General features: G+C 64.4%; 58 protein-coding genes, 2 tRNA genes and 1 riboswitch (1 of these 61 only partly in view). Of the genes, 33 read left to right on the forward strand and 27 right to left on the reverse strand.

The window, feature by feature from the left end; genetic code table 11:
* Positions 1-418, forward strand: a 418-nt coding sequence (locus ACODTW_RS13345) for a leucine-rich repeat domain-containing protein (protein WP_488946508.1), incomplete at its 5' end; no start/stop codon positions are given.
* Between the two features lie 65 nt (positions 419-483).
* On the opposite strand, the gene ACODTW_RS13350 is transcribed toward ACODTW_RS13345, so the two are convergent.
* The gene (locus ACODTW_RS13350) at positions 484-2196 is read right to left on the reverse strand and encodes a DEAD/DEAH box helicase (RefSeq protein WP_488946509.1); all 1713 of its coding nucleotides are present in this window, start codon (positions 2194-2196) and stop codon (positions 484-486) included.
* A 590-nt stretch (positions 2197-2786) separates the two neighbouring features.
* Here ACODTW_RS13350 and ACODTW_RS13355 point away from each other — a divergent pair.
* Both ACODTW_RS13355 and ACODTW_RS13360 read left to right on the forward strand, forming a co-directional pair.
* Entirely contained in the window at positions 2787-3746 is a 960-nt protein-coding gene (locus tag ACODTW_RS13355) for a tetratricopeptide repeat protein (protein WP_488946510.1), read from the forward strand.
* Positions 3747-3933: 187 nt separating this feature from the next.
* Complete coding sequence (locus ACODTW_RS13360; protein ID WP_488946511.1) at positions 3934-4983, forward strand: TonB family protein; 1050 nt, start codon at positions 3934-3936, stop codon at positions 4981-4983.
* A 61-nt stretch (positions 4984-5044) separates the two neighbouring features.
* Here the strand turns inward: ACODTW_RS13360 and ACODTW_RS13365 are convergent, their stop codons facing one another.
* Positions 5045-7528, reverse strand: a complete 2484-nt coding sequence (locus ACODTW_RS13365) for a glycogen/starch/alpha-glucan phosphorylase (protein ID WP_488946512.1) — start codon at positions 7526-7528, stop codon at positions 5045-5047.
* Positions 7529-7768: 240 nt separating this feature from the next.
* Between ACODTW_RS13365 and ACODTW_RS13370 the strand changes: the two genes are divergently transcribed.
* Positions 7769-9292 carry an alkaline phosphatase D family protein gene (locus ACODTW_RS13370; protein WP_488946513.1) on the forward strand — a complete coding sequence of 508 codons (1524 nt, stop codon included), beginning with the start codon at positions 7769-7771 and terminating at the stop codon, positions 9290-9292.
* Between the two features lie 5 nt (positions 9293-9297).
* On the opposite strand, the gene ACODTW_RS13375 is transcribed toward ACODTW_RS13370, so the two are convergent.
* Entirely contained in the window at positions 9298-10590 is a 1293-nt protein-coding gene (locus ACODTW_RS13375; protein WP_488946514.1) for a class I SAM-dependent DNA methyltransferase, read from the reverse strand.
* 331 nt (positions 10591-10921) lie between these two features.
* On the opposite strand from ACODTW_RS13375, the gene ACODTW_RS13380 reads away from it, so the two are divergent.
* From ACODTW_RS13380 to ACODTW_RS13395, 4 genes are all read left to right on the forward strand, one after another.
* Positions 10922-11590 (forward strand): transglycosylase SLT domain-containing protein, encoded by a 669-nt coding sequence (locus tag ACODTW_RS13380; RefSeq protein ID WP_488946515.1) that lies wholly within the window; start codon positions 10922-10924, stop codon positions 11588-11590.
* 164 nt (positions 11591-11754) lie between these two features.
* A complete protein-coding gene (locus tag ACODTW_RS13385) occupies positions 11755-12696 on the forward strand; it encodes a DMT family transporter (protein WP_488946516.1) in 942 nt (313 codons plus the stop codon).
* A gap of 1 nt (position 12697) precedes the next feature.
* Positions 12698-13567 (forward strand): 23S rRNA (adenine(2030)-N(6))-methyltransferase RlmJ, encoded by an 870-nt coding sequence (locus tag ACODTW_RS13390; protein ID WP_488946517.1) that lies wholly within the window; start codon positions 12698-12700, stop codon positions 13565-13567.
* A 207-nt stretch (positions 13568-13774) separates the two neighbouring features.
* On the forward strand, positions 13775-14473 hold the full coding sequence (locus ACODTW_RS13395; RefSeq protein WP_488946518.1) for a protein phosphatase CheZ: 699 nt from the start codon (positions 13775-13777) through the stop codon (positions 14471-14473).
* Between the two features lie 46 nt (positions 14474-14519).
* Here the strand turns inward: ACODTW_RS13395 and ACODTW_RS13400 are convergent, their stop codons facing one another.
* Positions 14520-14921, reverse strand: a complete 402-nt coding sequence (locus ACODTW_RS13400; protein ID WP_488946519.1) for a DUF1465 family protein — start codon at positions 14919-14921, stop codon at positions 14520-14522.
* 292 nt (positions 14922-15213) lie between these two features.
* On the opposite strand from ACODTW_RS13400, the gene ACODTW_RS13405 reads away from it, so the two are divergent.
* Positions 15214-15675 carry an Hsp20 family protein gene (locus tag ACODTW_RS13405; protein WP_488946520.1) on the forward strand — a complete coding sequence of 154 codons (462 nt, stop codon included), beginning with the start codon at positions 15214-15216 and terminating at the stop codon, positions 15673-15675.
* 260 nt (positions 15676-15935) lie between these two features.
* Here the strand turns inward: ACODTW_RS13405 and ACODTW_RS13410 are convergent, their stop codons facing one another.
* A complete protein-coding gene (locus ACODTW_RS13410; RefSeq protein ID WP_488946521.1) occupies positions 15936-17840 on the reverse strand; it encodes a propionyl-CoA synthetase in 1905 nt (634 codons plus the stop codon).
* A 213-nt stretch (positions 17841-18053) separates the two neighbouring features.
* On the opposite strand from ACODTW_RS13410, the gene ACODTW_RS13415 reads away from it, so the two are divergent.
* Positions 18054-18392 (forward strand): hypothetical protein, encoded by a 339-nt coding sequence (locus ACODTW_RS13415; RefSeq protein WP_488946522.1) that lies wholly within the window; start codon positions 18054-18056, stop codon positions 18390-18392.
* Between the two features lie 99 nt (positions 18393-18491).
* A complete protein-coding gene (locus ACODTW_RS13420) occupies positions 18492-18710 on the forward strand; it encodes a DUF4287 domain-containing protein (protein ID WP_488946523.1) in 219 nt (72 codons plus the stop codon).
* 3 nt (positions 18711-18713) lie between these two features.
* Here the strand turns inward: ACODTW_RS13420 and ACODTW_RS13425 are convergent, their stop codons facing one another.
* The 4 genes from ACODTW_RS13425 to ACODTW_RS13440 all read right to left on the reverse strand — a co-directional run bounded on the left by ACODTW_RS13425 (position 18714) and on the right by ACODTW_RS13440 (position 24142).
* Positions 18714-20060, reverse strand: coding sequence for a divergent polysaccharide deacetylase family protein (locus ACODTW_RS13425; RefSeq protein ID WP_488946524.1), 1347 nt, complete (start codon positions 20058-20060; stop codon positions 18714-18716).
* 16 nt (positions 20061-20076) lie between these two features.
* The gene (locus ACODTW_RS13430; protein ID WP_488946525.1) at positions 20077-21453 is read right to left on the reverse strand and encodes a S41 family peptidase; all 1377 of its coding nucleotides are present in this window, start codon (positions 21451-21453) and stop codon (positions 20077-20079) included.
* Entirely contained in the window at positions 21453-22700 is a 1248-nt protein-coding gene (locus tag ACODTW_RS13435) for a murein hydrolase activator EnvC family protein (protein WP_488946526.1), read from the reverse strand. Before ACODTW_RS13435 ends, ACODTW_RS13430 begins: the two co-directional genes overlap by 1 nt.
* Positions 22701-22837: 137 nt before the next feature.
* Complete coding sequence (locus ACODTW_RS13440) at positions 22838-24142, reverse strand: alpha/beta fold hydrolase (protein WP_488946527.1); 1305 nt, start codon at positions 24140-24142, stop codon at positions 22838-22840.
* Between the two features lie 472 nt (positions 24143-24614).
* Between ACODTW_RS13440 and phaR the strand changes: the two genes are divergently transcribed.
* From phaR to ACODTW_RS13460, 4 genes are all read left to right on the forward strand, one after another.
* Positions 24615-25223 (forward strand): polyhydroxyalkanoate synthesis repressor PhaR, encoded by a 609-nt coding sequence (phaR, locus tag ACODTW_RS13445; protein ID WP_488946528.1) that lies wholly within the window; start codon positions 24615-24617, stop codon positions 25221-25223.
* Between the two features lie 277 nt (positions 25224-25500).
* Positions 25501-25968 (forward strand): 5-(carboxyamino)imidazole ribonucleotide mutase, encoded by a 468-nt coding sequence (gene purE / locus ACODTW_RS13450; protein ID WP_488946642.1) that lies wholly within the window; start codon positions 25501-25503, stop codon positions 25966-25968.
* 29 nt (positions 25969-25997) lie between these two features.
* Positions 25998-27065: a 5-(carboxyamino)imidazole ribonucleotide synthase gene (locus ACODTW_RS13455; RefSeq protein WP_488946529.1), complete on the forward strand. Its 1068-nt coding sequence runs from the start codon at positions 25998-26000 to the stop codon at positions 27063-27065.
* A gap of 120 nt (positions 27066-27185) precedes the next feature.
* Positions 27186-27851, forward strand: coding sequence for a uracil-DNA glycosylase (locus tag ACODTW_RS13460; RefSeq protein WP_488946530.1), 666 nt, complete (start codon positions 27186-27188; stop codon positions 27849-27851).
* 285 nt (positions 27852-28136) lie between these two features.
* Here the strand turns inward: ACODTW_RS13460 and ACODTW_RS13465 are convergent, their stop codons facing one another.
* From ACODTW_RS13465 to ACODTW_RS13475, 3 genes are all read right to left on the reverse strand, one after another.
* Positions 28137-28970: a substrate-binding periplasmic protein gene (locus ACODTW_RS13465; protein WP_488946531.1), complete on the reverse strand. Its 834-nt coding sequence runs from the start codon at positions 28968-28970 to the stop codon at positions 28137-28139.
* Positions 28971-29115: 145 nt separating this feature from the next.
* Positions 29116-29355 (reverse strand): hypothetical protein, encoded by a 240-nt coding sequence (locus ACODTW_RS13470; protein WP_488946532.1) that lies wholly within the window; start codon positions 29353-29355, stop codon positions 29116-29118.
* Positions 29356-29419: 64 nt separating this feature from the next.
* A complete protein-coding gene (locus ACODTW_RS13475) occupies positions 29420-30676 on the reverse strand; it encodes a bifunctional alpha/beta hydrolase/OsmC family protein (RefSeq protein ID WP_488946533.1) in 1257 nt (418 codons plus the stop codon).
* Positions 30677-30745: 69 nt separating this feature from the next.
* Here ACODTW_RS13475 and ACODTW_RS13480 point away from each other — a divergent pair, with 69 nt between their 5' ends.
* From ACODTW_RS13480 to ACODTW_RS13520, 9 genes are all read left to right on the forward strand, one after another.
* On the forward strand, positions 30746-31393 hold the full coding sequence (locus ACODTW_RS13480) for an NUDIX domain-containing protein (protein ID WP_488946534.1): 648 nt from the start codon (positions 30746-30748) through the stop codon (positions 31391-31393).
* A 123-nt stretch (positions 31394-31516) separates the two neighbouring features.
* Entirely contained in the window at positions 31517-32518 is a 1002-nt protein-coding gene (locus ACODTW_RS13485; RefSeq protein ID WP_488946535.1) for a cysteine synthase A, read from the forward strand.
* A 26-nt stretch (positions 32519-32544) separates the two neighbouring features.
* On the forward strand, positions 32545-33273 hold the full coding sequence (locus ACODTW_RS13490; RefSeq protein ID WP_488946536.1) for an alanyl-tRNA editing protein: 729 nt from the start codon (positions 32545-32547) through the stop codon (positions 33271-33273).
* A 30-nt stretch (positions 33274-33303) separates the two neighbouring features.
* Complete coding sequence (locus ACODTW_RS13495) at positions 33304-33702, forward strand: DUF1801 domain-containing protein (protein WP_488946537.1); 399 nt, start codon at positions 33304-33306, stop codon at positions 33700-33702.
* 70 nt (positions 33703-33772) lie between these two features.
* Complete coding sequence (gene sseA, locus ACODTW_RS13500) at positions 33773-34627, forward strand: 3-mercaptopyruvate sulfurtransferase (RefSeq protein WP_488946538.1); 855 nt, start codon at positions 33773-33775, stop codon at positions 34625-34627.
* Between the two features lie 165 nt (positions 34628-34792).
* The gene (locus ACODTW_RS13505; protein WP_488946539.1) at positions 34793-35404 is read left to right on the forward strand and encodes a GNAT family N-acetyltransferase; all 612 of its coding nucleotides are present in this window, start codon (positions 34793-34795) and stop codon (positions 35402-35404) included.
* The gene (gene metC, locus ACODTW_RS13510) at positions 35401-36606 is read left to right on the forward strand and encodes a cystathionine beta-lyase (protein ID WP_488946540.1); all 1206 of its coding nucleotides are present in this window, start codon (positions 35401-35403) and stop codon (positions 36604-36606) included. The genes ACODTW_RS13505 and metC overlap by 4 nt, the downstream gene beginning before the upstream one ends.
* The gene (gene hisI / locus ACODTW_RS13515) at positions 36603-37043 is read left to right on the forward strand and encodes a phosphoribosyl-AMP cyclohydrolase (protein WP_488946541.1); all 441 of its coding nucleotides are present in this window, start codon (positions 36603-36605) and stop codon (positions 37041-37043) included. Before metC ends, hisI begins: the two co-directional genes overlap by 4 nt.
* A 108-nt stretch (positions 37044-37151) precedes the next feature.
* Entirely contained in the window at positions 37152-37523 is a 372-nt protein-coding gene (locus tag ACODTW_RS13520) for a hypothetical protein (RefSeq protein ID WP_488946542.1), read from the forward strand.
* Between the two features lie 27 nt (positions 37524-37550).
* Here the strand turns inward: ACODTW_RS13520 and ACODTW_RS13525 are convergent, their stop codons facing one another.
* The 11 genes from ACODTW_RS13525 to ACODTW_RS13575 form a co-directional block, all read right to left on the reverse strand.
* The gene (locus ACODTW_RS13525) at positions 37551-37802 is read right to left on the reverse strand and encodes a hypothetical protein (protein WP_488946543.1); all 252 of its coding nucleotides are present in this window, start codon (positions 37800-37802) and stop codon (positions 37551-37553) included.
* 280 nt (positions 37803-38082) lie between these two features.
* Positions 38083-40017, reverse strand: coding sequence for a flagellin N-terminal helical domain-containing protein (locus ACODTW_RS13530; protein ID WP_488946544.1), 1935 nt, complete (start codon positions 40015-40017; stop codon positions 38083-38085).
* 584 nt (positions 40018-40601) lie between these two features.
* Positions 40602-40678 (reverse strand) — tRNA-Arg (locus ACODTW_RS13535).
* Positions 40679-40697: 19 nt separating this feature from the next.
* Entirely contained in the window at positions 40698-41003 is a 306-nt protein-coding gene (locus ACODTW_RS13540; protein WP_488946545.1) for an ETC complex I subunit, read from the reverse strand.
* A gap of 39 nt (positions 41004-41042) precedes the next feature.
* Positions 41043-41119 (reverse strand) — tRNA-Pro (locus ACODTW_RS13545).
* An 80-nt stretch (positions 41120-41199) separates the two neighbouring features.
* A complete protein-coding gene (locus tag ACODTW_RS13550; protein ID WP_488946546.1) occupies positions 41200-42126 on the reverse strand; it encodes a DMT family transporter in 927 nt (308 codons plus the stop codon).
* Between the two features lie 146 nt (positions 42127-42272).
* Positions 42273-42785, reverse strand: a complete 513-nt coding sequence (locus tag ACODTW_RS13555) for a hypothetical protein (protein ID WP_488946547.1) — start codon at positions 42783-42785, stop codon at positions 42273-42275.
* Positions 42786-42828: 43 nt separating this feature from the next.
* Positions 42829-43101: a TfoX/Sxy family DNA transformation protein gene (locus ACODTW_RS13560; protein WP_488946548.1), complete on the reverse strand. Its 273-nt coding sequence runs from the start codon at positions 43099-43101 to the stop codon at positions 42829-42831.
* Between the two features lie 11 nt (positions 43102-43112).
* Positions 43113-43601, reverse strand: a complete 489-nt coding sequence (locus tag ACODTW_RS13565) for a DUF192 domain-containing protein (protein WP_488946549.1) — start codon at positions 43599-43601, stop codon at positions 43113-43115.
* 37 nt (positions 43602-43638) lie between these two features.
* Positions 43639-44781 carry an acetoin utilization protein AcuC gene (locus ACODTW_RS13570; protein ID WP_488946550.1) on the reverse strand — a complete coding sequence of 381 codons (1143 nt, stop codon included), beginning with the start codon at positions 44779-44781 and terminating at the stop codon, positions 43639-43641.
* Positions 44782-44830: 49 nt separating this feature from the next.
* Entirely contained in the window at positions 44831-45310 is a 480-nt protein-coding gene (locus ACODTW_RS13575; RefSeq protein WP_488946551.1) for a nuclear transport factor 2 family protein, read from the reverse strand.
* 157 nt (positions 45311-45467) lie between these two features.
* A riboswitch (TPP riboswitch) is annotated at positions 45468-45572 on the forward strand.
* Between ACODTW_RS13575 and ACODTW_RS13580 the strand changes: the two genes are divergently transcribed.
* The 3 genes from ACODTW_RS13580 to ACODTW_RS13590 all read left to right on the forward strand — a co-directional run bounded on the left by ACODTW_RS13580 (position 45565) and on the right by ACODTW_RS13590 (position 48052).
* The gene (locus tag ACODTW_RS13580; protein WP_488946552.1) at positions 45565-46341 is read left to right on the forward strand and encodes an ABC transporter ATP-binding protein; all 777 of its coding nucleotides are present in this window, start codon (positions 45565-45567) and stop codon (positions 46339-46341) included. (Overlaps the previous riboswitch by 8 nt.)
* Positions 46338-47108, forward strand: a complete 771-nt coding sequence (locus tag ACODTW_RS13585) for an ABC transporter permease (RefSeq protein WP_488946553.1) — start codon at positions 46338-46340, stop codon at positions 47106-47108. Before ACODTW_RS13580 ends, ACODTW_RS13585 begins: the two co-directional genes overlap by 4 nt.
* On the forward strand, positions 47105-48052 hold the full coding sequence (locus tag ACODTW_RS13590) for an ABC transporter substrate-binding protein (RefSeq protein ID WP_488946554.1): 948 nt from the start codon (positions 47105-47107) through the stop codon (positions 48050-48052). Before ACODTW_RS13585 ends, ACODTW_RS13590 begins: the two co-directional genes overlap by 4 nt.
* Before the next feature lie 43 nt (positions 48053-48095).
* Here ACODTW_RS13590 and mscL read toward each other — a convergent pair whose 3' ends face one another.
* Positions 48096-48503, reverse strand: a complete 408-nt coding sequence (gene mscL / locus ACODTW_RS13595) for a large conductance mechanosensitive channel protein MscL (RefSeq protein ID WP_488946555.1) — start codon at positions 48501-48503, stop codon at positions 48096-48098.
* 175 nt (positions 48504-48678) lie between these two features.
* Between mscL and ACODTW_RS13600 the strand changes: the two genes are divergently transcribed.
* Entirely contained in the window at positions 48679-49314 is a 636-nt protein-coding gene (locus ACODTW_RS13600) for a pyridoxamine 5'-phosphate oxidase family protein (RefSeq protein ID WP_488946556.1), read from the forward strand.
* A 23-nt stretch (positions 49315-49337) separates the two neighbouring features.
* Entirely contained in the window at positions 49338-49616 is a 279-nt protein-coding gene (locus tag ACODTW_RS13605; RefSeq protein ID WP_488946557.1) for a hypothetical protein, read from the forward strand.
* Between the two features lie 5 nt (positions 49617-49621).
* Here ACODTW_RS13605 and mnmA read toward each other — a convergent pair whose 3' ends face one another.
* On the reverse strand, positions 49622-50755 hold the full coding sequence (mnmA, locus tag ACODTW_RS13610) for a tRNA 2-thiouridine(34) synthase MnmA (protein WP_488946558.1): 1134 nt from the start codon (positions 50753-50755) through the stop codon (positions 49622-49624).
* Positions 50756-50848: 93 nt separating this feature from the next.
* Between mnmA and ACODTW_RS13615 the strand changes: the two genes are divergently transcribed.
* Genes ACODTW_RS13615 through ACODTW_RS13625 form a run of 3 tightly spaced genes read left to right on the forward strand, consistent with a single transcriptional unit; the run spans position 50849 to position 53212 of the window.
* The gene (locus ACODTW_RS13615) at positions 50849-51805 is read left to right on the forward strand and encodes an alpha/beta fold hydrolase (RefSeq protein WP_488946559.1); all 957 of its coding nucleotides are present in this window, start codon (positions 50849-50851) and stop codon (positions 51803-51805) included.
* A gap of 55 nt (positions 51806-51860) precedes the next feature.
* A complete protein-coding gene (locus ACODTW_RS13620) occupies positions 51861-52526 on the forward strand; it encodes a MarR family winged helix-turn-helix transcriptional regulator (RefSeq protein WP_488946560.1) in 666 nt (221 codons plus the stop codon).
* Positions 52523-53212 (forward strand): MOSC domain-containing protein, encoded by a 690-nt coding sequence (locus ACODTW_RS13625; protein ID WP_488946561.1) that lies wholly within the window; start codon positions 52523-52525, stop codon positions 53210-53212. Before ACODTW_RS13620 ends, ACODTW_RS13625 begins: the two co-directional genes overlap by 4 nt.
* A 28-nt stretch (positions 53213-53240) precedes the next feature.
* Here the strand turns inward: ACODTW_RS13625 and ACODTW_RS13630 are convergent, their stop codons facing one another.
* Positions 53241-53642 carry an acyl-CoA thioesterase gene (locus tag ACODTW_RS13630; protein WP_488946562.1) on the reverse strand — a complete coding sequence of 134 codons (402 nt, stop codon included), beginning with the start codon at positions 53640-53642 and terminating at the stop codon, positions 53241-53243.
* Positions 53643-53744: 102 nt separating this feature from the next.
* Here ACODTW_RS13630 and parE point away from each other — a divergent pair, with 102 nt between their 5' ends.
* The gene (parE, locus tag ACODTW_RS13635; protein WP_488946563.1) at positions 53745-55736 is read left to right on the forward strand and encodes a DNA topoisomerase IV subunit B; all 1992 of its coding nucleotides are present in this window, start codon (positions 53745-53747) and stop codon (positions 55734-55736) included.
* A gap of 149 nt (positions 55737-55885) precedes the next feature.
* Here the strand turns inward: parE and ACODTW_RS13640 are convergent, their stop codons facing one another.
* Positions 55886-56019 carry the 3' end of an ABC transporter permease subunit gene (locus tag ACODTW_RS13640; RefSeq protein WP_488946564.1) on the reverse strand. It continues 700 nt past the right edge of the window, so the window shows 134 of its 834 coding nt (coding positions 701-834); its start codon lies beyond the right edge, outside the window — the gene reads right to left on this strand; its stop codon occupies positions 55886-55888.

The raw sequence follows: 56019 nt of genomic DNA on the forward strand, positions 1-56019 counted from the left end.
CCTCGACAACACGGCGGTCAGCGACGTCAGTGCCCTGGCGGCGCTCACAAATTTGAAACTCCTCTACCTCGATAACACGGCGGTCAGCGACGTCAGCGCCCTGGCGGCGTTCACAAACTTGACTTACCTCTCCCTCGACAACACGGCGGTCAGCGACGTCAGCGTCCTGGCGGCGCTCACAAACTTAACCACCCTCTCCCTCGACAACACGGCGGTCAGCGACGTCAGTGCCCTGGCGGCGCTCACAAATTTGAAACTCCTCTACCTCGGCAACACGGCGGTCAGCGACGTCAGCCCGCTGGCGGCGCTCACCAACTTAACCACCCTCTCCCTAACCGACACGGCGGTCCGCGACGTCAGTGCCCTCAAAAAGAATAAAAAACTATTTATTATTGGCTATCAACCACCTCACCGGTAGCAAAAAGGCCCCGGACCTATGGTCCGGGGCCTTTTTCAGGCATCACTTACTAACAAGCCGAAGGCTCAACCCTGGCGGAACGGACGGCGCGTCGGGGTGGCACCACCCTCCGCCCGGGCTTCGCCCTGACGCTCGCCGCGGAATTCCCGGCGCTTTTCACCGGCCTGACCGGCATCACCGCGGAAGTCGGCGCGGCCTTCGCCGCCATGGCCGTGGGGACGGCCCTTGCCGGCATGCGGCTTGTACGGGTTGGCCTTGTGCGGGTGCGGGCCACGGGCTTCGCCGGCCACGGGGCTGACATCCGGCGCCCAGGCGCGCTGCGGGCGTTCGCCGCCCTGATGCTGGCCTTCGCCCTGGAAGCCGCCCAGACGCTCGCTCTGCGAACGCTGTTCGCCCTGAACGGCGCCATCGCGGCGCTCGGCGCGGAAACCACCCTCGCGACGCTCGCCGCCCTGGAAGCCCTCACGGCGTTCACCGCCCTGATAGCCGCCTTCACGACGCTCGCCACCCCAGCCGCCTTCACGGCGCTGGCCGCCATAGCCGCCCTTGTTGCCATAGGGCTTGCCAGCTTGATTGCTGCGGGCGCCGAACGGCTTGCCGCCGGCGGGACGGAACTTGCTGCGCTCCGGCTCCGGCATCGGCTCCAGACCCGGCAGGGTCGTCTGCATATGCGGCTGGCCCGTATACTGCTCGATCGCACGGACCAGATTGCGGTCATGGCGGGTGAACAGGCTGTAGGAAATGCCCGTGGCGCCGGCGCGGCCGGTACGGCCGATACGGTGCACGTAATCTTCCGCCACGCGCGGCAGATCAAAATTGATGACGTGCGACAGGTCGGAAATATCGATGCCGCGGGCGGCAACGTCGGTGGCGACCAGCACATTGATGCGGCCGTCACGCAGCCACTGCACCACACGGTTACGCTCGCGCTGCTGCATGTCGCCATGCAGCGGCATGGCGCGGTGGCCCTGTTCGGACAGGTTATCGGCCATCACATCGCAATCGGCCTTGGTGGCCATGAAGACGATGCCCTTGGCGAAGGCCTCATCTTCCAGCAGGCGGCCCAGCAGCTTGTGCTTATGGTCCAGCCCGTCGGCGCGCAGCCAGCGCTGCTCGATGGAGGTGTTGGTCACGGCCTTGCCGGCCACATCGACGCGGACCGGGTCCTTGGTCAGGGCATTGGCCAGCTTTTCCGCCGTGCGGTCCAGCGTGGCGGTGAAAAGCAGGGTCTGGCGTTCAGCCGGGCAGGCGCTGGAGATCTGCTCCACCGCGTCGCGGAAACCCATGTCCAGCATGCGGTCGGCTTCGTCCAGCACCAGCATCTCGACACAGGTCAGGTCGACCTTGCCGTTTTCCAGATGGTCGATCAGACGGCCCGGCGTGGCGACGATCAGGTCGGCGCGGCGGCGCAGCATCTCGATCTGGGCGCGATAGGGCATGCCGCCCAGCACCGAACCGGTCTGGATGCGGCCGAACTTCGACAGGACGCGCACCTGCTCCAGCACCTGGCTGGCCAGTTCGCGGGTCGGGGTCAGCACCAGGACGCGCGGGCCCCAGGAACCGGCCTGACGCGGCGAGGCGGCGATACGTGCCAGCGCGGGCAGCACAAAGGCCGCCGTCTTGCCGGTGCCGGTATTGGCCGAAGCAACAACGTCCTGACCGTTCAGGGCGGCCGGGATGGCCTGGGCTTGGATGGGGGTGGGGGTAGTGTAGCCCAGCTCGGCAACAGCCTGCATCAGGTGTTCGGGAAGGGCGAGATCGATAAAGGAAATGGTCAAGGAACAGACTTTCTTCGAACAGACGAACGCTCCGCCCGCCGCCGAACCACAGGATTGGCGGGTCAGGGAGCGCAAGGGGTATCGAACGACGGGATCATCCCGGCGCCGACGGTTGCGCTTGAGCGGCTCGACTTGTTCGGAAAGCGAAGGGCAGCGCCATCTCGGAAGATGGGCGGCGACACGACCCGACATCAATCATACGGGGCGTATCTTTGTGGTGGCATGGCTAGCCACCGGGGGCCCCACAGCCACTCGGTACGGGCCGGAATATGCAGGCACGCCGCATCCTGCACCAGCGAAATCGTCAACGGCCTGCACAGGGCTGGGCAGCGCCGGGCGCAGGACGCGGCGCCATGACCATTCGCAAAGAAAATCCCGCCAAGACAAGAAACCACCAATGACAAACTTTTCAAGTCTTGAGCCGTGGCAGCAAAGAGCGTACGTTCCCTTGCAGATGTTACTTGACATTCGCCGGAGGTTGCATGTTTGCAACGAAATTGATCCCGATGGCAGCTTGCGCTCTACTGCTTGCCGCGCCCGTTCAGGCAGCGACGACATGGCAGGAGGCGAACAAGGCTTCTGTGGCCTTGATGAAGGAAGGAAAGCTTCAGCAGGCTTTCGACATGGCCTGGCAGGCGGCGGAGATCTATGAGAAGTCGCCCACCTACAAGGCCGGCGACCATGAGAAGCTTCTGCTGAATGCCGCGGATATTTTCCTGCAAACGCAGAACAAGGCGAAGACGCCCGAAATGTTGACGCGGGCCCTGGCCGCCATAGGGCGGCATGTCCCCGACGGTGACCCGACCACCATCGCGCTGAACGATCAGTTGGCGAAGGCGTATCAGGCCATTGGCGACCATGCCAAGGCCAAAGCCGTGCATGAGCGGGTCGCAGCGATTTATGAAAAGAATTTCGGCGCGAATTCCGTGGGCAGCATCAATGCCCAACTGGATGTCGTGCGGTCGGCGAAAGCTGCGCAGGACCCGGCGACGGCCCAGCGCTATCTGGACCGGATTGACGGCCTGACCAAGGAACTGGCGCCAACGCATCCGATCCGCCTGCAGGTGGAGTTCGAGCAGGCGATGATCGCCGTGGAGGCCGGCCGCGACAATGCAGCCGGCAGCCAGTTGCGCGCCATCGCGCGGCAGGGGCGGCAGTCGGACAGCGAGGCGGCCCGCGCAGTGGCCCGTGACGCCTATGGCATGCTGGCCTTCATCGCCCATCGCCAGGGCGACCCGCAGATGGAGGACCAGATGGTGGAGGCCACGCGTGGCCTTCCGCCCCATCCCGGCGGGCCGCAGCCCTTGTTCCGTTCGGTGCCGGAAATCAATGACAGTTCCGTCGCCGGTTCGGCCACGGTTGAGCTGCGCATCTCCACCTCGGACGGCCGGGTGAAGGATGTCCGCCTGATCGAAAGCTCGGGCAGCCCGACCTATGTCGCGCTTATGAGCAAGGAGGCCCTGAACTGGCGTTTCCAGCCGACATCCCCCGCGGGTGCCACGGGTACGGTGATTTCCGTCCGGCAGAGCTTCTCCAACCTGTCCAGCTGATCAAATCCGGCAAAGACGATCCTGACGCGATCCACCGGCGGCATTTCATGCCACCGGTGGTAAGCCTGTTGTCGTTTGCCCCCTACTGATAATATGTTTCCACCCACAATCCAAACGGGGGGAAGCGATGCGGGTGTACGGGTTTGCATTGTTGCTGGCGTTGTCGATGGCCCCCGCAGCATCAGCCATGACGTGGCAGGAAGCCAACAAGGCCTCCGTCGCCCTGATGAACGAGGGCAAGCTGAAAGATGCCTTCGACATGGCCTGGCAGGCCACAGAACTGTACGAGCAGACGCCGACATACAAGGCGGCGTCACATCAGCGATTGCTGTTGAACGCGCTCGACATTTTTCTGCAGCGCAACGACCTGAAAGCGACGCCAGCCGTCATCCGCCGGGCCATCGCCGCATTGGAAAAGCACGTACCGGAGGGCGATGTCACCACCATTCCCCTTTATGAACAGCTGGCCATGGCCCAGACCCGCATCGGGGAGTTTGAGCCGGCACAGGCGACACGCGACCGGGTCATCAGCCTGTACAGCCGCAATTTTGGGGAGGATTCGCTGGGCCATCTGGGCGCCCTGCTGGATCAGGCCCGCGCCGTGAAGCGGGTGCAGGATATTGTCGTGACGCGGTCCTACCTGGATCGGGCCTCCGCCGTGACCTCCAAATTGGCGCCTGACCATGTGCTGCGCCTGAATGTCGATTATGAACAGGCCCTGCTGACACTGGAAGCCGGCCGCAAGGAGGAAGCGGTACCGCTGTTCGAGGATATTGTCCGCCGTGCGGCCGGGACCCAGGTCGCCGAATCCCAGGCGGTCCTGCGCAAGACGTATGGACTGCTGGCCTATATCGCCTACCGGCGCGGGGATCATGAGCTGGAAGACCGGATGGTGGAGGCCACACGGGGTTTGCCCGTGCCGGAAGGGGAGATCAGGCCCCTGTTCCGCGAAGCCCCGGATATGCCCGGCGCGCCGCGCCTGGCGCTGTCGGGCGTTGCCAAGGTGGAATTCAAGGTCTCCACGGCCGATGGAAAGGTGAAAGAAACCAAGGTGCTTGAAAAGTCGGGCAACCCGCAATTCGCGGCCCTGGCCATGGATGCCATTTCCAAATGGCGTTATCAGCCGACGGCCGCAGTCGGCGCACCGGGCGAACTGATCACGCTGCAGCAATCTTTCCAGTACCAATACGAGAACGAGCGGCCGGAACTGGGCACGCGACTGAAGCGCACCAACTGACGCCGAACCAGGAACGGGGTGCGGGCAGGTCCTGCTGCCGCCCCCGCACCCTGCCCGTGCTTCAATCCGCCTCGCCGGCCTGCGGCAGAACGGGCGTCACCCGCCAGATTTCTGCGGCATAGTCCAGGATCGTGCGATCAGAGGAGAACCAGCCCATGCCCGCCGTGTTCAGGATGGCCTTCATCGTCCATTCGGCCCGGTTGCGGTACAGCGCCACGGCCGCCGCGTGGGCATTGCGGTAATCCTCGAAATCGGCGGTGACCAGGAAATGGTCCCCGGTCAGCAGGCTGTCGACGATGGGGCGGAAACGGCCCGGATCGTCTGGACTGAAGAAGCCGGAACCGATCTGGTCCAGCGCCAGTTTCAGGTGCGGGTTGGCCCCCACCACCTGTCGCGGATCAAAGGCGCCGCGTTCGCGCAGATCATGGACCTCCGCCGCTGTCAGGCCGAAGATGAAGATATTGTCGGCCCCGACATGGTCGCGGATTTCAATATTGGCCCCATCCAGCGTGCCGATGGTCAGGGCGCCGTTCAGTGCCAGCTTCATATTGCCGGTGCCTGACGCCTCCATCCCCGCCGTGGAGATCTGCTCCGACAGGTCGGCGGCAGGCATGATGATCTCCGCCTGACTGACATTATAGTTGGGCAGCATGACCAGCTTCAGACGGCCGCGTACCAGCGGATCGTTATTCACGACCGCTGCGATGTCGTTGGCCAGCTTGATGATCAGCTTCGCCTGATAATAGGCGGGCGCCGCCTTGCCGGCGATGATCTTGGTGACCGGCATGAAATCGCGGGTCGGATTTTCCCGGATCTCATTATAAAGCGCCACCGTCTGCAACAGGTTCAGCAACTGGCGCTTATATTCATGGATGCGCTTGACCTGCACGTCGAACAGGCTGTCGACATCGATGTCGATATGCAGATGGCGAGCGACATGGGCAGCCAGACGTTTCTTGTTCTGGCGTTTGGCCCGACGGAATTCCTCGCAGAAGACCTCATCATCAATCCGGTCGCGCAAGGTCGCCAACTGCTCCAGGTCGGTGATCCAGCCTTCCCCGATGCGGCTGGTGATCAGACGGGAAAGGGCAGGATTGGCCTGGTGCAGCCAGCGGCGCGGCGTGATGCCGTTCGTCTTGTTGGTGATCCGGTCGGGGAACTGCCGGTGGTAATCGGCAAAAACCGTCTTCTTCATCAGGTCGGTATGCAGGGCCGACACGCCATTGACCTTGTGGCTGCCCAGGAAGGCCAGACCGCCCATGCGCACGCGACGGTCCCCGTTCTCGTCAATCAGGGACAGACGGCGGATCGTATCGGCATCGCAACTATGCCGGGCACCGTCCAGGAACTGTGCATTGATCTCGTAGATGATCTGCATGTGCCGTGGCAGGATGCGTTCCACCATCCGCACCGGCCAAGCCTCCAGCGCTTCCGGCAGCAGCGTATGGTTGGTGTAGCTGAAGGTGCGGCGTGTCAGGTCCCAGGCCCGGTCCCAATCCAGCCCGTGGATATCGATCAGGATGCGCATCAATTCGGCGATGCCGATGGCCGGATGCGTGTCGTTCAACTGGATCGCGGCCTTTTCGGGCAGCGCATCAAAATCGCGGTGATGCTGCATATAGCGGCGCAGGATGTCCTGGATGGACGCACTGGTGAAGAAATATTCCTGCTTGAAGCGCAGTTCGCGCCCCATCTCCGTCGCGTCGTTGGGATAAAGCACCCGCGACAGGTTCTCCGACATGACCTTGCTTTCCACCGCCTTCATATAGTCGCCGTCATTGAAGCGGTGGAAATCGAAATCGCTGGTCGCGCGGGCCGACCAGAGGCGCAATGTATTGATCGTTTCACCACCGAAACCAACGACCGGCGTGTCGAAGGCCATGGCCTGCACGGTCTCCGTATCGACCCAACGCTGGCGTTCGCGGCCTGTGGCATCGACATGGCGTTCGATGCGCCCATGGAAATGGATGGGATAGAGCACTTCCGGCCGGGCGAACTCCCACGGATTGCCGAAGCGCAGCCAATTGTCGGGATATTCGACCTGCCAGCCCTTGTCGAAACGCTGTTCGAACAGCCCATATTCGTACCGGATTCCATAGCCATAGGCCGGCAGGTTCTTCGTCGCCATGCTGTCCAGGAAGCACGCGGCCAGACGGCCCAGACCACCATTGCCCAGGGCAGGATCGGGCTCCGCTTCCAGCACCTCCTCCAGCCGCAGGCCCAGGCGGTCCACAGCCTCCCGGCAGGCTTCCGTCAGGCCCAGATTGGCCAGATTGTTGGACAGCAGCCGCCCGATCAGGAATTCCATGGAGAAATAGTAGATGCGCTTGGCATCGGCGGCATAGACGCCGCGCGTCGTGTCCATCCAGCGATCGACCACCCGGTCACGCACGGAAAGGGCACCGCTGGCGAACCAGTCGCGGCGGGTGGCCGTCTTGGCATCCTTGCCGACCGAATAGACCAGCCATTCCAGGAAAGAGCGTTTCAGCGCATCGACATCGACGGCCTTGCGGCCAAGTTCACGCGAACGGTAACGGGCATCCATGGGTAGGCGGACTTTCACGGCGGCAATGTTGGGGCAGAGGCGATATTCCGCCCTGCCACCGGCCAATTGGCAATTGAAATGTTACGGCGCTGTGATTTCGTCATGGCCCTGTGGCGGCATCGCCAATTGGAGGATAGGCGGAACGCGCCGGAAACTGTTAAAGCACGATAAAACCCGTACCATGAGCCGATGACAGATAACCCGGTTCCGAGACAGCGACCAAAGACCCGGTCCAGGCCCGTGCCGCCCCGCATCATGCTGGGGCCCATCCTGCATGCGCGTGGCAGCCAGGGTCCGACAGGGTCCGGGGGCCGCTGGCGCGTGTCGGCAACGTTCCTGCTTGCCGGCGACGGGGAACCACCCGACCTGACGGTGGGCGGGGTTACCCTGCCCGTGCCGCCGCGTTTCATGCATGAATGGAACGGATTGCCACCGGTCGGCCCCTTGGGTGAACCCTGCCCGTCCGATCTGCTGCGTTTCTGGCGCTATGATTTCGCCGTGCCGCGAGGGCTGCAGGACGGCCGCGCCACCTATGGCTTCAAGGAGGATGAGCGTCGCTGGACCTTCGCCGTGCCTGGCATGGCCATCGGTCCGCGCCTGGCCTTTACCGCCTGCGGCGGCTGCGAGGATGAGACGGAGATCGAGGCGGCCGGCCTGCGGCGCAACGCGCTGTGGGCACAGTTGCTGGGGCGGCACCGGTCGACGCCGCTGCATCTGCTGCTGATGGGCGGGGACCAGATCTATGCGGACGGGCTGTGGGAGCGGGTGCCGGCCCTGCGCGCCGCCGCGGCAATGAAGCCGGCCAGACGCGCAGCGCTGCCGCTGCCGCCGGAGCTGGAGCCGCAACTGGAAGCCTGGTTCATTGCCACCTACCTGCATGCCTGGGGCCAGCCGGAGGTGGCGGCCCTGCTGGCCGGCGTCCCTGGCCTGCGCATGTGGGACGACCACGATATCATTGATGGCTGGGGCTCCCACCCGGCCGAATTGCTGGACAGCCCGATCTATCAGGCGATCTATCAGGCGGCGCGACGGGCCTTCCGCCTGTTTCAGATCGGCATGGGCGATGACGATCCGGCCGATACATTGCTGGCGCCCGAGCCTCCCTCCTTCAGCCAGGGGCTGCGGCTGAACGGGATCGGCATCCTGGCGCCGGACCTGCGCAGCGAAAGACGGCCAGACCGGGTCATGGCGCCCGCCACGCTGGATCGCCTGCCGGAATGGCTGGATCAGTACGCGTCCTGCGCGCATCTGCTGGTCATGTCGTCCGTCCCGCTGCTGTTCCCCGGGTTCGGCATGGCGGAAAAGCTGCTGGCCCTGCTGCCCGGGCGGCAGGCGATGGAGGACGATCTGCGCGATCAATGGCGCAGCCCCGCACACAAGGTGCAATGGACCACGACGCTGCGCCACCTGTTGGCCTTCACACGGCGCACCGGCTGCCGTGTCACCATTCTGTCGGGCGAGGTGCATCTGGCGGCCAATGGACTGCTCGTCGGGCCGGGCGTGCGCATGCGCCAGCTTGTCAGCTCCGGCATCGTCCATCCCGCACCTTCCGGCCTTGCCGTGGAAATGATGGAGCGGCTGTCCGGCCGGCGTGAAACGCTGATGGACGGGCTTCACCTGGAAATGCAGCCCCTGCCCGGCACCAGCCGGCGCATGCTGGCCGCCCGCAACTACCTGACCCTGACGGGGCGCGATGATGGCGGTATTGATGCCCAATGGCAGGTGGAAGGGATGGACAGTCCGCTGGATCTGGTCCTGCCCTGACCGGATCAGTCCTTGCTTGCCAGCGCGATCCAGCCGGGCACCGGCTGCCCCCGATCGATGCGGGTGCTGTGATGGGCCAGATGCACAAGCTCCAGCCCCGCCGCCCGCACGGCACTTCTTATATGCGCTTCGCCATGGGCAAAGCGCCGCCCCTCATGCAGGACGAACCCGTCTGCTTCCGTCCGCTCGCAGGTAAAGGCGAACAGGCCGTGGTCGGCCAGAGTCGTTGCCGCCGCCGCCATCACCGGCCCCAGATCGCCGACATAAACCAGCACATCGGCAGCCAGAACCAGATCATAGGCCGCCGGACGGGCCCGCATGCTGTCCACCAGTTCTCCCACCCAGAGCACATCATAGATGTCGCGGGCCCTGGCCTTGTCCACCATGCGCGGCGACAGATCGAACCCGGCCAGATGGCCCGCCATGTCCCTGACCGCGACGCCGCCCAGTCCGGTACCACAGCCCGCATCCAGAATGCGCCGGCCTGCCCCCGGCCCCACACCCATATCCAGCAACAGGGCCCGCAGGGCGCCCGGCGCGTCATAGCGCAGTTTGCCCACCAGTTCCCGGTCGAACCGATCGGCATAGGTGTCGAACAGGGCACGCACAAAGGCCGGGGGCAGGTGATCGGTTGCCGTCGCCGCCGCCATCCGGTCCAGCAACGCCCGGGCCCCAGCAGGGTCAGTCGGATCGACCAACAGCGCCTCCTCCGCAGCCTTGCGGGCCTTCTCCGGCTCGGCAAGTCCCAGCCAGATATGCGCCAGCTTGACCCAGCCGGCGGACAATGAAGGGTCGGCGCCGTGGGCCTGGCGCAACGCGGCGTCCAGCAATTCCACCGCAGCCACCCCTTCACCGGCATCGGACAGGATGCCCGCCACCGCGGTCTGGATATTCAGATCCCGTGGAGCCAGGAACCGCGCCTCGCGCGCGTGGTCCAACGCTGCCTCCCGGTCGCCCGCCGCCAGCATAAGAGCCGCCATATACCGATGCCCGACGGCATCATCGGAACGCCGTTCCAGCAGGACGCGGCAAGGCTCCATGGCCTGTTCCTGCTGCCCTGCCCCAACCAGCGCCGTGATGAGGCCGCGCAGCCAGGGGACATTCGCCGGATCGGCGTTCAGGGCGCAATTGAAGGCATGGGCCGCGTCGCTGGCATCGCCTTCCCGCCCGCGTTCCAGCAGCAACTCCCCCAGCAGACCCGCTGCGTCGGCTTCCCGGCTGCCGGTCAGCAGGGTGATGGCCCCATCGGCATCCTGCTGGCCCAACAGGTCATAGGCTCGGCTGATCAGATCGGTCATGAAGGAGAACCCGGAAATGACAAAGTTCGGGAAGGCATGTCTGCGGTTGCTATAACATGGCAAACGGCCGCCGCCAGTGCCGGAGAAGACGGCGGAAAGCCCCTGACTCCCTTGAGCTGTGTCAAAAGCGCATCAATCCGGACGATTCTTTCTTGACCCAATGCAGCTTATCTGGGATTGGTATGCGGCCGGCGCATGGTGCCGGTGTTCAAGAGGGAGCGGTCATCGCATTTCGTAGCGGTGGCCTGATTGCAGGGCCCGCGCACAAGCGGGAATTCAGCGGCGGGCTGTGGCCCGTCTGGATCGAACGGAACCAGAGGGGGACGAGTTGATGACGATGCGCCAGACCCGCGTTGCCACCCGCACTCTCAATGATTCCGCCCTCTATATGCTCTCCTCCCTCGTTTTCCTGGCCCTGATGCTGTTGGCCGTGCCTGCCCGCGCAGGGTGCCTGGACCATATCGTTGCGGCCGAAAAGGAATATGGCATTCCCAAGGGGATGCTGATGGCCGTATCGCTGGTGGAAAGCGGTGCCGGCGGGGCCCCCAGCCCGTTTGCCATGAATATCCGCGGCCGTACCGTCATCCCCCGCAGCGAAGCGGAAGCCGCAACCTTCCTTCGTGACAACCAGGGCAATCTGCGCGGCGCCATCTATGCTGGCTGCATGCAGCTTTCCTTGACGGACCACAAGGAATCGTTCCGCCCGGTCGAGAAGATCGTCAATCCGGAACAGAATGTGCGCTATGCCGCCCGTTTTCTGGTCGCCCTGCGGCGCGAGACGGGCAGCTGGGCCGGGGCCGTGGCCAAGTATAATGGCTCCAGCGGCAAGCGCGCCGCCGCCTATCAGTGCAAGATCAAGCAACAGCTGGTCAGCCTGGGTGCGAAGTCCAGTGCCGATCTGGTTGGCAATGCCGCCTGCACGGATGACAATGGCACCAGCGTGGCCCCGGCGACCCGCCGCGCCTTTGAAAAGCACAACGAAAATATCCCGGTCGGCTGACCTGCCCACGGCAGGTCTTCTGCACTGTGCTAACGGCCGCATAACAAGGCCGTGACATGCCGTCCGGTCTGTCGGTGCCATGACAGCCATGTGTTTGCCGGACTGGTATCCAATCACGGGATGACGCAGTTAAAGGGCCGAATTCAATCGTCGGCGCCGAAAACATGTCGCGTTTGTCAGCCCTGCCCCCGGTCGGCCGGGCCATCCTGGCCCAGATTTCCGCCGTCGCCCTGTTCAGCAGCATGAACGCGATGGTGAAATGGCTGGGCGCCAGCTACCCGATCAGCCAAGTCGTATTCTTCCGGGCCTTTGTCGCCCTGCTGGTGCTGATGCCCTTCATCTGGCGGGCGGGCGGTATCGCGTCGCTGCGGACCAGGCGTCCGCTGGGCCATGTGGCCCGCAGTCTGATCGGCGTCACGTCGATGAGCGTCGGCTTCACCGCCATTTCCTACCTGCCGCTGGCCAATGCTTCGGCCTTTGCCTTCACAGCGCCACTGTGGACGACGCTGCTGGGTATCCTCGTGCTGGGGGAGAGGGTGCGGTGGCGGCGGGCTATGGCGCTGGCAACCGGATTCGTCGGTGTTCTGGTCATGCTGCGCCCGGATGCCAACCTGGTGCGGGAGGCCATGGCCGGCGGCCCGGTTGCCATAGGCAGCCTGCTGGCCCTGACCTCGGCGGCGCTGGCGGCATGTGCCATGATTTCCATCCGCCGCCTGTCCTCCACCGAGCCCAGCACGACCATCGTCTTCTATTTCATGCTCTGCGGATCGATCCTTGCCGGTCTGGTGACAATCCCGCGCTTCGTCATGCCGACGGCGCATGATGCCGTGCTGTTCATCGCGCTGGGTGTCGTCGGCGGCATTGCGCAATTGTTGCTGACCATGGCTTATCGCGGCGCACCCGTGGCGGTGATCGCACCATTCGATTATACAGCCATGTTGTGGGCAACGACCTATGGCTTCCTGATCTGGGATGAGGTGCCGCACCCGATGGTGGCGCTGGGCGCCCTGATCGTCATCGGCAGCGGCGTCTATATCACCTGGCGGGAAGCCAAGCTGGGCGTGGCTGACGACAGCAAAGCCGGCAGCAGTACGAAGAACAGTTGAGATGAATTATCGCCACGCCTTCCATGCCGGCAATGCCGCCGACGTCATGAAACACGCCGTCCTGGCCTGGCTGCTGGAGCGGCTGGGCACCAAGGACACGCCGTTCTTTGTGCTGGACACCCATGCCGGCATCGGCCGCTATGATCTGGAGGATCAGGCGGCCCTGCGGACGGGCGAAGCACTGCGCGGCATCCGACGTGTACTGGCCGGTCCGGTGGACGATCTGCCCGCATCGACAGGCCCCTATCTGGATGCCATCGCGGCGGTGAACAGCGATGTTCCGCCCGCCTCTCCCGTCGGGCATTATCCTGGTTCGCCCTGGCTGGCGCGACAGCGGATGCGTGAAGGCGACAGGCTGGTCCTGGCCGAACTGCATGCCGACGATGTGCAGACCCTGCGTCGGCTGTTCCACGGCGATCGGCAGGTCGCCGTCCACCACATGGATGGCTGGCTGTCGCTGAAGGCGCATCTGCCACCGAAGGAACGCCGCGGTCTGGTCGTCATCGACCCGCCGTTCGAGGCGCCTGACGAATATGAGCGCATGGTCGCGGCCCTGGCCCTGGCGCACCGCCGCTGGGCCACGGGCCAATACCTGCTCTGGTATCCCGTGAAGGACCGGGCCACCGTCTGGCGGTTCCACCAGATGCTGGAGGATACGGGCATTCCCCGCATGCTGGCGGCGGAACTGTGCTGGTCTGATGATGACCGTTCCGACCGTTTGAACGGGTCAGGCCTGATCCTGGTTAACCCGCCCTGGAAAGCGGATGATACCTTGGCGGAGATGCTGCCGGCGCTGCAGAAGGCGTTGGCCGCCGGCGCCGGCCCGGCCGGCTGTCATTGGATCCGCGACGAGAACGGGCATATCCCGTGACCAGCGCCCGCGCTGGTTTATTTACCTTCATCTTTCGGTCACTGTTGGCACCTTGCAGGCGCCTTCGGCTTAGGTCACAGTGCTTAACATTGTTATGACGCACCCGATCGTATGCTGAACTTTGGGGTGGGGCGTCATGGGCGGATTGTGACAGGGGGACCAGGGATGCTTCATACGCCGCGTCGGCCATTCATGGCGGAAGTGCAGATGGCCAAGCGAAATGGCGCCCGCCCGGGCGCTGATGGCAAGGAAGCATCAGTTGCCACGCCAAGCTTGCCGGCACCGGCGCCCGTGGTGAATGTGAATGTCGACAATGGAGAGGTCATCGCCGCCATCAGTGCGCTGGGCCATAAGCTCGACAAGTTCCTGTCGGTCGACCATACCCATATCGAACAGATCCAGATCGAAATCTCCGACATTGCTGGCCGTATCAAGGCCACGAAGGTGGAGATGGCAGCCCTGCGCCACCCGCTGTCGGATGAAGACAAGTTCCAGGAAGCCAGCGAGCAGTTGAGCGCGGTCGTCCGGGCCACGGAAGCCGCGACCAACATCATCATTTCCGCCGCCGAGGAGGTGGAAGACATTGTCAACGAGGTCCGCGCCCAGCTTCCAGAGGGCTATCAAAGCAGCCGCCTGAAGGACCTGAACGATGTCACGCTGCGCATCTTTGAAGCCTGCAATTTCCAGGACCTGACGGGTCAGCGCATCACCAAGGTGGTGCAGGCATTGTCCTTCATCGAAGAACGCATCGACAGCATGATGTCGGTGTGGAACTCCAAGGAGTTCGAGGCCCTGCCCTTGCCGCCGAACATCGCCAAGAAGGACCAGGGGCTGGATCTGCACGGGCCGGCCAATACGCCCGCCGCCGGCATCTCCCAGGCCGACATCGACGCGCTGTTCGATTAACGACTCCGCGCCGACGAAGACCGCATGCCGCAAAGCGGCAGGATGGTCAGGCCACGCTGCGCCTGACCATCTCTTCCAGCCGGCTTGTCCGCATATAAAGGCTGTGGCTGCGTTCCAGCAGAGAGCGCAGTGCGGACGGCAAGCCGGGATTGTCCGGCCCCGACGGATCGGAACAGACCTGGCCGCCCGACAGGGCGTAATCGTCCCCGACAGCCTGCGCCTGGGTCAGTTCCCCGGCATGCACGGCCTTCTGGGCCAGCATCCAGGCCATGACCTGGGTCAGCCGGCTGGTAACGCGCATGGATTCATAGGATGCCTGCAGGCGCAAAGTCGGCACCAGCGTACGCTGGTCCGCCGCCTCCTGATAGGCGACATAGTTTCTGGCTTCGACCAGCAAACCCATGGTCTCTTCATAGGCCCGGTTGAAGAAGGCTGTCGGTCCGTTCACCCGCTTCTCCTTCCCCTTCTGTGCCAACGGGCGCCTGTCCCGCAGTCACATCACTGTAACGACGAGCCACCCCGTCTGACAACCGGTGCGAAAGCACATGTCACGGGAGTTGAAGGACTTTTTTGGCATGGAACTTTTTCCATCGGCGGGGCCTTGACGCCCCGTCAGGGACTTCCCACCTGAAATTTGTGGCAGTGACGCCCAATCGATGGGGTCACGGGCCGCCACAATAAAGGGGGCCGGCCGATATCGGGGGTCCCGATCTGCAACGTATCGCTCGTGGAGGATACCCATGCGTAGCTATGATCTGTCGCCGCTGTTCCGTTCGACCGTCGGTTTCGACCGCATGACCCGTCTGCTGGAAAATGCGCTGAACGGCGACGACAACGCCAACAATTCCTACCCCCCGTACAATATCGAGAAGTTGGGCGATGATCAGTATCGCGTGACCATGGCGGTCGCGGGCTTCTCCCTCAACGATCTGGAAATCACCGCGCATCCCAACCTGCTGATTGTGCAGGGCAAGGCCAAGGAGGCCGAGGGTGCGGTCTATCTGCATCGCGGCATCGCGGGCCGTGCGTTCGAGCGCCGGTTCCAGTTGGCCGATCACATCCGCGTTTCCAATGCCAAGCTGGAAAACGGCCTGCTGCATATCGAACTGGTGCGGGAAGTGCCGGAGGCCATGAAGCCCCGTTCCATCCAGATCGCCACCAGCACCCCGTCAGCCAGCCTGCCGACGCGTGAGGCGGCCTGATCGAACTTGGTCGCGGCGGCCACAACCGTCGCGACCATGCCTGCGTGACCGTCACCTGGAGCTGAAATTAAAAGAGGGCCGCCTTAACAGCGGCCCTCTTGATTTTTTTTACCCTGTTTCCCTGAAGCCCCGCCCGTTCAACTCTACCGAACGAACGCTTGTAACTTATGTTTCAGCCGCAGGGCGGTCAATCGACAACGGACGTTCTCTAACCCAATCAGTAAAGAAAACGTCATGATTGTTGCCGAATTAGCGCACCTTCACTTGTCAGCACGGGCGTAACCGGCCTGGCGCAACGCATCGCCGATTTCGTCCAGGATGATGGGATCGTCGATGGTTGCGGGCATTTTCCAGGCCTCGCTGTCGGCAATCTTCTGCATGGTCCCGCGCAGGATCTTGCCCGACCGCGTCTTGGGCAGACGTTCCACCACCAGGGCCTGCTTGAAGGCGGCGACGGGCCCGATCTCGTCACGCACCTTCTTCACGACTTCCGCCAGGATTTCGTCGTGGCTGCGCTCCACCCCGCGTTTCAACACAATGAAGCCCAGCGGCAACTGGCCCTTCAACTCGTCCGCCACGCCGATGACCGCACATTCCGCGACGTCCGGGTGACCGGACAACACTTCCTCCATTGCCCCGGTGGACAGGCGGTGGCCAGCGACATTGATGATGTCGTCGGTGCGGGCCATGACATAGATATAGCCGTCATCATCAATGAAGCCGGCGTCGGAGGTCTGATAATAGCCCGGGAAGTCGGCCAGATAGCTTTTGTAGAACCGGTCGCGCGCATTCCACAGGGTCGGTAACGTACCCGGTGGCAGGGGCAGACGGGCGACGATGGCGCCGATATCGCCGCGCTTCACTTCCGTTCCGTCGGCAGCCAGGACGCGGATGTCCCAGCCCGGCAACGGGACAGCCGTGCTGCCATATTTCACCTTCATCAATTCCATGCCCAGCGGATTGCCGGCGACAGGCCAGCCGGTTTCCGTCTGCCACCAATGGTCGATGACCGGCACCTTCAGATGCGTTTCCGCCCAGTTCAGCGTATCGGGGTCGGACCGTTCACCGGCCAGGAACAGCGCCCGCAGGCTGGAAATATCATGGTTGACGATCAGTTCGGCATTCGGGTCTTCACGCTTGATCGCACGGAAGGCCGTGGGGGCGGTGAAGAAGGTGGCAACCTTGTGATCAGCAATGACGCGCCAGAAGGCGGCGGCATCCGGCGTACCCACCGGCTTGCCTTCATAGATGATCGTCGTGCAGCCATGCAGCAGCGGGCCATAGACGATATAGCTGTGCCCGACGACCCAGCCGACATCGCTGGCGGCCCAGAACACCTCCCCCGGCTTCACGCCATAGAAATGTTCCATGGTCCATTTCAGCGCCACGGCATAGCCGCCGGCATCGCGGACCACGCCCTTGGGCTGGCCCGTGGTGCCGGAGGTGTAAAGAATATAGAGCGGGTCTGTGGCATCGATCGACACACAGCCCGCCGGCTCGGCGGCAGCGGCGGCGCTGGCCCAGTCAACATCACGGCCGGCGATCAGATTGGCCTGCACCTGCGGACGCTGGAAAATGATGCAGCTGTCGGGCTTATGCGTGGACTGTTCGATCGCCGCATCCAGCATGGGCTTGTAAGGCAGCACCTTGCTGCCCTCGATGCCGCAGCTTGCCGTCACCATGACCTTGGGCGTGGCATCATTGATTCGGGTCGCCAGTTCATGCGGGGCGAACCCGCCGAACACGACGGAATGCACGGCACCGATGCGGGCGCAGGCCAGCATGGCCACCACCGCTTCGGGGATCATCGGCATGTAGATGATGACGCGGTCGCCCACGCCCACCCCCTGGTCGCGCAGCACCCCGGCAAAACGCGACACCTGGTCCAGCAGCTGGGCATAGGTGATGGATGTCTTGGTCTTGGTGACGGGGCTGTCATAGATCAGGGCAGCCTGATCGGCGCGACCAGCAGCGACATGCCGATCCAGGGCGTTGTGGCAGATATTCAGCCGTCCACCGCGATACCAGCGGTAGAAGGGCTTGTCGCTGTCATCCAGGATGGTGGTGGGGAACTGGTCCCAGTCCACGTCGCGGGCCGCTTCCGTCCAGAACCGGACGGGATCGGCCATGGACTGATTGTAGACTTCCTGATAGCGCCCGGTCATCACGCCGCCTCCCCTGCTTTTCGTGCTATGCCCCAAGGCATGTTCTCCTGGGGCCGTGGCATCATGTACGTTTGAACGACTTCAGAAGAACTGACATGGGAACCCATGTCTGCTACTGGAAACTAAATCAGCAAGACCGCTTGCAGCTTTCATCCCCGACCTTGGTCTGCGGCATTCGCGACCTGCCCCGTTTCCCCCCGTGAGTCCGCGTAAATGATTGTCGACAGCCGCCATATCCTGTTCTCGCCCGAAGCGATCCGGGAAGCCCTGAAGACCTATCGAACCCTGTTTCCCCAAAAGCAGCCGCCAGGGCTGATCGGCCCCATCGTCATCCGCAGCGAGACACCGCTGGTTCTGGGCATCAAGATCCAGGCCATGGGCTCCACCGTCTATCGCCAGATCGAGATGGAGGAGAGCGAGCTGGCAGCCATGCTGATCGTCTATTGCCGGAAGTTGAAGATCCCCCTTCCCCGCACCGCCGACAAGTCCCTTGAGGTCGAGGGGGACAATATCGCCCTTATGGTGTCCAAGGCGGTGGTTGATATCGGCTGAAGGGTGGCCGTGCAGCGATCATTGTCAGACCGCCATCCAGGATGTTAACCATGGTGTCCAAGGCTGCGGCCTGGATTTGCCATGCGTGAGGGCTCGCCCATGTCTTTCGACGCTTACCTTGCCAATATCCAGGCGAAAACCGGCAAGTCCGCAGACGAGTTGCGGGCAGAAGCATTTGGCAAAGGCTTTGCCGATGCGGGCGGGTTGATGGCGGGCGTGAAGGCCGGGCAGATCGTCGATTGGCTGAAAAGTGAGTATGACCTGGGCCATGGTCATGCCATGGCCATCGTGGCCTATCTGAAGGGCAAGCGGAACTGACCTTCAGCGATCGGCCTGACGGTTCACCACCGCCGTGACGGGCGCCAGCACGACGCCACGGTCGCGCAGCCCCGCCGACCAAGCCGACAGGCGTTCCAGACTGACCGGATTGCTGACTTCCGCAAAGCCGACGGCGACGCCATTGGCCTTGGCCAGCCGTTCGAGCTGTGCCAGCTGGGCATCAATGCCGATGGCCGACGGAACCCGGTCGATCTGCAGGTCCGACAGTGCCCGCGGCAGGGACAGTTCCTTGGCCACCGCGGCCGCTTTGCTGCCGGCAACCTGCCACAGGTCAAGATAGATCAGCCCGCGACGCTGGATTTGCAGGAAAACGCCGCGCACATTGTCGCGCTGTGTCAGGAACGCGGTACCGCTGTCGGCCTTGGACGTCAATCCGACATAGCCCGTGAAGGCGGCCAGACTCGATTCCAGACGACGGGTGTTTTCCTCGTCCGAAAGACTGGTCAGCAAGGTGTTGGGTCCCGGGTCGCTGGCCGGGAAACCCAATGGCTGCATGGGCACCGACAGCAACACCTCGTGCCCTTTCGAGCGCGCCTCATCCACCTTGGCCTGAAGGTTCTCCCCACCCGGATCAAAGGCAAAAGTCACGGCACCAGGCAGCCGGTCGATGGCGGCGTGGGTCGCTTGCCCCGCCATGCCCATTCCGGTCAGGACAATCGCGATACGCGGACGCGTATCCTCCTGCGGGAACGGCCGCGCATAATATTGCCAAGGCGCAGTGCCATCGGGCCCGACGCGCGGCACCCGCCCAACCCGCAACCGCTCCAGCAAGGTGTCGTTGCGCGACGGGGTCAGGGTGACTGGCATGTCCACGGGGTCCAGCGGCACCTCTTCCGCCGGGGCTGCAGTCGCGGCATCGGCAAATCGGGGCGATCCGTCAGGCAGCATCACCGGCACCTGGCTGCCCAGCCCCCGCGCCGCCTCCAGCCGCGCCATCGTCGTCGGCGCCATGATGGCGAGCCAGCCGGCGGTCCCGGCCAAGGCCAGCACCGCGGCCAGGGCCGCAACCAGCGGGGGGGGCGGACGTTTGCGCGGGGCCTTGGGCTTCGCCTCCTTGGCGGTGCGAAGCGTGAGGTTGAATTCATCCGCGTCGGCCAGCAGATCATCGCCAGCATTATGCGCATCGGCAGCCGCGCGGCGGCGACCGAAGGCAAACAGCCGGCCCAACCCCTTGCGCACGCCAGACTTGCCGGACGAGGGGGCGGTGGCGCCGCCCTTCCGTTTCACGCCGAAGCGCGACGCCAATATGGCCGCGCTGCCGCTATCGGCCTCGCCGCCCTTGGCGCCGGTTTTCGGCTTCTTGTTCTTGGCGAAGGGAAACAGGGCCACGGTCAGCGATGCTTGGTCAGTTGGTATGTTTTGCCTGGGAGAACAAGGCGATGCCGCGCAGCAGGTCAAGCGCGCGCGCCAATTGGTAATCGACGGGCGCCGGTGCGCTGTCGTTGGCCGCCGCCGGTGCGGGGGTGTTGCTGGTCGCCGGCGGGGGGCCGGCCGGAGCAGGGGTTGCCGTCGCCGCTGGCGGCTGGGCCGGCTTGGCACCGGGGTCGGTGTTGCGCAGGGCGTTGGGCAGGTCCGCCTCACGACGGCGCTGCGCCACCTGGGCCAGTTCTTCCACCTTGGCGGGCTGCACCTCGATGTCCGGGGTGATGCCCAGCTGCTGGATCGACCGGCCCGACGGCGTGTAATAGCGCGCGGTCGTCAGGCGCATGGCGCTTTGCTGCCCCTGCAACGGGATGATGGTCTGCACCGATCCCTTGCCGAAACTCTGCGTGCCCATGACGACGGCGCGCTTATGGTCCTGCAGCGCGCCCGCGACGATTTCGGAAGCTGACGCCGAGCCGCCATTGATCAACACCACCACCGGCAGGCCTTCGGCCACATCGCCGGGCTTGGCCGTATAACGGTCGCCTTCCTTGCCACCGCGGCCGCGGGTGGAGACAATTTCCCGTCCCTTTTCCAGGAACGTGTCGGAAACCGACACCGCCTGGTCCAGCAGGCCGCCGGGATTATTGCGCAGATCCAGCACAAAGCCGGCGAGCTTCGGCCCGATCTGTTCCTTCAGCTTGGCCATGGCCTTATCCAAGCCCGGCTGGGTCTGTTCGTTGAAGCTGGAGATACGGATATACCCGATATTTTCTTCCGCCCGGAACCGCACCGACTGCACCTTGATGCTCGCACGCGTCAGGTTCAGCTGGATGGGTTCCGCCGCGGTCTGGCGGCGGATGGTCACCTTGATGTCACTGCCCACGGGGCCGCGCATCTTCTCCACCGCGTCGTTCAGCGATAGGCCGACGATCGGTTCATCATTCAGATGGGTGATATAGTCGCCGGGCTGAACGCCGGCGCGGGCCGCCGGTGTGTCATCCATGGGGGAGATCACCTTGACCAGACCGTTTTCCGTCGTCACCTCGATACCCAGGCCGCCGAACTCGCCCCGGGTCTGAACCCGCATATCCGCGAAATTCTTCTTGTTCAGGTAGGAGGAATGGGGATCGAGCGATGTCAGCATCCCGTCGATCGCCGCTTCGATCAGCTGCTCATCCGATACTTCCTCGACATATTCGGAGCGCACACGCTCGAACACGTCGGCGAACAGATCCAGTTGCTTGTAGGTTTCGGATTTCAGCGGTTCACGCGCCCCAGCCTCTGGCATCATCACCACGGGCGTGGTGAAAGCCAGAAGGGCCGCAATGGCGGCAGTGGAGAACAGCTTGCTCATCATCAACCATGTCCTTTGCCGTCGGAGGCTGCCAGGCCGCGCGCGGGGTTGACCGGCTGACCGCCGCGCCGCAGCTCGTAATACAAGGTCGGGTCCCCATCACCCGACAATAGACCCACAGGCTCCCCGCCCAGCACGCGCTGTCCCACCTGGGCGTCGATACGTCCCAGGCCGGACAACAAGGAATGATATCCGTTGGCATGTTCAAGGATCAAGAGAAGCCCGTATCCTTTGAACGGTCCCGCGAACATCACTGCCCCGTCGGCAGGCGCCACAACAGCCGCCCCCGCCCGTCCGCGATAGGTCAGGCCCCGGCTGGTGGCGCCGACCTCGTCTGCCTCACCATACCGGGTCACGACTTTGCCGCCGACCGGTGCCACCATGCCGCCCAGGATGCCGGCCGATTGTGGTTCCGATGGGGCACGGTTCAGGCCCGCGATCTTGTCGCGGGCGCGCTTCTCACGCTCGGCCTCGGCCAGCGCCTGTCGCTTGCGGTCGGCCTCGGCCTTGCGCGCGGCCTCGGCCTTTCTTTCCGCTTCCAGCTTCTCGATCAGTTCCTTCAGGTCGCCGGCCCGTTCGGCCAGCGACGCCATCTGCGTTGCCACACGGGACCGTTCTGCGTCGGTCCCGCGCGACACGTCCTCACGCCGCGCCACCAGGCTGGCCAGGTCCTTCTGCCGGATGGCCAGGCTTTCGGCGGCCCGTGCCGTCTTCTCCTTCTGCTGCGCCAGTTTCTGGCGCAGATCAACCAGGCCCTGCAGCTCCCGCGACAGGGCGTCGGCCCGGTTCTTCAACTCCGGCACGGCAGACCGCAGCAGCAGGGCACTTTTCACCGTGTCGCTGGGGGATTGCGGGGCGGCGATCATGGCATCGGGCGGCAGGCGCGAAAGCCGTTGCAGGGCGCCCAGCAAATCAGCCAGAGCGGCGCGATCGGACTCGATCTTCTCCAGCCGCTCCTTCTCTTCCCCGCCCAGGTCGGCCAGGGCGCCTTCCAGCCGCGCCAGTTCGTCGGACTGCACGCGCTGCTGCTCCGCCGCTTCGACCGCACGGGCGCGCAGATCGGCCAGTTCCTTTTCCAGCGCCTCAGCCTTGGCGTCCAGTTCAGCCTTGGTCTTGTCCGCCTGTTTCAGGTCCCGTTCAACCTGCTGCAGCTGCTTGCTGGGGTCCGGCTGCTTCTGCTGGGCGAATGCCGGGGCGGCCAGCAGGGCCGGCGACAACAGCAAGAACAGCGGAACGCGACGGGATGCCAAGGACGCCTGCTCGAATCAACGGGGGTGACAGGATGAAGAACGGTAGCCAAACCCTTGATAGGGCAAGGATCAGCCGCACACCAACCGACTGGGACAGCAGTGTAGGGACATAAAGGGGCGGCGTCGACGGGGAAAGGTCAACCCGCCCCCGCCAGCAACCATTCGCGCAGCGGCGCCCAGACCTTCGCCTTGGCCCCGCCGCTGACGATCATGCCGATATGGCCTAGCGACGGCTGCCAGACGGTGGCTCCGGGAATGGCGGTCCCCAGCGCGGCGGCCGACGCCGGGGGGACGATACGGTCCCGTGCCGGCACGATGACCAGCGACGGACAGCGCAGTTCATCCGGCCGGACAGGCTGGTCGGCGACGCGCCATTCACCGCGGCCGGGCGTATTGGCCCCATACCAGTCGGCCAGGCACTCCCGCGCGATGGCAGCAGGCAGGCTGACCCCGTCATTCAGCCAATCCTCCAGCGCCACGAAATCGTCCGCATCGTCTGCCGCCATGTCCATCGCGGCGAACCGGCTGAATTTCTTCAACGCCAGCAACGGGTCCAAGGTGGCAAACAGGGTCTGAACCCCGTCCACCGGCAATTCACCCAGTACGCGCATCACCGGGGCGAAGGGCGCCAGCAGCGCCGCCGTCCGTTGCGCCGCCGCCTGATCATCGGCATGGAAATCCCATGGTGTCGCCAGGGCCACGAATCCGGCCACCAGATCCGGCCGCCGCAGGGCCGCCGCCAAGGCCAGCATCCCGCCCATGCAGTAACCCACCAGGGTGACCGGGCCCCCGACGCGCGCGCAAGTCGCCTCCAGCGCCCGGACCAGACGACCGGCGATGACGTCCGTCAGGTCGAAGGCGCGTTCCCTGGCACCGGGATAGCCCCATTCCAGCAGCAGGGGCCGGACGCCGCCGCCGCCGGCCGCATCCCCCCCCTGCCCCGCCAGCCAGCGCAGCAGGCTTTTGCGCCAGGACAGGTCCAGGATGTAGCCGCGATTGACCAGGGACGGGACGAACAGCACCGGCCTGCCCGTCGTCCCCAGCTCCAGCAGTCGGGTCGTCCCTTCCTGCCAGACCGTCGGCGCATCCTCCACATCGCGCTGATAGGGATGCCGGCGATAGCGCTCGACCCCCGTCAGGAACAGGTCGAGTCGCCGCCGCATCTCCCGGTCCACCTGCGCGGCAAAGGGGGCGATGGCCTCAGCCGACAGGGGGCCGTCGGGTGGATTTGCGCCGCCCAGATGCTGGAGCAGGCTTTGCCGCAACGTCGCCGCCCGTTCCCGCACCGTCGGGTGCCAATGCGGCCAGTTCGCGTTCAAGAGCGGCAATCCGGCCGGAGAGCTGAGCAATATCGCCATCCCCGTGCCCAGATGCAGTCCCAGCGGGCGTGGCCCCTGCCGCAGCGGCGGTGGGCCCGGCGGCTCCGGTCTTCTGTTCGTCATGGCTTTCCGTCCCCTTCGCGCCGGGTGCAGGCCACAGCGTCTTCATCATGTCCAGCCACGGGTTCGCGGCAACGGCCGATCCCAGGGTCTGTTCCCATACGCCGTTGATGCTCAGGGCCGTCTGTCCGAAGGCGGTCATGGTCCGGGCCAGACTGTCGGCCACCGTCGGGTCAGCGCAAAGAGCTGCCCACTGATCCTGCCAGAGGTCCATATAGCGGCGCGCCAGCTCATCCATCGCTGGCGGTTCATCGCGTTCGCTCACCCGCGTCTCCACCTTGCGCTCAAAGGGGGCCGGGGCGACCCCCGGTATCGTCCCACAGCATAATTGAACCCGCCCGAGCGCCAAACAATAGTTACATCGCCAACATTCGCCATTGCGGAAGGCTTGCGCTGCGACCGCGTAATGACGTACTTGTTGATATAACGATCCGCAGCATCGACGATCACATCGACACGGGGGAAACGACGCCAAATGGCTGAAAAAGAAGACACCAAGCCCGCGCCGGTGACCATTAAGAAATACGCGAACCGGCGTCTCTACAATACCGCCACCAGCAGCTATGTCACGCTTGACCATCTGTGCCAGATGGTCAAGGACGGGACGGATTTCGTCGTGTATGACGCCAAGACGGGTGACGACATCACCCGTTCCGTCCTGACGCAGATCATCGTGGAGGAGGAGTCGAAGGGTCAGAACCTGCTGCCCATCCCCTTCCTGCGCCAGTTGATCAGCTTTTACGGCGACAACATGCAGTGGCTGGTTCCCCGCTACCTGGAACATTCCATGAAGTCCTTCACGGGAAACCAGGACAAGATGCGGGAATATTTCCAGAACACGTTCGGGGGGATATTCCCCTTCGGCGGGTTCGAGGAGATGAGCAAGCAGAACATCGCCCTGTTCGAACGCGCCATGCGCATGTTCAGCCCCTTCAACAATGAGGGGGTCGCCGGCGCCGCCGTGACGGACGCTGTGCCGGCCACCGAGGCCAAGCCCAAGGCGGAGGACAAGTTCTCCGAACTGCAAAAGCGTCTGGACGAATTGCAGAGCCAGATGGAAAACCTGACCAAGCGCAAGGACTGAACGTCCGGCACGCCAGCAACCGACAGTGATGAAACCCGCGCCGATCCTGTCGGCGCGGGTTTTCGCATTCGGGGGCAAAGGCTTGCCCGGCCGGGCAATGCGCACATGAAAATCCGCCGGGCGGCCCTGCGTGCCCGTCTGTTGCGCCGGGGGGTGTGGTGCCTATAATCCGGCGCTTTCCATGGTCATCCGCGTGAGATCGACAGGGGAGCCGGCAGCCGTGACCAATCCTACCGCCCGCGACAGCCACGGGGCACCCGTGCCCGTCGGCATCATCATGGGCAGCCAGTCCGACTGGACCACCATGAAGCATGCGGCCAATGTCCTGACCGAGCTGGGTGTGGCGTTCGAAACGCGCATCGTTTCCGCCCACCGCACGCCGCAGCGGCTCTACGACTATGCCAGCAGCGCCAAGGAGCGGGGCATCAAGGTGATCATCGCCGGTGCCGGCGGCGCCGCCCATCTGCCGGGCATGGCCGCGTCGATGACCAGCCTGCCGGTTTTGGGCGTGCCCGTGGAAAGCCATGCCCTGAAGGGGCAGGACAGTCTTCTGTCCATCGTGCAGATGCCCGGCGGCGTCCCCGTCGGCACCCTGGCCATCGGCAAGGCCGGCGCCATCAATGCCGGGCTGCTGGCCGCTTCCATCCTGGCCCTGTCGGACAGCCGCCTGGATACAGCCCTGGTGGCGTGGCGCACCCGCCAGACGGAATCGGTCGCCCTCGTCCCCGTGGACGATCCGGCCTGAATGTGACGAAGCCTGAAGGAACTGCAACCATGACCGTGATCCCCCCGGGTTCCATCATCGGCATACTGGGCGCCGGCCAGCTGGGACGCATGACCGCGCTGGCCGCGGCCCGGCTGGGCTACAAGGTGCATGTCTTCGCACCGGAAAGCATGGACAGTTCCTGCGGGCAGGTTGTCGCCCACCACACCCAGGCCGGCTGGCATGATCTGCGTGCACTGGCGCGGTTCGCCGACGATGTCGATATCATCACGCTGGAATGGGAGAATGTGCCCACCTATGCCGTGGAATTCCTGGCCCGCCATGTCGACGTGCATCCAGGCGCCAATGTCCTGGCCGTGGCGCAAGACCGGTTGGCGGAGAAGAATTTCGCCAACAAGCTGGGGATTGGCACCGCACCCTTTCGCGGCGTGAAAAACACCGCCCAGCTGGAAGCGGCCGTTGCCGAGCTGGGCACGCCCGCCATCCTGAAATCCACCCGCATGGGTTATGACGGCAAGGGTCAGCTGCGCATCAATGCCAGCGATGACCTGAGCAAAGCCCTGGACATTATCGGCACCGACGAGGCCGTGCTGGAAGGGTTCGTCGATTTCAGCATGGAAATCTCCGTCATCACGGCGCGACAGGCGTCGGGCACCATGGTGTCCTTCCCGCCGGTGGAGAACCGGCACAAGAACGGCATCCTGGACCAGACGATCGTGCCCGCCCGCATCGACCCCGCCATCGCGGCGGAGGCCGTGCGCATCGCCGAGACGCTGACGGCCGAACTGAAGGTCGTCGGCCTGCTGGCCGTGGAAATGTTCGTGACCCGGGATGGTCGCGTCCTGGTCAATGAGATGGCGCCCCGTCCGCATAATTCGGGTCACTGGTCGATCGACTTCGCCGAAACCAGCCAGTTCGAGCAACTGGTGCGGGCCGTCTGCGGCCTGCCGCTGGGGCCGACAGGGATCATGCGCCCCTGCGTCATGACCAATCTGATCGGGGACGACGTGGATATGTGGGAAGCGCTGGTTGCCGAACCGGGTACCCGCGTGCATCTTTATGGCAAGGGCGATGCCCGTCCCGGCCGCAAGATGGGTCACGTCACCCGCCCGGCGTGAACCAGCCCCAACACCCTGATCTGTCCAAACTATCCCCACCGGCAGGGCCAGGACTTGACCCTGCCCTTGCCAGCCAATAGGCATGGCAGCGACATGCCGGCAACCAGGGGAACAGGACAGATGGCGACGATGCAGGCAAAGCGGCAGCCGATAACACCGGGACGAGATTGTCATCTATGCCCCCGTCTGGTGGAGTTTCGGCTGCGCAACCGCGCCACCTTCCCCACCTATCACAACGCCCCGGTCCCCGCTTTCGGCACCTTGACCGGGCGATTGCTGATTGTGGGTCTGGCACCGGGGCTGCACGGGGCCAACCAGACCGGCCGCCCCTTCACGGGCGATTACGCCGGCGATCTGCTGTACGACACGCTGATCCGGTTCGGCTTTGCCACCGGCACGTATGATCGCCGACCGGACGACGGGGTCGAACTGGCCGATTGCCGTCTGACCAATGCTGCCCGCTGCGTCCCGCCGGAAAACAAACCGACACCGGCCGAAATCGCCACCTGTCGGGATTTTCTGGCCGATGAACTGGCGGCAATGCCGAATCTGAAGGCCATCGTCGCCTTGGGTACGGTGTCACATGCCAGCACCCTTACCGCGCTTGGCAAGCGGCCGGCCCATTTCGCCTTTGGCCATGGTGCCCGGCATGATGTCAAGCCGGGCGTGACACTGTTCGATAGCTATCATTGCTCCCGCTACAATACGAACACTGGCCGATTGACGACCGAAATGTTCCACGCGGTCTTCGCCGCGGTGCGGGATCATATCGACCACAACGGCTGACCCCGTACGGGACCGCCCCTTGCGATCATTGAACAGGCGTCAGGCCCCCAGGGCGGCGCCAACGATGAACCACGCGTACATGGTACCGAAAAAGCCGGTGATGGCCAGAAAGTCGCGAACGTAAGCAGCGCGGGTCATGTCAGCCTCCCTTGTTTCGTGAAGCCAAGGTGACAGAACAAAAAAAGAACATCAAGGCGTTTGTTCCTTTTTTGTTCGCATATCAGACATGGAAACACATGTGCGCGGCGCATGGCGCCACGCGGTCTCCTGGCTTCCCGTTAAAACTCAATGGATGGGGGCGCGTCGTTCCATGCCCCAACTGCCCCAGCTGCCAGGCATGCTGTAGCGTCTTTCGATGGTCTCTCCCCGACCATCGGCCGTCAGCCTTTCCAGCGCCTTCCGCATCCGGTCCATGGTGGCCGCCGGCACCTGCTTGTTACAGGCCATCGACCCGATGGAGCGGGTCAGGCGCATCACCATCCGCACCGGCAATTCCGCCTGCCGGGCCAGAAACGGGGCCGACCAGGCGCCACCAGCGACCAAATCCGCCTTGCCATTGAAAATGGACCCGATATCGGAGGCGACATCACCCCGGACCAGCACCACGCCCGGCACGCCGCGCGTCAGTTCCCGTAGGTGCGCCTCCAACGCGCCGCCGGCCTGGACGGAAATACGAAGCCCCGCCAGATCCGCCGGCGCTGTCAGCCGCCGTTCAAAGCCCAGGGGCGCGAACAGGGCCCACCCCCCCTCCATCAACGGCCCCACCCATTGATAGCGGGGCTGCCTCTCCTCCGTCTGGTTGATCAGGAAGACGCAGGCATTGGCATTCCGTTCCAGCGTCGCCATCGCCTCCGGCCAGGGCAGAACCTTGATCTCATGGGCCAAGTCCGCGTCCTGCATCAACAGCCGGACCTTGTCGGCCGCCAGACCGACCAGTTGTCCTGTCGTCGGATCGATGAAGTTGGCGGGCGGATTCTGCTCGGTCAGCAAAAGCAGCTTCGGGGCGCTTTGGGCAGCCGCAGCGCCGGTGACGACCACCAGGACAGACAACAGAAGAAGCGCGGCACGCCCGGGCGCGCCGCCCCACCGGACCAGTTCGGGATAACGACTGAAAGTCACGCGCGGACTGCCGGAACAGGTGGAAAGGGGTTATCATGCCCCTGATATCGATGCCGTTCCACTACGCATCATCCGACTGGATTCGGCAATGCCGACCAGGGAGCTAGACCGATAGACATAGGCCAGCCGCCAGGACCGGCACGGCTTAAATCTCGTCGTAAAGGGTCGATTGGCCAGGCCCGTCGGAGTCGGTGACATCACGCACGCCCATGTTGCGCTGCCATTCACCGCACCAGTCGGTGAAATTGGTCACCGGCATGGCGCCAAAGGGAAAGCGGTCGCTGACGACAGGGGGATAGCGACGGCAATCCCCCTTCGGCCCGCGTTCGCGTACCCCGTGCCCCACCCAGAATCGACAGCTGTAGCAATTGTCGCCGCGGCGCAATTCAATCCCTCCGGTCACATAAACTGTCGCATCGTCGCGTGCGGATGCGACACCGTATCATGGTTCAGGCCAGACGGCTGTCGACAGCCGAACGGCTGCGCAAGGTGCGATGGACGGGGCAGTTGCCCGCGATCTCCAGCAGACGTTGCCGCTGCGCCTCGTCCAGGTCACCTTCAAGCGTGATGACGCGGGTGAACTGGTCCACCTTGCCGCCGGCATTTTCTGTCACCTCTCCCTCACGCGGATCCCGCTTCTCATGCGTTACCACCACGGACACGCGGGTCAGGGGCAGACCTTTGCGGTTGGCGTACATGCGCAGGGTCATGGAGGTACAGGCGCCCAGGGCCGCCTGCATCAGCTCATAGGGGTTGGGACCCAGCCCTGTCCCCCCCACATCCGTCGGCTCGTCGGCGGTAAAGCGGATGCCGGCGGCCGTGACCATGTTGTGGAAGGTGCTCTCCCCCGTCTCCGCCACGGTCACGGGCCCCTCATGCGCCGCCCCCACCGGCTTGGCCGCAGACGGGCTGTCCAGGCGCAGGGCCCGCTTGGCCCAGTTGGAGATCAGGTCCGCGGCAAAGGTCGTGTTGCGTTGGTCGGCAACCAGATGGCCGGCCCCGTCCAGGGCCACGAAGCTCTTGGGGTGTTTGGCCGCGGCCAGGATGCGGTCAGCCTCCGCGATGGGCACGACAGGGTCCTTGGGATCATGCAGCACCAGCAGCGGCCGACCCAGACTGGCGATGGCCGTCTGCATGTCATGCAGCGCCACATCGGCCACGAAATCGGCCGTGATCGGCATTTCCCGGTCACCGACATTCAGTTGCACGCGGCCATCCCGCTGCATCTCCACCTCCCGCCCCGCGATCTTGCCCAGCAGCGTGTGCGGGCCGGAGGGGGAATTGAGCGTGACGACGGCCCCGACGCTGGGCAGGTCCAGCGCGGCGCGCATCACCGCGGTACCGCCCAGGCTGTGGCCCACCAGCAGGCGCGGCGCCTCGATCTCCTGCGTCAGCGCCGCCGCGGCGGACAGAAGGTCGGCGACGTTGGTGGAGAAATTGGTCTCGTCAAAGGCGCCGCCGCTGCCGCCAAGCCCGGTAAAGTCAAAGCGAAGCACGGCCCAGCCACGTTCGGCCAGCCCCCGGCTGATCCGGGCGGATGCGTGGTAATCCTTGGAGCAGGTGAAGCAGTGGGCGAAGATGGCCGTGGCCACGGGCCGCCCGTCCGGCAGGTCCAGCCGCCCGGCCAGTGTGGCCCCGGTGGAGCCGGCGAAGTTGAAATCCTGCGTCACGCGCGCCATCGTGGCCCCCGTCTGCCCATGTTTCATGTGTCCGGCGCCTAAGCTGGACATGAGAACGGGCGGACGCAAGCCCCTTCGCGCCATATCGGATACGCCATGAAATCCCGTCTCACTGCCTACCCCGTCCTTCCCGGTCAGCAGAGCCCGTCGCGGGTCGACCTGACGGACAATCAATACAAGCACAAGGGATTCATGGATTTCTCCGTCATGCGCCTGCGCCATGAGCGGTTTTCCGGCGGCATGACGCCGGAGATCGAGCGCGATGTCTGCCACCGCGGGTCGGCCGTTGCCATCGTCCTCTACGATCCCAAGGCCGATTTGCTGGTCATGATCGAGCAGTTCCGCGTCGGCGCCTATGCCGCCGGGGTCAACCCCTGGATGCTGGAATTCGTGGCCGGCATGGTGAAGCAGGGCGAGGACCCCGCCGATGTCGCCGTACGCGAGGCGATGGAGGAGGCCAACTGTACCCCGCGCGATGTCCGCCTGATCTACACCATGCTGCCCAGCCCCGGCGGCTGCGCGGAAATCGTGGAACTTTATGCCGGTCTGGTCGACAGCACGGGTTTGGGCGGCATCCATGGCATTGAGGCGGAGGTGGAGGATATCCGCGTCCATCTGGTTCCCGCCGATACCGCCATCGCCCTGATGGATGCCAATCAGGTGGCCAGCGGCTTCACCCTGCTGGGACTGAGCTGGTTCGCCCGCCACCGGGACCAGTGGCGACGGGACTCAGGTGTGGTTTAATAAATTCTACACACTGCAATGCGTGGCGCGACAATCTGCAGTGCGAAGGCGCCCCCTGGCATTCACAGGAAATCGCCGCCATATTGACCCGCATGTTTCACACGAAGAACGGGTCAAATAGCCGTGGATGTACGCAACGGATTTCTGGACAGCATCGGCCGCACCCCGCTGATCCGCCTGAAGGGGCCGTCTGACCTGACGGGCTGCGACATCTATGGCAAGGCGGAATTCCTCAATCCCGGCGGATCGGTAAAGGACCGCGCGGCGCTGGCCATTGTGCAGGACGCCATTGAGCGGGGGCAACTGCGGCCCGGCGGCACCATCGTGGAAGGGACCGCCGGCAATACCGGCATCGGCCTGGCCCTGGTCGGCAATGCCCTTGGCTTCAAGACCGTCATCGTCATGCCGGAGACGCAGAGCCAGGAAAAGAAGGACATGCTGCGCCTGTGCGGGGCCGATCTGCGTCTGGTGCCGGCGGTACCTTTCAAGGATCCCGGCAATTACGTGCATGTCTCCCGCCGCATCGCCGAGGAACTGGCCGCCACGGAACCGAACGGCGCCATCTGGGCCAACCAGTTCGACAATCTGGCGAACCGCGAAGGTCATCGGCGTACCACGGGCCCCGAAATCTACAGCCAGCTTGATGGTAAAATCGATGCCTTTACCTGCGCCACCGGCACGGGCGGAACGCTGGCCGGCATCGCGCTGGCCCTGAAGGAACGCAAGCCGGATGTCCGGATCGTGCTGGCCGACCCGCTGGGTTCCGCCCTTTACCACTGGAAGAAGACCGGTGAGTTGAAGGCCGAGGGCAATTCCATCACGGAGGGAATCGGCCAGGGCCGGGTCACCGCCAACCTGATCGACGCGCCCATCGACGACGCCGTGCAGGTATCGGACGAGGAGGCACTGCCCATCATCTTCGATCTGCTGAAGAATGAGGGGCTGGTGCTGGGCGGCTCCAGCGGCATCAATGTCGGCGCCGCGATCAAGGTCGCCCGCGACCTGGGGCCCGGCCACACGATCGTGACCATCCTGTGCGACGGCGGCTCGCGCTATCAATCGAAGCTGTTCAATCCCGCCTTCCTGCGCGAAAAAGGATTGCCGGTGCCCCACTGGCTGGAATGAACTGACGACGACAAGGCGGAGAGACGATGACCCTGCTGTTCCGTGACGATCCGTACCAGGTGGAAGCCGAGGCGGTGGTGGTGGCGGCAGGGCCGGAGGGCATCCGCCTGGACCGGACGCTGTTCTATCCCAATGGCGGCGGCCAGCCGGGCGACAGCGGCGTGCTCACCTGGGACGGCGGCTCGGCGATCATCATCGATTCGCGCAAGGCCGACCCCTTGGTCGAACGCGGGGATCAGGTCCTGCATATCCCCGCCCCCGATGCCGCCCTGCCGCCTGTGGGCGCCCGGGTGACGCAAACGATCGATTGGGACCGCCGACATCGGCACATGCGCATGCATACGGCCCTGCATCTGCTCTGCGCCGTCGTGCCGGGGGCGGTGACGGGCGGACAGGTCGGCGCTGATCGGTCCCGCCTGGACTTCGACGTGCCGTCGGCCAGCCTGGACAAGGATCAGATCGAAAAATCGGTCAACGACCTGATCGCCGGCGACCATCCCGTGCGTGAACGCACCATCACCGATGCCGAACTGGAAGCCACGCCCGATCTGGTGCGCACCATGTCGGTGAAGCCGCCAACCGGCAGTGGCAGCGTCCGCCTTCTGCAGATCGGCACCGAAGACGCCCTGATCGATCTTCAACCCTGTGGCGGTACGCATGTGGCGCACACGGGCGAGATCGGCGGCATCACCATCGTGAAGATCGAAAACAAGGGCAAGCAGAACCGCCGCGTGCAACTGGTGTTACGGGACTGATATCGCGGCAGGCATAAGCGGGAGGCGACCATGGCCAACGAAGATACAGAGGGCGGCACGTCCGCCGCCACGCTGATCGAGGAACGTATCCAGTCCCTGGGGGATTGGCGCGGTGCCATGCTGGCGCAGGTCCGCGCCCTTATCCATGAAGCGCTGCCGGATGTGGTGGAGACCTGGAAATGGCGGGGGGTGCCGGTCTGGGAACGGAACGGCATTATCTGCACCGGCGAAAGCTATAAGGACAAGGTGAAGCTGACCTTCGCCAAGGGGGCATCCCTGTCCGATCCGGCCGGGCTGTTCAATTCCAGCCTGGACGGCAATACCCGCCGCGCCATCGATATTCTCGAAGGCCAGTGCCTGGATGCCGCCGCGTTCAAGGATCTGGTCCGCGCGGCGGCCGCGCTGAACCAGCCGAAGCGGTCGCGCTGACGTTGTAGAAACAGATGCGGTCTGACCTGTATAGTGCCCGCCAATGGATGCAAGGACCGGAGAAAGTGTGATGACGGACCCGTTGGTTTCCCCCCTGTGGCTGGAAACGGAACTGCACAATCCCAGGCTCCGCATCCTGGATGCCTCCTGGCATATGCCGGCAGCCAAGCGCAACCCCAAGGCGGAATGCGTGGAAAAACGTATCCGGGGCGCACAGTTCTTCGACATTGACGGGATTTCCGATCACGGCACCCCCCTGCCCCACATGCTGCCGTCACCCGAAGCCTTTGCCGATGCGGTGTCAGCGCTGGGTGTGTCGTCGGACAGCATCGTTGTCGTCTATGACACGACGGGCCTGTCCAGCGCGGCCCGCGTCTGGTGGATGTTCCGCGTCTTCGGGCATGATAATGTCTTCGTTCTGGACGGCGGCCTGCCCGGCTGGCTGCATATTGGCGGTCCGGTGGAATCAGGTCCGGTCGTCCCGCCCGCTGCCGGCCATTTCACCGCGCGCTACCGGCCCGAACTGGTGCGGTCGGTAGAGGATATGCGGGCCAATCTGGAAAGCGGCACGGAACAGGTGCTGGACGCCCGCGCCGCCGGCCGCTTTGACGGCACAGTACCGGAACCGCGCCCGGGCCTGCGGGGCGGCCATATTCCTGGTGCCCGCAACCTGCCCTTCGGCGACATCCTGGACACGGAAACCAAGCTGATGCTGACCGGCGATGCGCTGGGCGAGCGCTTCACGGGGGCCGGCATCGACCTGTCCCGGCCCATCACCACCTCCTGTGGCAGTGGCGTCACCGCCGCCGTGCTGGCCCTGGGCCTGCACCGGCTGGGAGTGGAGAATGTGGCGCTCTATGACGGGTCCTGGAGCGAATGGGGCGGGCGCCACGACCTGCCGGTGGAAACGGGCGCCGCCATCTGAGGTCCGACCCGTCATCACGGCTGTCAAGTCCTTGCTGCGCAAGGGCCGGTTCCCGCATCAGGGGGTAGTGCCCGAAAAGTATACGGTTATTCTAAGCTTTCAAGATCAGCCCGGTTCCTGGCAATTCCATAAGCATGGAAGGACCAGACACCGGGGGAGAGCCAGATGACCGACGCCAGCCCCCTTCCGCCGCCCGGCCATATCAAGGTCACCGTCACCTATCTGGAGATGACGGCCAAGCCCCTGCGGCGGCAGCGGCCGCATCCGCATGAAAGGCTGTCGCTGCTGCGGGCGGAAAACTGCACCAACTCCTTCTACCGCTATCTCTACGATACGGTAGGGGAGGAATGGCTGTGGTGGTTCCGTCGCGCCATGCCGGCCGATGAACTGCGCGCCATCCTGAATGATGAGCGGGTGGAGATTTACATCCCCTATATCGCCGGCGTGCCGGCGGGCTATGTCGAACTGGACCGGCGCACCCAGGGTCGCTGCGAAATCCAATATCTGGGCCTGGTTCCGGAATTCATCGGTAAGGGTATCGGCCCCTGGCTGCTGGACTGGGCCATCGAAGCGGCCTGGAACGGGGCGGGAGTGGAAAAGGTGACGGTCAATACCTGCGACCTGGACCATCCCCGCGCCCTGATGACCTATCAGCGGGCCGGGTTCCGGCCTGTCGGCCAGGAGGTGCGGTTCGATCCTGATCCGCGTCTGACCGGCCTGATCCGCCGCGATGCCGGCACCCATATTCCGTTGCCTGCCGAGGCCCCGATACAATGACCCTGCCCCCCAACGACCAGAACGATACCGAAGCCACACGGCTGATCCATGCCGGCCGCGACCCGGAGAAGTTCGGCGGCGCCGTCAATATCCCGCCTTTCCGCGCCTCCACGGTGCTGTTCCCGTCCCTGGCAGCATTGGACGCCCATGATCCCTCCCACCGCGCCATCCGCTATGGCCGGACCGGCAACCCGTCCAGCCACGCGTTTGAAGAAGCGGTGACGGAACTGGAACAGGGCTATGGCGCCGTCTCCTACGGGTCGGGCGTACAGGCGATCACCACGGCCCTGCTGGCCTTCACCCGGCAGGGTGATCATGTCCTGATCGCCGACAGTGCCTATCTGCCCACGCGGACCTTCGCCAATGGCGTGCTGTCGCGCGCCGGCGTGACAGTGGAGTATTTCGACCCCGCCATCGGGCCGGGCATCACGGCACTGCTGCGGCCGACGACGCGTGTGGTCTTTCTGGAAAGCCCCGGCTCCCTGACGTTCGAGGTGCAGGATGTGCCCGGCATCACCCAGGCCGTGGCGGACGCGAACCGCGACATAATGGTGATGATCGACAATACCTGGGCGGCCGGCCTGCTGTTCAAGCCGCTGCACCATGGTGTCCATATCTCCATCCAGTCGGCCACGAAGTACATTGCCGGCCATTCCGATGCCAGCCTGGGCGTCACCGTCTGTGCTCGGGAAGATCATTGGCTGACTTTGAAGAAAACGTCGGTGGAACTGGGCGCCTGTGCCGCCCCCGACGATCTTTTCATGGGCCTGCGCGGTCTGCGGTCCCTGCCCGTGCGTATGCGCCGGCACCATGAAACGGGGCTGCGCCTGGCCCAATGGCTGGCGACCCGCCCGGAGGTGACAAGGGTGCGCCATCCCGGCCTTGCCACCTGTCCCGGCCATGAATTCTGGGCGCGCGATTTCAGCGGGGCCTGCGGTCTGTTCGCCTTCGAAATCGCCCGCGCGCCGCGCCCCGCCCTGGCCGCCATGGTCGACGGCATGCGCCATTTCGGCATGGGTTACAGCTGGGGCGGCTTTGAAAGCCTGATCCTGCCGTCCAACCCCGCCAGCATCCGCACCGCCGTTCCCTGGGCCGGCGGCGAACTGATCCGCCTGCATGCCGGGCTGGAGGATGCCGAGGATCTGATCCGCGATCTGGACGCGGGCTTTGCCCGCCTGCACAAGGCCCTGGCCGCATCATGACCAAGCAGACGACCTTCCCCCTGCCCGACGCCGCCATCGATGCTGTGCTGGACCAGGTGAAATTCACCGCTGACGGTCTGGTTCCCGCCATTGCCCAGCAGCATAACAGCGGCGAGGTGCTGATGATGGCCTGGATGAACCGGGACAGCATCCGGGAAACACTGCGCGGCGGACGGGCCTGCTACTGGTCGCGGTCCCGCAACGCCTTCTGGCGCAAGGGCGACACGTCCGGTCAGGTTCAGAACCTGATCGAGCTGCGTCTGGATTGCGATGGCGACACCATCCTGCTGCGGGTCGACCAGTTGGGTGTCGCCTGCCATACGGGCCGCCGCTCCTGCTTTTACCGCCGCGCGGATGCTGACGGCCTGACGGTGACGGACCCGGTCCTGATGGCCCCCGACGCGCTTTATGGCAGCAGTGGCACCCCGGGTTTCTGACCGGTCTATCGGGACACCACATCCGGAAGTTCATAAGATCAACTATGGGCAAGCGCGCCCCTCTCGTATATGGTGTGCAGATTGTCATGCACCACCGGACGTTGATCCATGAAGGAACTGCGCTGCATCCTGTTCACCGACCGGGAGGTCCTGTCCTCCATCCTGGATCGCAAGCGTCGTCTGCGTGAAGTGCTGCCTGAGGGACAGATCACCGGGCTGAATCTCGGCGAAGGTGACGAACAGATCCGGTGTGAACTGGTCTTTGATCACGGCCGTCTGGTCATGCCGATTCCGGAGCAGGAACTGCAGGCCGCTCTGCTTGCCCATTGCATGGCCCGCAAGATTCCCCTGCCGGTGGACGCCGACAAGTCGGTTCACATCATCCGCGGTCGCATTACCCTGATGATCACGATGAACTTCAACAAGGCAGCCCGCCTTGTCCATGTTGCGGCGGCCGAACGGCGGGAAATCCCGCACTGATCCGAACCCGGACGCGTCCGCCCGCGTTCAGCGCGGGCCTTCGCCGCGCCTGCGCCGCCAGCGGCCACTGACGATCACGATGATAGCCACGGGGACGACAATCACCGCCCCCTGCCGGATATAGGGCCACGCCCAGTCCAGCAAGCCGCGCAGCCATTCCGGCAACATGCGCAGAATGTCCAGCCCATGGCGGATCAGGTCCCCGGGCGTCCATCCCAGCCAGGTCAGAACCAGACCGACCAGCAGGGACCAGATGACGATTTTTACGATCGTACGCATGTCTTCCGCTGTATCCGAATAGATGGGACACGGCAACGGGCTTTCGTCCGCGGGCCTGTGTTTATCGCCACGGGCCTGGCCCTGTGAGCCTACCGTCCAGATTCCGGGATCGTCCCCGCAGACGCGCCCGCCGCGGCCATCCGCAGCCTGGGCGCCCGTCCGGCATTTAGATTCATTTTTAACAGTATTGATTTGTTAATTGCATATTGATTTGCATTTCAAAAAGAGAAAGCGGCGACCTTGCGGTCGCCGCCTTTCCTCACTGCATCCTTTGCGCGTCTTAGAACAGACGCAGGATGGCCTGCTGGGACTGGTTGGCCAGGGAGAGGGAGATCGTGCCCAGCTGCTGACGCGTCTGCAACAGCAGCAGGTTTGCACCTTCCTCGTTCTGGTCTGCCTGGATCAGCTTGTTCGAACCGTCGGTCAGGACGTTGGAGAACTCCGACGTGAAGGTCTCGCGGGTCTGGATGACGTTCAGGTTCGTCGACAGCGTCTGGGAGGTCGAGCGCAGCTTCGCCGTGGCGAAGTTCAGCGATTCTACCGCCTTGTCGATGTCGGCGCGGTCCAGGAAGTTGTTCTGGGCGTAGTCAAGGCGCAGACCCTGACCATCCGTCTGCACGTTCTGCGAGGCAACGCTGATCGTGGAGGAATTGTCCTCGTTGAACTGCACCGCCAGATCGTTCTCGGTGTTGGCATCGGAACGCTGGGTCGTGATCAGGTTGGCGTTGGACTGGGCCGACGCAGCCTGACGCAGGGTCTTGCTGTCCACCTCGAACCGAACCGTACCGCTGTCGAAGGTCAGCGAATTCTCGCCATCCGCCAGCTTGCCCTGACCGCGGGCATTCATGCCGGAACGTTCAACCGTCACGCCGTTCAGGTTGGTCGCCGAGACCGTCAGGTCGACATTCTTCTCGATGGTCGACGTGCCGTTGGCCGCCGTGCCCAGGGATTCCAGGGCGGTGCGATCGACCGTGAACTTGATCGTCGTACCGGACGAGAAGGAGATCGAGACATCCTTAGACAGCGCGTTGGTCGTCGATGCGCCGACCGTGAAGCTGACGCCGGTGCCGGACGTCACATCCGAACCGATCTCGAAGCTGTCGCTGTTGGCCGTGTGGGCGATGTTGAAGCGTGTTCCGGTGTTGTCCGCCGTGCCCAGCGTGGTGCCGCCGTCGGTAAAGTTGACCGTATCGGCCTTCACCGCATTGTACAGCCCCTCGGCCACGACGTTGCGGCGCTTGGCCGGATCATCACCGGTACCGACAGTGCCGCTGCCATCGTCATAGGCGTCCAGATCGTCCTGGCTCAGGGTGTAGGTGTAGGACTTGCCGTTCACCGTGGCGGTGAAGGTATCACCCACTTCGACAGCACCACTGATCTGGACCTTCGACACCTGGCCCGTGCTGGCGGCGCTGGAACCGGTCGTCACGGTGCTGGCCGTGGCGCTCTGGGTGTTGTCGAAGAACTTGATCGTGCGGCTTTCACCGTTTTCGGAGACGACCAGGGTACGCTCACGGCCGACATTGCCGCGCATTTCGATGCTGAGATCGGCGAAGTTGCCGGCGGTGGCGGAGATCGAGCCGGAAACCTTCAGAGAGGTCAGACCGCGCTTGTCCTCAGCCCCGGCGATATCTTCCAGATCGGCACTGATGGCGCCGCTGCCGGAAACCTTGACCGAGTAGGTGTCGGTGCTGACAACGTTGGTGACGCGGCTGTTGGACAGGCCGACGATGCTGTTGACGCCCGAACGGCTTTCCGAGGTGCTGTCCAGCGTCAGGCCGTCGCCGACCAGCAGGTTCTTACCACCGTAGCCGCTGTCCTTGGCGATCTTGTCGATCTGGTCCTTGATGCGGTTGAACTGATCGGCCAGCCCCTTGCGGGTGGCGATGGAGGCCGCGTCGGTACCCAGGTTGCTATAGGCCGACGTGGTCAGACCCTTGGCCTGCTCCACCAGATCCTCGATGGCAGTGATACCCTTGTCGCCTGCCTGGATGGTGCTGATAGACTGGCCCATGCTCTCCTTGAGCTTGGACAGGTCGTTCGCCCGGGTGCTGAGCCCCTTGGCGGCGAAGAAGTTTGTCGGGCCGTCCAGAGCGCTGTTGATCTTGTTACCGGTCGACAGCTTCTGCTGAATGGTCTCAATGCCCTTGTTGGTCTTCTGGAGCAGCAACAGGTTATTGCGCATTCCTGAAGTCAGCTGGATGTCACTAGCCATGGGATATCTCCTTTTGAGCCGTTAAGAGGGGCCGTTTCGGCCCAATCGATCTCGTGGACTGTTCAGGAAGGACGTCGCCGTTACCGTGGAAGACGCCGGGTCGGGTGCGTGACCGGCAGTTTCTTTTGGATCGGGCAATCCGTTTTGCTGATCGCGGCATCAGTCTTGCTTGGCTTTCGCCTTTTAAGGCTGGTCATTCACCGCTTTCCGCTCAACGCCTTGTCCAGAGCTTCGGTCTCTTCCTCCTGAGGGTGAACACGATGGGTTCGCCAAGAGATAAGCAGGAAGCGTGCCAACTGCGGAAATGGGGTGGCACCTGTACTTTAGAGGTATATTCGGGGTCAAAATTGGCCAGCAAGGGCGGAATCTTCCCCCTGGCTGAAGAGCTTGCCGATGGTGCAGTGGGTGAATTTTGCCTAGGCAGGCATTTCCTGCCGGGCTGTAGACCGGAAACCGGAAAATGCGGACGACGCGGGCACCGTGACCGTTGTGGGTTTCCGACATCCAGGCCGAAAGCGGACCCGAAAATGCAAAAGCCGCCCGGCCACATGGTGACCGGGCGGCTTTATGCCATCTGGAAAGGATGGCGACCCCTGCTGGGCTCGAACCAGCGACCTACCGCTTAGAAGGCGGTTGCTCTATCCAGCTGAGCTAAGGGGCCGGATCGGGCAAGGGGCGGATCAGAAACGACCGATGCGCGGACGATCGGTGCGGAAATTGTCGGCGTAGTTCTTGGGGATCACCCGGCGTTCATGCCAGTCGGCGACGTCCACATCCCAGCCCTTCTTGGCTGCGAAGGCGAGCGCCGCTTCCTTGGTCGGGAACTTCACGCGAACCTGGTTCAGCGTGTCCCCCGAGCTGGTCCAGCCCATCATCGGCTCCGGACGGCGCGGCGTCGCCGGCTCATATTCCAACACCCAGTCGCCGACCTTGCCGCGGCCGGACTGCATCGTGGTCTTGGAGGGCTGGTAAATCCGGACCTTCATGGCAGAACCCTGTGACAATGATGGTTGATCCCAAGGGGATGGTCGGAGCGAGAGGATTCGAACCTCCGGCCTGCTGGACCCAAACCAGCCGCGCTACCAGGCTGCGCTACGCTCCGCCATTCAGGGGGTGGGAATACACCACCAGCGCGGCGGGAGCAAGCATGCCAACAACTTCCCCACCCCCCAGTGACACATGTCAGTGGCCTGCCTCTGCACGGGCATCGGCGCGAGGCCGGAAGATACCCGATAGAGCGCCGGGCACCATCACCAGCAGATTGCCCGCCACGGCCAGCAGCAACCCCGCGACACCCGCCAGCGTCCACTGGTAATCCTCGAAGAAGGTGGACACGACCAGGGCCACAATCGGCGTCATGATGGCGACATAGCCGGACCGGCCTGGCCCAATGCGGCCCAGGAGGAAGAAATAGGACAGGAATGCCGCGATGGAGCCGAACAGGGCCAGATAGACCAAGGAGCCGAAATAGGCCGGGGTGGCCACGATCGCGAAGCTGGCGCCCTGCGCGACCGCCACACAGGCCGTCAGAGCCGCGCCGATCAGCATGCTCCACGCTGTCGTCGCAATTAGCGGCATGCCAGCCTTGCGGGTCTTGGACACGACGATATTGCCCAGCGACGCGGAGTAGTTGGAGAGCATCATCAGGCCGAATCCAAGCATGGCGCCACCGGTCAGCATGCCGCCATCCAGCTCCGGCGTGAACAACAGCAGCACACCGGTCACCCCCATGACCCCGCCGGCCAGGACGGCCGGCTTCATGGGCTGGCCCAGAAACAGGCGGGCATTGACGACATTCATCAGGCTGAGCACCGATCCGGCCACAGCCACGAGACCGGATGGCAACAACGCCGTCGCCTTGTAGACCAGCATGTAGTTGATGGAGAAATTAAACAGACCCGTCGCCGCCAGCAGCCACCATGTCCCGCGCCGGGGCATGACCGGCTGACGGCGGATGGCCAGATACGCCAGCAGCACCAAGCCCGCCAGCAGGAACCGGTAGGCAACGGACACGGCCGGGTGGACAGCCCCCAACTGGAACGTGATGGCATACCAGGTCGATCCCCAGATCAACGTGATGACGAAGAACAGGGCGATATTGACAGGCATGGGAACCACCGGGACAAAACGTGTACAGATGGCTATAGACCCGGCCATCCGGCGTTCCAATCCGAATGTTGTGGGGAGGACAATTCGCCTCCATGACACCCCCGACATCCCGTCGCCCGAACGGCAGCAATCACCGGGACAAGGAGTCAGATATCCAGGTCGACCTGATGGCTGTCAGGCGTCACCGCCATCAGCGCATGGAGATATGAGACGATTTTCACCGCGCGGTCCGTGTGCAGGGCCATGATGCGGCGCATTTCGGCCGCCAGATGCACGGCATCGATGCCGTCATGATGCGGAACGGGATCCGCCGCCACGATATTGGCCATCACCTCGGCAGCCTGCTCCGGGCTGGGTGGGGGCGGTGGCGGCTGATCGTCCTTCTGCTCCGGCTTCTGCTGATCGGGCTTATGCTGGTCGGCAAACCGGTCCAGGCTATGGCGGATACGCTGCTTCTGCGGGGGAGAAAGATCGGGAATCCCGTCTACCTCATCCATCACCAGATCAATCAACCGGTGACGCAGGCTGCGCTTGCCCCGCCCGTCATCCTCGCGCCGGTCCCGCGGTTCGATCCGGTTTACGCCCGAAACGTGCCGGTCCTTCACCGGCGCAGTAACCGGTGCTGGCGGGCGCTGCAAAGGTGGCGTGTAGAAAACCATCCGTTATTCTACCACGGCCCTGCGACCGGCTGGGCTGCCGCTTTCACGGGTTGTGCGACCGCCGCGTCCCGCTATGCGCATGGGGCAGCGCATCCAGCAGTTCCTGTTTCACGGCCGGATCAATACGATTCCACGGTATGCCATGGATAGCGCCGTAGATCGCCCACAGGGCGTTGAGTGACACTTGCCCCGGATGCTGGTGCTTCAGCCGGACATAGGCGGCAATCGCACCAGCGGCCCGCAGGGCGTCCACGCTGTCCAGTCCGACCTCGGCCAGCCAACCGGCGGTCTTCGGCCCTGTATTAGGGATGGCCACCACATCATCCTTTATGGACGTCGGACACCAAAGGCCGGGTACAGCAGCCGGTCACCCGGCTTGATCCCCAGCCGCGCCGACAGGCCACCATTCAGTTCCAGCACGGCGATGGCGGGCCCCGCGGACGGCAGCGGCGTCAGGTCCAGCGGCTTGCCATGCTGGATGTTCAAGATTACGCCCTTGGTATCGATGAAGATGATGTCCAGCGGGATCAGGGTGTTCTTCATCCAGAAGGACATCGGCCCTTCCTGATCGTTCAGGAACAGCATTCCCTTCTCGTCGGGCATCTTCTCGACGAACATCAGACCATGGGCCTGCTGCTGCGGGGTCAGGGCCAGATCGACATTGAAGCTGTGACGCTGCCCGCCCTTGGTTTCCACCACCAGCGTGTCGTGGTTCAGGCCCGTCTGAGGCGCGGCCTGCGCCAGGACGGTGGGGGCGGCAAGCGTGACACTGGACAGCGTCAGGGCGGCAGCAAGGAACAGACGGCGCAGCGGCATGGTTTCCGGCTTCAGGCTGGGAATTGATGGACGTTGTTTACCATAGAACGCGCACCGACGCTGCTGCCTGCCGCACCATGTCGCGGATCGGCCCTTCATGCGGGGGATCGGCCAGCTGGTCGAACCACCGGTCTGGTGGATTGCGTCCTTCCCGGCGGTTCCAGGTCAGCGCGCGCAGCACCTGTCGCGCCTCCACCGTCAGGTCGGCCTGCACCGGATCCATACCGTTCAGCACGGCCCAGATACCGGCCCATGCCCGTCCCACCGACCAGGGGTTATAGCCGCCCCCGCCCACGACAATGGTACGCGGCGCCAGCCCCACCAGATCGGCCACGGCCCGCCACAGCGCCCGATTGGACAGGGACAGGCGCGACAGGGGATCGTCGGCCAGGGCGTCGGCGCCTGTCTGGATCATCATGGCCTGAGGCCGGAAAGCCACCGTCAGGGGAATGATCGCCTCTTCCACCAGATGGCGGAACTCGCTGTCATTCAGGCCGGCGGGCATGGGCAGGTTGCGGGCCATGCCGCCGGCGCGATCGTGCAGCAGGCCGGTATGGGGCCAGCGCCCTTCCTCGTGGATTGAAACGGTCAGCACCCGCTCATCATCATGAAAGGCATCCTGGACGCCATCGCCGTGATGGGCATCCAGATCAATATAAAGGATGCGGTCCAGCCCCTGGTCCAGCAGCGCCATCAACCCCAGAACGGGCGCATTGAAGAAGCAGAAGCCGCTGGCCCGCGTCGGTCGGGCATGGTGGGTGCCGCTGGCCGGTGAATGCACCACCCCGCCATCGCGCACCAGTTCGGCCGCCAGGATGGCCGCACCGGCCGCCACCGCCGGCCGGCGGTACATTTCCGGAAAGATGGGATTTTCCAGCTTGCCCAGGCCATAGGTCTGCGCCGTTGCCAGATCGACCCGCTGGTCCCGCTCCGCCCGCGCCACAGCCGCGATATAGGCCCGGTCATGGAACCGGGCCAGTTGCTCCTCGCTGGCCTGCGGGCTGTCGCGATACCGGTCGTCGGCCAGCCAGCCCATGGCCCGGATCAGATCAGTGGCGACGCTGACCCGCGGGATCGACAGGGGATGTTTGGGCCCATAGCTGGAATGGCGATAAATCTCGCCCCCCAGGTAAAGCGGGCGTTCCAGGGCGCAGACGGTCGGCAGGGCGAGATCGTGCATAAGCGGCAATCTAGGCAGGCGTCACCTGGGCGGCAAGCCTGCCCGCCGCCTATTTCACCGCCTCATGATCATAAGAGAAGACGCGGGCCAGCTTCCACCCATCGGCATCCAGCCGCCAGAACTGGGTGAACCGGGCCCTGCCCACCAGCTTTTCCGGCCCGTTGCCCTTGCGTTCATAAAAGACATGCTCACCCTGTTCCAGAACGCCGATGCCGGCGATGGGGTGCAGGGTCATGGTTCCCGGCACCAGCTCGCGCCGCGACCGCCAGGCATCGGGAGCCTGACGGGCTTCGCAATTCTTCTTGTACAAGGCGATGAAGCTGGCGGCCGACCGGGCCACCTCCCCTTCCTTGTCGTGATACATCTCGAAATCGGGTGTCAGCAGGGTTGCCGCGCGGGCGGGGTCGCAGCCTTCGAAAAACAGTTCGAAGAAGTCCGCATCGACCTTTTCCATGGTCTGACGTAACGCCGGCCCCTCCGGCAGGGTCGCAGCATTGGCGCTGCCGACAGAACTTGTGGCAAGCAACAAGGCCGCGAATGCTCCCGTCAACCAGCGCATAGCATCCTCCATGTCGATCCAATATCCGATTGGATAATGGACCGACAGGGAAGCCAAGGTCCAACGGCAGCAACGTGCCCGGTACCAATGCGCTTGCGGCGGGGTCACAGGTTTGTCATAACCAGCGCATCTCACTGGGGGGAGCCGATGGTCGGCTGAGAGGTTCCGGACGGAACGACCCCTGGAACCTGATCCGGCTGATACCGGCGTAGGGACAGTGACCAATGCGCAATTCGCCGGGGCCCGTCGCGACCCCGCCACCGCCCGCCATCCATTTGAAAGATGCCGCGCTGTCGTTCGGGGGCCGCGTGGTATTCCGTGACCTGTCGCTGACGGTGCCCGCCGGGCGTACCACCTGCCTGCTGGGGCCCAGCGGGGTGGGCAAGACCAGCCTGCTGCGCCTGATCGCCGGCCTGGCCAAGAGCGACGGGGCCGTTTCAGCCGATGATGCCCAGCCCGTGGCCGGACGCATCGCTTGGATGGGACAACAGGATCTGCTGCTGCCCTGGGCCACGGCACTGGATAACATCCTGTTGGGGGTAAGGTTGCGTGGGGGCCGGGCTGACCATGATGACCGTGACCGCGCCCTGTCCTTGCTGGAAGCCGTTGGTCTGGCCGACCGCGCCGGCAGCCGGCCAGACGCCCTGTCGGGCGGCATGCGCCAACGTGTGGCGCTGGCCCGTACCCTGTTCGAGGATCGGCCCGTCGTGCTGATGGACGAGCCCTTCTCTGCCCTGGACGCCATCACGCGGCTGCGGCTTCAGGATCTGGCGGCCGGACTGCTGGCCGGCCGGACGGTTCTGATGGTCACCCATGACCCGATGGAGGCGCTGCGCCTGGGCCATCAGGTGCTGGTCCTGTCCGGTCATCCAGCCGCTCTGTCCGATCCCATTCTGCCCCCCGGCCCCGTGCCGCGCCCGCCGGACGACCCCGAACTGCTATCCCTGCAGGGCCAATTGCTGGCCCGTTTGCGTGGCGATGAAGCGGAGGACGCGCCATGACCGGTCGCCTGCTGCGCGGGATTATCACGCTGGCCGGGCTGCTGCTGGCCTGGGGCCTGCTGGTGCATCTGGCCGACCTGCCACATTATATATTGCCGGGCCCGGACCGGGTTGCGGCCCGCCTGTGGTCGGACCGTGCGCTGCTGGCCCAGCATGCCGGATATACGGCGCTGGAGATCATCCTGGGGCTGGTGCTGGGCACGCTGTCGGGCGGGCTGGCGGCCCTGGCGCTGACGGCATCCGCCGCCGCCCGCCGCTGGCTGCTGCCATTGCTGCTGGCCAGCCAGGCCGTGCCCGTCTTCGCCATCGCGCCGCTGCTGGTGCTGTGGCTGGGCTATGGGCTGGCCTCCAAGGTGGCGATGGCCACCCTGATCATTTTCTTCCCCGTCACGGCCAGCTTCTATGACGGGCTGCGCCGCACCGATCCCGGCTGGCTGGATCTGGCCCGCACCATGGGGGCCAGCCCCTGGACCGTGCTGCGCCATATCCGGCTGCCGGCCGCCCTGCCCGCCTTCGGCTCCGGCCTGCGCATGGCCGCCGCCGTCGCCCCCATCGGCGCCGTCGTCGGTGAATGGGTCGGCGCCTCGGCGGGGCTGGGCTATCTGATGCTGCATGCCACGGCGCGTGTGCAGACGGACCTGACCTTTGCCGCCCTGTTCATCCTGGCGCTGCTGGCTGTTTGCCTGTGGCTGCTGGTCGATTTCCTTCTCCGCCGGGCCCTGCCCTGGCTGCCCGACAGCGTCATCACCAAGGAACCAAGCCCATGAAGAAGAACTGGCTGCGCGCCGCTGCCCTGGCGGCCGCCCTGTCCGTCACCGCCCTGCCGGCCATGGCCCAAGAAAAGGTGACAGTCCTGCTCGACTGGTTCGTCAATCCGGACCATGGCCCGCTCTACGTCGCCCAGGAACTGGGCTATTTCAAGGATGAAGGCTTGTCGGTGGACCTGATCGCGCCGGCCGATCCCAATGATCCGCCGCGCCTGGTCGCCGCCGGCCAGGGGGATATCGCCATCTCCTATCAGCCGCAATTGCACCTGCAGGTCGATGCCGGCCTGCCCGTGGCCCGGTTCGGCACGCTGGTCGCCACGCCGCTGAATACGGTCATCGTGCTGAAGGACGGCCCCATCAAGTCCATCAAGGACCTGAAGGGCAAGAAGGTCGGCTTCTCCGTCGGCGGGTTCGAGGATGCGCTGCTGGGCGCCATGCTGGAAAAGCACGGGCTGTCCTTGAAGGACGTGACGTTGGTGAACGTCAATTTCTCCCTATCGCCGGCCCTGTTCGCAGGCCAGGTGGACGCCATCGTCGGCGGCTATCGCAATTTCGAACTGAACCAGATGGTCATCGAAAACAAGCCCGGCCGCGCCTTCTTCCCGGAAGAGGAAGGGGTGCCCGCCTATGACGAACTGGTCTTCATCACCAACAAGAACAAGCTGTCCGACCCGCGCCTGGGCCGGTTCCTGAACGCCGTGGAGCGGGGTACCCAGTATCTGGTGAACCATCCGGAAGAGGCGTGGAAGCTGTTCATCAAGGGTCGCGCCGACCAGGATAACGAGTTGAACCGCCGCGCCTGGGCCGACAGCGTCGCCCGCTTCGCCCACAGCCCCCGCGCGCTCGACCGCACGCGCTATGAACGGTTCGCGCAGTTCCTGAAGGCGCGCGGCCTGATCAAGGCCACGCCGCCCGTCGACAGCTACGCCGTGGAAGTGAAGTAAAGAGTGGATCCGGGGCCGGCCCTGCCGCCGGCCCCGGCCAGACTCACTTTGTCTTCAGCAGATCGCGGATTTCCGTCAGCAGCAATTCGGACTTGGTCGGCTCAGTCGGCTTGGCATCCTCCCGCTTCTTGAAGCGATTTACCTGCTTGACCAGGATGAACACCGCCCAGGACACGATGAAGAATTTGATGACGGCATTGATGAACAGGCCGTAATTCAAGGTGGTGGCACCGGCATCCTTCGCGGCCTTCAGGGTCGGATAGTCACCGCCCGACAGGCTGACGAAATAGTCGGAAAAATCGATCCCGCCCAGAACATAGCCCAGCGGCGGCATCAGGATGTCATTGACCAGCGAGGTCACGATGGCCGTGAAGGCGGCACCGATGATGATACCGACAGCCAGATCCACGACATTGCCACGGCTGATAAAGGTCTTAAACTCGTTCAGCATCAATCCCCCTTTGTCCCAGGGCGACCGTTGCCGCCCGTCCCGGCGATCAGCATGGTCGATATGCGGTCCGGTTGCAAAGCCCTGAAATGGGGCTATGCCGCAAGCGGCCGGGGCTTGCCGAAATGCCCGGTTGGATGGAATCTGCTGGCGATTCCCTTTGACCGGATGTTCCCATATGCCCACCGACCGCCCCACCCCACCCGGCCTTGTCCGTGATCTCACGGCACTGACGGCCCTTTATGGTGCGCCCGGTGGCCCGTCGCTGGCCAAGGTCAGCCCGGTCCTGACGCCGGCCTATCGCCGCTGGATCGAGGCATCACCCTTCTGCGCCCTGGCTACCGTCGGACCCGGTGGTCTGGACGTGTCACCACGGGGTGATGCCGGCCATGCCGTGGTGGTGCGGGACGATCGGACCCTGTTGATGCCCGATCGCCGCGGCAATAACCGCATCGACAGCCTGCGCAACATCCTGGATGACCCGCGTGTGGCGTTGATGTTCCTGATCCCCGGCGTGAATGAGGCGCTGCGGGTCAACGGGCGGGCGGCGATCAGCATCGACCCCGATCTCTGTGCCGATCTGGCCATGGATGGGCATCTGCCCCGCAGCATGCTGTGGATCGATATCGACGAGGTCTATTTCCAATGCGCCCGTGCCCTGATCCGCTCTGACCTATGGGCGCTGGGGGCAAGGGGCCGGCCAGATGGCATCCCCACCGCCGGCCAGATGACGGCGGAAGCCAGCAACGGGACCGAAGGGGGCGACGCCTATGACGCCGCCCTGCCCGACCGGCAGCGCCGGACGCTGTGGTGAAGAACAAGAACGGAGGCATGCGGATGTGGTCGCTGTTACGTGTAATGGCTGTGGGGCTGGCGGTGCTGCTGTTCCTGGTCCTGCCCATGGCCCTGCGGTCATCCATCCCCGACCCGCTATTCGACCTGTGGGACAGTTTGCTGACGCCGCTGCGCAACCCGGTGAACAGCTTCTGGTGGCAATATTTCCACCGCTATGACCAGCAGCCGCTGTTCCAGCTGTCAACCCTGCTGACCCAGGCGGCCATCATCACGGGCGGGATCGAGGCCGTGCGTTGGCTGTGGCGACACCGCGCGGCATAAGCCCCTCAGCGCACGCCCGTGCTGCTGATCCAGCCACCGCCCAGCATGCGTTCGCCATCATAGAAGACGGCCGCCTGTCCCGGCGAGATGCCATACTGCGCGGCGTCCAGGTCCAGCACGGCATTACCGTCGCCATGCAGCAGCAGGGTCGCCGCCGCCGGCGCCTGGGCGGAGCGCAGCTTCACCGCCACCGGCAGGGGCACGCCCACAGCCGGCCGGCCCAGCCAGTTCACCTCGCGCACCATCACCCGGTCACGGGCCAGCGCCGAACGGGGACCGACGACGACCTGATTGCTGATCGGATCGACACGGACGACATAAAGCGGATCGACATCGTCGCCCGCGTCGGTCTTGCGGCCCCCGATACCCAGGCCCTTGCGCTGTCCCACCGTATAATTGATCACGCCCGTGTGCCGCCCCATCAGGGTGCCGTCGACATGCACGATCTCCCCGGGCCGCACGGCGCCGGGCCGCAGCTTTTCCACCACCTGGGCATAGCCGCCCGTGGGCACGAAACAGATATCCTGGCTGTCGGGCTTGTCCGCCACGGCCAGCCCCAGCGCATCGGCGATGGCCCGCGTTTCCGTTTTCGGCTTGTCACCCAGCGGGAAGCGCAGGAAATCAAGCTGCGCCTGCGTCGTGGCGAACAGGAAATAGGACTGGTCGCGGCCATGGTCGGCGCCGCGCAGCATGGCGGCCATCCCGTCCACCATGTCGCGGCGCGCATAATGGCCCGTGGCCATGCAATCGGCGCCCAGTTCACGGGCCTGGTCCAGCAGATCCTTGAACTTGACCGTCTGATTGCAGCGGACACAGGGGATCGGCGTCTCCCCCTTCAGATAGGTGTCGACGAAATCATCCATCACCGATTGCTTGAACCGGCTTTCGTAATCCAGCACGTAATGCGGGATGTCGATCTGGTCGGCCACGCGGCGGGCGTCATAAATGTCCTGGCCGGCGCAGCAGGCGCCCTTCTTGCCCACCGTCATGCCGTAATCATAGAGCTGCAAAGTGATGCCGACGACGTCATAGCCGTCGCGCTTCAGCATGGCGGCAGCCACGGAGCTGTCCACGCCGCCGGACATGGCGACGACGACGCGGGTTTCGGCCGGGGCCTTATCGATTCCAAGCGAGTTCATGGGGCGGAATATAGCCATGCCGACGGCGCTGACAATCGCGTATCGGGCGCAGGCCCGCTATGATCCGGCCAATCATTACGGGAAGGAAGCCCCATGCCGCATGTGAAGGCCAACGGTATCAACATCGCCTATCAGGATGAAGGGACTGGCCCCGCCCTGCTGCTCTGCCATGGCTGGCCCGAGCTGGGCCATAGCTGGCGCAAACAGGTGCCGGCCCTGGTCGCCGCCGGCTATCGCGTCATCGTGCCCGATATGCGCGGATTCGGCGGCACCGACGCGCCGGCGCCCGTGGAGGATTACACGATCCTGCATCTGGTGGGCGATCAGGTGGCCTTGCTGGACGCGCTGGGCATCGATCATTGCACCATCATCGGCCATGATTGGGGGGCGCCCGTGGCCTGGCACGCGGCGCTGATGCGGCCCGACCGGTTCCGCGCCGTGGCTGGCCTTGCGGTGCCCTGGTCGCCGCGCGGTCCCCATGGCAGCCTGGTCGGCATGGCCCGCGCCCAGGGCCTGCACCGCTTCTACATGGTCTATTTTCAGGATGAAGGCGTGGCGGAGGCTGATCTGGGTGCCGATCCTTATCAGACCCACCGCCGCCTGCTGGTCGGCGCGTCGGGTGCCGCTGCGGCCGAGGGCAAGGGCTGGCCGCTGGTCATTCCGGAAGGGAAGGGGCTGGTGGAGACCTGCCCGCCCGTCGACACCCTGCCCGACTGGTTGAGCGAAGACGATCTGCAGGCCTATGCCAGCACCTATGCGGCCACCGGCTATCGCGGCGGGCTGAACTGGTATCGCAATCTGGACCGCAACTGGGCGCTGACGGCCCCCTGGCACGGCGCGCCGATCACGGTGCCCGCCTGCTTCATCGCCGGTGCGCTGGATGGCGTGCTGCGCATGCCCGGCATGGACAAGGCGCTGAAGGCCATGGAGGGCAGGACCTGCACGGATTTCCGGGGCACCACCCTGGTGGACGGCGCCGGCCATTGGGTGCAGCAGGAAGCGCCCAACGCCGTGAACGAGGCTCTGTTGCGCTTCCTGTCAGGCTTGTAAAAATATCGGACTCCGAATATTGTGCCGACAACAACCAAAGGGTGGAAAGCCTGGCATGATCGAGGACATGTTCGACCGGTTGAGCGAACCGCCGGCCAACCGGCTGGCCGATGGATTCGTGCGGGTGGCCGCGGCTTTGAAGGCCAATGACTGGCGCGACGCCACGGCCCATGGGCTGACGGCGACCCAGGCGCGCATCCTGTCGCTGCTGCGGGACAATCCTGATGGGTTACGCCCCGTCCTGATCGCCGGGCGGCTGGGTGTGAAGGCACCCACGGCCAGCGAGGCGGTGACCACCCTGATCCAGAAGGGGCTGGCCCTGCGGGTGCAGGCCCCCGATGACGGGCGCGGGCATCTGGTGCTGGCTACGCGTGAAGGCTTGGCGCTGGCCGACCGTTTCGGTGGCGGGCCGATTTTCCTGATCGACGCCCTTGCCGATCTTCCGGTATCGGAACAACTGATCCTGCTGCAGCTGATGCTGCGCCTGATCCGGGGGCTGCAACGGGCCGGGCATATCCCGATCAGCAAAATGTGCCTGGATTGCAAGTACTTCCAGCCGAATGTCAATCCGGGCACTGACCTGCCGCACCATTGCCATTTCGTGGGTGCGCCGTTGGGCGACCGGCATCTGCGCCTGGACTGCCCCGAGCAATCCCCCGCCCCGGCGCCCGTCGCGGACGAGGTCTGGGCCGGCTTCCTAAATACCAGCGGAGAGGCATGATGAGCCTGATCCTGAACCACCTGCTGATCGGCACGCCGCAGCCGCTGGGCAACGGCCCTCTGCCCACCAGCATCGCCAGCCGCCGCCCCGTTTCCGGCCCTGTGCGCCTGACGCGCGACGGGCTGGAGGGCGACCGGGTCGGCAATGCCAAGGTGCATGGCGGTCCGGAAAAGGCCGTGCATCTCTATCCGCGCGACCATTACGCCGCCTGGGCTGCGGAGTTGCCGGATATGGCATCGAACCTGACGGAGCCCGGCGCGTTCGGGGAGAATCTGGCGGTATCAGGGGTGACGGAGGCCGAGGTCTGCATTGGCGACATCATCGCCATCGGCACGGCCCACCTGCAACTGTCACAGCCGCGCCAGCCCTGCGCCACCCTGGGCCGCCGTTTCGGCCTGCCCCTCCTGCCTAAGCGCGTGCAGCAGACGGGCCGCACGGGTTGGTATTACCGCGTGCTGGACGAAGGCGAAGTCCGTTCCGGGGACGAAATCACCCTTCTGGAACGGCCCAATCCGGACTGGCCGCTGTCCCGCCTGCTGCGCGTGCTCTATCACGACATGCTGGACCGGGAGACCTTGGCGGCGATCAGCACCCTGCCCGGCCTCAGCCCCGGCATGCAGCGCCTGGCCGGCAACCGGCTGGCCAATGGGGCAGTGGAGGATTGGGCGCCGCGCCTGGGGGCATGACCGCCCCACAGGCACGGACCTTTGCGCGTCAGACGGTCTCCGCCACCGGCACGACGGGCCGCGGCTTGCCGTCCTTGTCCAGGGCCACATAGGTGAACAGGCCTTCGGTCACCTTGTAGGCAGTGCCGTCCAGTTTGCGCACCCAGACATCAATGCGCACGCGGATAGAGGTGCGGCCCACGCGTTCCACTTCCGTATAGCAATTCACCTCATCACCGACGCTGACGGGGCGGTGGAACTTCATCGCTTCCACGCCCACGGTCGCCACGGGTCCGCGGGCCAGACGCAGGGCCGGCGCGGCGCCGGCCAGATCCATCTGCGACATGACCCAGCCGCCGAACACATCGCCATTGCCGTTCAGATCCTTGGGCATGGCGAAGGTGCGGGACGCCGGCGCATCGCGGTCGAAATCGGGAATTCTCTCGGTCATCAACGGGCCCTCCTCGGGCAAATCACAAAATATGGTGGCCTATATCATTGGGAGATACCGCATCTCCTTGAACCTTGACGTTTCCCCTCTCTATAATGGGGCATGACCGACCTGTTTCAGAATACCGCCGCCAAGCAGGACAGCTATTCCGCCCAGGACATCGAGGTTCTGGAGGGGCTGGAACCCGTTCGACGCCGTCCAGGCATGTATATCGGTGGCACCGATGATCGTGCCCTGCACCATCTGGTCGCCGAAATCCTGGACAATGCCATGGACGAGGCCGTCGCCGGTCACGCCAGCCGCATCGACCTGGACCTGTCGGCCGACGGCACGGTGACCGTGCGCGACAATGGCCGCGGCATTCCGACAGACGAACATCCCAAATATCCGGGCAAATCCGCCCTGGAAGTCATCTTCACCACCCTGCATTCGGGCGGCAAGTTCTCCGGCAAGGTCTATGCGACCTCCGGCGGTCTCCATGGCGTCGGCTCCGCCGTCGTGAACGCCCTGTCCGACCGGCTGCATGTGGAGGTGGCGCGCGATCGCCAGCTTTACACTCAGACCTTCTCCCGCGGCCTGCCGCTGGGGCCCCTGACCCATGCAGGATCAGTGCAGAACCGGCGCGGCACCACCGTCAGCTTCCATCCCGATGCAGAGATTTTCGGCGCGGAAGCGCATTTCAAGCCGGAAAGGCTCTACCGGCTGTGCCGGTCCAAGGCCTATCTCTATCGCGGGGTGGAAATCCGCTGGTCCTGTGACACGTCCCTGGTCACCGCCGACAGTGGCGTGCCGGCGGCAGAGGTGCTGCATTTCCCCAACGGCCTGCTGGATTATCTGAACGGCGCCTTGAAGTCGCGGACAACCGTCACGCCCCAGCCCTTTGCGGGTCAGGCGGATTTCCCCGGCGATGCCGGCCGCGCCGAATGGGCCATCGCCTGGCCAGAGGATGATGAGGGCTTCAGCCACACCTATTGCAACACCATCCCCACACCGCTGGGCGGTACGCATGAGGTGGGGTTGCGCGGGGCCCTGACCCGAGCCATCAAATCCTATGGCGAGATGCTGGGCAACAAGCGGGCGGCCAACATCACCGCCGATGACGTGATGGAAGGCGCCACGATCCTTCTGTCCGTCTTCATCCGCGATCCGCATTTCCAGGGCCAGACCAAGGAACGGCTGGTCAGTGCCGACGCACAGAAGTTTACAGAAGCGGCCGTGAAGGACCGGTTCGACCATTGGCTGTCCGGGTCGCCCGATGCGGCCAAGGCCCTGATCGAACGGCTGATCGAAAAGGCAGAGGAACGGGCCCGCAGACGCGCGCAGAAGGAGATGGCGCGCAAGACGCCGACCCGTCGCCTGCGCCTGCCCGGCAAGCTGGCCGATTGTTCGCGCCAGAGTGCTGAAGATACCGAGATTTTCATCGTCGAGGGCGATTCGGCCGGTGGCTCTGCCAAACAGGCCCGAAGCCGCGAGACCCAGGCCATTCTACCGCTGCGTGGCAAGATTCTGAACGTGGCTTCGGCCAGTGTGGACAAACTGCGCGGCAACCAGGAGCTGGCCGATCTGGCCCAGGCGCTGGGCTGCGGCACGGGCAAGGAATTCAGCGTCGACAAGCTGCGCTATGAACGCGTCATCATCATGACCGACGCCGATGTCGACGGCGCCCATATCGCCTCGCTGCTCATGACCTTCTTCTATCGGGAGATGCCGGGCCTGATCCAACAGGGTCATTTGTATCTGGCCCTGCCCCCGCTCTATCGCTTGGCCGGCGGCGGCAACACCCGCTATGCCCGCGACGACGCGCATAAGGACGAGTTGATGAAGACCGTCTTCAAGGCGGTGAAGGGCAAGGTGGAGATCAGCCGTTTCAAGGGCCTGGGCGAAATGCCGCCCGCGCAGTTGAAAGAAACCACCATGGACCCGAAGAAGCGCACCCTGCTGCGCGTCGTGGTCCCCGACCAGCGCGACCCCGACCAGAAGGATGATGTCGAGGAGACGAAGGCCCTGGTCGAAAGCCTGATGGGACGCAAGCCGGAACTGCGCTTCAAATTCATCACCGAGAACGCGAAGTTCGCCCAGGATCTGGACGTCTGATCTCTCCCCCCGGTCTGGACAAAAGAAAACCCCCGGCGGGGACAAGCCAACAGTTCCGCACCAGCCCGATAAAGATCGCGATCTGGCATAAAAAAGGGGCAGCCCGAAGCCACCCCTCCAAACCATTCCCATGCATTGGCAGCTGAGTGTCAGTTCCCCGACTGCGCCATCTGTTCGTCGCGCTGGCGCACCTTTTCCTGGCGTGCGTTGTAAATGCCGGCACAGATGATGCCGATGGCGACGATGGTCACCACGATCGTTGCCAAGGCATTGACCTTGGGGC

The sequence above is a fragment of the Niveispirillum sp. FG148 genome, assembly GCF_057809655.1.

Bases quoted from the DNA above. Each gene is read 5' to 3' on its own strand.
- ACODTW_RS13355 (WP_488946510.1), top strand. From the start codon at position 2,787: ATGAAGGAAGGAAAGCTTCAGCAGGCTTTCGACATGGCCTGGCAGGCG.
- ACODTW_RS13360 (WP_488946511.1), top strand. From the start codon at position 3,934: ATGACGTGGCAGGAAGCCAACAAGGCCTCCGTCGCCCTGATGAACGAG.
- ACODTW_RS13365 (WP_488946512.1), bottom strand. From the start codon at position 7,528: ATGGATGCCCGTTACCGTTCGCGTGAACTTGGCCGCAAGGCCGTCGAT.
- ACODTW_RS13375 (WP_488946514.1), bottom strand. From the start codon at position 10,590: ATGACCGATCTGATCAGCCGAGCCTATGACCTGTTGGGCCAGCAGGAT.
- ACODTW_RS13380 (WP_488946515.1), top strand. From the start codon at position 10,922: ATGACGATGCGCCAGACCCGCGTTGCCACCCGCACTCTCAATGATTCC.
- ACODTW_RS13385 (WP_488946516.1), top strand. From the start codon at position 11,755: ATGTCGCGTTTGTCAGCCCTGCCCCCGGTCGGCCGGGCCATCCTGGCC.
- ACODTW_RS13390 (WP_488946517.1), top strand. From the start codon at position 12,698: ATGAATTATCGCCACGCCTTCCATGCCGGCAATGCCGCCGACGTCATG.
- ACODTW_RS13395 (WP_488946518.1), top strand. From the start codon at position 13,775: ATGGCCAAGCGAAATGGCGCCCGCCCGGGCGCTGATGGCAAGGAAGCA.
- ACODTW_RS13405 (WP_488946520.1), top strand. From the start codon at position 15,214: ATGCGTAGCTATGATCTGTCGCCGCTGTTCCGTTCGACCGTCGGTTTC.
- ACODTW_RS13410 (WP_488946521.1), bottom strand. From the start codon at position 17,840: ATGACCGGGCGCTATCAGGAAGTCTACAATCAGTCCATGGCCGATCCC.
- ACODTW_RS13415 (WP_488946522.1), top strand. From the start codon at position 18,054: ATGATTGTCGACAGCCGCCATATCCTGTTCTCGCCCGAAGCGATCCGG.
- ACODTW_RS13420 (WP_488946523.1), top strand. From the start codon at position 18,492: ATGTCTTTCGACGCTTACCTTGCCAATATCCAGGCGAAAACCGGCAAG.
- ACODTW_RS13430 (WP_488946525.1), bottom strand. From the start codon at position 21,453: ATGATGAGCAAGCTGTTCTCCACTGCCGCCATTGCGGCCCTTCTGGCT.
- ACODTW_RS13440 (WP_488946527.1), bottom strand. From the start codon at position 24,142: ATGACGAACAGAAGACCGGAGCCGCCGGGCCCACCGCCGCTGCGGCAG.
- phaR (WP_488946528.1), top strand. From the start codon at position 24,615: ATGGCTGAAAAAGAAGACACCAAGCCCGCGCCGGTGACCATTAAGAAA.
- purE (WP_488946642.1), top strand. From the start codon at position 25,501: ATGGGCAGCCAGTCCGACTGGACCACCATGAAGCATGCGGCCAATGTC.
- ACODTW_RS13455 (WP_488946529.1), top strand. From the start codon at position 25,998: ATGACCGTGATCCCCCCGGGTTCCATCATCGGCATACTGGGCGCCGGC.
- ACODTW_RS13460 (WP_488946530.1), top strand. From the start codon at position 27,186: ATGGCGACGATGCAGGCAAAGCGGCAGCCGATAACACCGGGACGAGAT.
- ACODTW_RS13475 (WP_488946533.1), bottom strand. From the start codon at position 30,676: ATGAAACATGGGCAGACGGGGGCCACGATGGCGCGCGTGACGCAGGAT.
- ACODTW_RS13480 (WP_488946534.1), top strand. From the start codon at position 30,746: ATGAAATCCCGTCTCACTGCCTACCCCGTCCTTCCCGGTCAGCAGAGC.
- ACODTW_RS13490 (WP_488946536.1), top strand. From the start codon at position 32,545: ATGACCCTGCTGTTCCGTGACGATCCGTACCAGGTGGAAGCCGAGGCG.
- ACODTW_RS13495 (WP_488946537.1), top strand. From the start codon at position 33,304: ATGGCCAACGAAGATACAGAGGGCGGCACGTCCGCCGCCACGCTGATC.
- sseA (WP_488946538.1), top strand. From the start codon at position 33,773: ATGACGGACCCGTTGGTTTCCCCCCTGTGGCTGGAAACGGAACTGCAC.
- ACODTW_RS13505 (WP_488946539.1), top strand. From the start codon at position 34,793: ATGACCGACGCCAGCCCCCTTCCGCCGCCCGGCCATATCAAGGTCACC.
- metC (WP_488946540.1), top strand. From the start codon at position 35,401: ATGACCCTGCCCCCCAACGACCAGAACGATACCGAAGCCACACGGCTG.
- hisI (WP_488946541.1), top strand. From the start codon at position 36,603: ATGACCAAGCAGACGACCTTCCCCCTGCCCGACGCCGCCATCGATGCT.
- ACODTW_RS13520 (WP_488946542.1), top strand. From the start codon at position 37,152: ATGAAGGAACTGCGCTGCATCCTGTTCACCGACCGGGAGGTCCTGTCC.
- ACODTW_RS13525 (WP_488946543.1), bottom strand. From the start codon at position 37,802: ATGCGTACGATCGTAAAAATCGTCATCTGGTCCCTGCTGGTCGGTCTG.
- ACODTW_RS13530 (WP_488946544.1), bottom strand. From the start codon at position 40,017: ATGGCTAGTGACATCCAGCTGACTTCAGGAATGCGCAATAACCTGTTG.
- ACODTW_RS13540 (WP_488946545.1), bottom strand. From the start codon at position 41,003: ATGAAGGTCCGGATTTACCAGCCCTCCAAGACCACGATGCAGTCCGGC.
- ACODTW_RS13550 (WP_488946546.1), bottom strand. From the start codon at position 42,126: ATGCCTGTCAATATCGCCCTGTTCTTCGTCATCACGTTGATCTGGGGA.
- ACODTW_RS13555 (WP_488946547.1), bottom strand. From the start codon at position 42,785: ATGGTTTTCTACACGCCACCTTTGCAGCGCCCGCCAGCACCGGTTACT.
- ACODTW_RS13565 (WP_488946549.1), bottom strand. From the start codon at position 43,601: ATGCCGCTGCGCCGTCTGTTCCTTGCTGCCGCCCTGACGCTGTCCAGT.
- ACODTW_RS13570 (WP_488946550.1), bottom strand. From the start codon at position 44,781: ATGCACGATCTCGCCCTGCCGACCGTCTGCGCCCTGGAACGCCCGCTT.
- ACODTW_RS13580 (WP_488946552.1), top strand. From the start codon at position 45,565: ATGCGCAATTCGCCGGGGCCCGTCGCGACCCCGCCACCGCCCGCCATC.
- ACODTW_RS13585 (WP_488946553.1), top strand. From the start codon at position 46,338: ATGACCGGTCGCCTGCTGCGCGGGATTATCACGCTGGCCGGGCTGCTG.
- ACODTW_RS13590 (WP_488946554.1), top strand. From the start codon at position 47,105: ATGAAGAAGAACTGGCTGCGCGCCGCTGCCCTGGCGGCCGCCCTGTCC.
- mscL (WP_488946555.1), bottom strand. From the start codon at position 48,503: ATGCTGAACGAGTTTAAGACCTTTATCAGCCGTGGCAATGTCGTGGAT.
- ACODTW_RS13600 (WP_488946556.1), top strand. From the start codon at position 48,679: ATGCCCACCGACCGCCCCACCCCACCCGGCCTTGTCCGTGATCTCACG.
- ACODTW_RS13605 (WP_488946557.1), top strand. From the start codon at position 49,338: ATGTGGTCGCTGTTACGTGTAATGGCTGTGGGGCTGGCGGTGCTGCTG.
- mnmA (WP_488946558.1), bottom strand. From the start codon at position 50,755: ATGAACTCGCTTGGAATCGATAAGGCCCCGGCCGAAACCCGCGTCGTC.
- ACODTW_RS13615 (WP_488946559.1), top strand. From the start codon at position 50,849: ATGCCGCATGTGAAGGCCAACGGTATCAACATCGCCTATCAGGATGAA.
- ACODTW_RS13620 (WP_488946560.1), top strand. From the start codon at position 51,861: ATGATCGAGGACATGTTCGACCGGTTGAGCGAACCGCCGGCCAACCGG.
- ACODTW_RS13625 (WP_488946561.1), top strand. From the start codon at position 52,523: ATGATGAGCCTGATCCTGAACCACCTGCTGATCGGCACGCCGCAGCCG.
- ACODTW_RS13630 (WP_488946562.1), bottom strand. From the start codon at position 53,642: ATGACCGAGAGAATTCCCGATTTCGACCGCGATGCGCCGGCGTCCCGC.
- parE (WP_488946563.1), top strand. From the start codon at position 53,745: ATGACCGACCTGTTTCAGAATACCGCCGCCAAGCAGGACAGCTATTCC.